Below are 57671 nucleotides of genomic sequence, written 5' to 3' on the forward strand. Positions count from 1 at the left end.
TTGATCGTTTCATCACCATCACCCTGACTCCCTCGACCGACACTGGCAGGATTCATTCCGCCGAGTACGGGAGGTTGCCGGTGGAATGGCGGCGTGACGAGACCGGGCAAGTCGTTGCCCAGGATCACCCGTACGACTATGTCATGTCGGCACTGTCGACCGTGGAGCGGCTGCGTGAAGAACGCGGGATCGCACCCTCCTATTTTGATCTGCACATTGAATCTGAGCTCGACGATGCTGAGGGCCAGAAGTTTGGTCTCGGCTCCTCGGCGGCCGTTGTCGTCGCCACCATTGCGGCGATCAATTCCTTCTACGATCTCGGGCTGTCAACGATGGACCGATTCAAGCTGGCCATGCTCGCCACGATCGCGGTCTCTCCCCGCGCTTCGGGCGGGGACCTCGCGTCGTCAACCTATGGGGGATGGATCAACTATTCCTCCCCGAACCGGGAAACGCTGCGCGAGTACGCTGCCTCCCACACGGTGACCGAATCACTGTCCGGGCCGGGCTGGGACGAGTGCGAGATTGAAGTGATTCCCGCCCCCAGCAACATTCGACTCCTTGTTGGATGGACGGGTTCGCCGGCCTCAACGAGCGCACTCGTGGGCTCCGTGAAGAAGGCAAGTCCCAAGGACAGTCCCGACTACGGCACGTTCCTGTCCCGCGCGGCAGACACGGTGAAGAAGCTGACCGATGCCCTCAAGGCAGATGATTTTGCGGCCTCGGGTCAGCAGCTGAACGAAATGAGGCAGTGCCTGCTATTCCTGCAGGAATCCTCCGGGATCGTCATCGAAACCGATACACTGACTGCACTGTGTGAGATCGCGGGTCGTTTCGATGCTCCGGCGAAGCCAGCCGGAGCGGGTGGTGGTGACTGCGGGATCGCTTTCGCGAACGCAGATACCGATGTGACTGCGATCTGGCAAGAATGGGAGCAGGCAGGAATCCGCCCGCTCGATCTTGCCGTGTACTCAAAGGGGGATGCGTGATCGTCTCATCTCGCAAGGAAGACCACATTCGCCTCGCAGCCGAGCAACAGAAGAACCCGGCTCCCAGGGCTTACGATGACGTGTCGTTCATCCACCACGCCCTCGACGGCGTCAACCGGGACCGAGTCTCGCTCGATACTCAGGTGGGGCCACTGACTTTCAATGCCCCCTTCTACGTGAATGGCATGACCGGTGGGACAGAAACGGCCATGACCATCAACCGGAACCTGGCGATCGCCGCCGCATCCGCAGGCATCGCCATGGCTTCGGGTTCCGTGGGTATTGCCCTCGACTATCCCGAAACGGCCGCGTCTTTCACGGTGATCCGTGACGAGAACCCGGACGGCATCGTGTTTGCCAACATTGGTGCCGGGCGGAGCGTGGCTGATGCGAAGCGGGCGGTCGACCTGCTGAGTGCCGATGGGTTGCAGTTGCACGTCAATGCCGTGCAGGAAACGATCATGCTCGAAGGTGACCGGGACTTCTCGACCTGGCTTCCCCTCATCGAACAGATCGTGGCTGGACTCGATGTTCCCGTTATCATCAAGGAGGTCGGTGGCGGACTCTCCGCCAAAACCCTCCTCGCCTTGAGGGACGTGGGCGTGCAGTTCGTTGACGTGGCCGGCACGGGCGGGACCGACTTCGGCAAGATTGAAAACAGCCGGCGCGACGGCGGGCACGACGATTATTCGTTCCTCCACGGCTACGGTAACTCCGCCGTCCAGTGCCTGCTCGATGCTCGCAGCGCGGGACTGATCGGCGGAGAAGCCGTGGATGATTTTGCGATCCTCTCGTCGGGCGGTGTGCGCAACCCGCTCGATGTTGTCAAGAGCCTTGCGCTCGGGGCGCGTGCGGTCGGTGTGGCCGGTTCGTTCCTGACGGTTGCGCTGAACGAAGGGCCGGAGGCAATGACCGAGGTCCTGGAGGCGTGGAAGTCGCGTCTGGGGGAGATGCTGGCTCTCATGGGAGTCACGGCTCCTTCCCAGATGGCATACACTGACATTCTGATTCGGGGAGAATCCCGTGACTTTGCTGAAGATCGTGGAATTGACCTAGCATGTCTTGCGCGACGGAGCCAGGAGAGAAAATGAGCCAATCCACCTATTCAGAAACAACCGTAACCGCGATCCCGACTCGCTGGGTTGGTCCCATCCGGTTCAGCGGTAACGCTATCGAGGGCGAATTTGATGTTCCCCTCGCCACCTACGAGACGCCCCTGTGGCCCTCGGTCGGTCGCGGTGCGAAGGTGTCGCGACTCGTTGAAGGCGGCATCGTCGCCACGGTGGTGGATGAGCGGATGACACGCTCCGTGATGTTCACCTCTGAGTCGGCTGCGGATGCTCATCGTGCCGCCACGACCATCACCTCGCGCTTTGACGAGCTTGCCGCGGTTGTCTCGGCGGGCTCGCGTTTCGCTCAGCTCATCGAGATCCACCCCGAGATCGTCGGGAGCCTCCTCTTTGTCAGGTTTGCATTCCGGACGGGGGATGCCTCCGGGCACAACATGGCGACCCAGGCCTCCGATTCCCTCATGTCCACCATCCTGTCCTGGAATCTGGGACTCGGATACGGCTCAATCTCGGGGAACTTCTGCACCGATAAGAAGGCTACCGGAATCAACGGTGCCCTCGGTCGCGGCCGCAACGTTCACGCCGACATCCTCATTCCCCACGACATAGTTGCCTCCACGCTCAAGACCACAGCAGAAAAGACCACGGACCTCGTGGTGCGGAAGAACTACGTGGGATCCACAATCGCGGGAGCACTACGCTCCTCGAACGCACACTTCGCCAACATGCTGCTCGCCTTCTACCTGGCAACGGGCCAGGATGCTGCAAACATCGTTGAGGGCTCGCAGGGCTTCACGTATGCGGAGAACCGGGACGAGGGCCTCTACTTTGCTTGCTCACTGCCCCACCTCATCGTTGGCACGGTCGGCAACGGCAAGCACCTCGAGCACGTCAACGTCGCCATGGAGAGGCTGGGATTGCGCGAGGACCGCGAACCCGGTGAGAACACGAGGCGGCTCGCCGCCCTCATCGCCGGAACAGTTCTCTGCGGCGAACTGTCACTGCTCGCAGCACAGACAAACCCGGGCGAACTCATGGCAGCACACGTTAACTTCGAGCGCGGCAAGAACTAGGTGCGACGCACCCAAAAAGGAGAAGAACTCTTGAAAATCGGTATTCACGATCTTGATATCGCGACCACGCATTACGTTCTGAACTTGGATTCGATGGCGAAGGCACTCGATATTGATCCCAACAAGTACCACATCGGTCTCGGACAGGACGAGTTCTCCGTCCCAGCACCCGATGAGGACGTTGTGACCATGGGAGCCGAGGCGGTGGCACGGTTGCTCGAGCGCCACGACAAGTCCAAGATCCGCATGGTCCTGTTCGCCACCGAGACCGGTATCGACCAGTCCAAGGCCGCCGGAGTGTTCGTGCACGGACTGCTTGGACTGCCCCAGTCCGTGCGCACGGTCGAATTCAAGCAGGCCTGCTACTCGGGAACCGCAGCGATCCAGACCGCGGTCAACCACGTCGCCCGCTACACGGACGATCAGGTGCTCGTCATTGCCTCCGACATCGCCCGCTACGCGGCCGACTCCGGTGGTGAACCCACGCAGGGAGCCGGTGCGGTTGCAATGCTCATCACCGCCAACCCCGCCCTCGTGGAGATCGAACCCGACTCGGGTGTGTTCACGGCCGACGTTAACGACTTCTGGCGTCCCAACGACTCCTCCACGCCGTTCGTTGAAGGAAAGCTCTCCCTCGATGCCTACCTCGATGCGACGATCGGGGCCTGGGATGATCTCGTATCGCGCAGGGGAGTGAAGATCGATGACATTCACCGCTTCCTCCACCACCAGCCGTTCACGAAGATGGCACGCAAGGCCCACACGAAGCTCGCCGAACATGTTGGTGTCGAGCTCGGCCCCGAGCTGATCGAAGAATCCATGGCCTACAACCGTCGCCTCGGCAACTCCTACACCGCCTCCCTCTACTTCGGTTTGGTGGCGCAGCTGCACGGCAACGATGACCTGGCAGGGAAGCGGCTCGGACTGTTCTCCTACGGCTCGGGTTCCGTCTCAGAATTCTTCACCGCAGTGGTCCAGCCCGGCTACCATGACCACATCTATCCGGCACACGTCGCCGACTCACTCGACCGTCGCGTCGAAGTGTCCTTCGACGAATATCGGGAACTACACGCCGCCTACAACGGGGCCTCCGAAAACTACGAGACCGAGGAGGTGACGCAGGCTCCCTTCCGGTTCGCTGGCGTCACCGACCGTGTTCGGCAGTACGAGACTCGCTAGAGTATCCCGACTACTGGATTACTGAATCACAGATTTCTTGAAGGCGTGCACCGATGGTTTACGCCTTCAGCCATCCCCACCCTGAAGCAACCTAAAGATGCGAGTTTCCTGGTTGGTTTCGTGGTGAGTTTGCCGGTCGCTGATTGCCGGGTGCCTGCATGCCCGCCGAGTGGGTGTTGCTAGCCGAGGATACCCGCGGGTGTGACGCCCTCCGAGGGCTGGATAACAACGAAACCGGGGCCGTGGAAGCCGAGCTGGAATGACTCACCGGAGCCGCGTCCGATGAGTGAACTCATCTTAAAATCGTTCTTCAGAGTCGGAGTGAGGTTCGGGGACCAGCAGATCGCTGCCTGCGGATCGACAAAGGTTGGCTGCTGTGAGCAGTCAAGGATCATGGGTTGTCCATGGCTGGTGAGTGCGATCGTCCCGTGACCCTGAATGTGAAGGTTAAAGAGGCCTCCCGACATGACCCCAACATTGCCGAGGGACCGAATATCCCAGTCCAGGTTTCCATCAAAGGCGAGGAGGTTTCCGGTGTTAAGGGTGATGGCCTCACCCTCGAGTTCCATGAGGAAAATGTTGTGGGCCTGGCGGGCGAAAAACACTTCACCCTGACCCCTCACCTTCATGAGACTCCCGCCCTCACCCGACGCGAACTTTTTCAGCATCCTCATGCCACCGCCGGAGCCCTGGTAGGCGAAGTCCATGTGCCCCTGGTAGGAAACCATGACTCCCTGGGCTGCGACAATCTCTTTCGAATCGGGTTCGAGGCGACAACGCAACATCTTGCTTGACTGCAAGCTCCAGCGCTCACCGGATTGAACCTCTTTGTTCGCTTGATCAAAGAGTGTTGATCTCATCATGTCCTCACTTACAACGGTGTTCGGCGGAAGGAGAGGCCACAAGGACGACCTCTCAGGCCCGCTCCCAGCCTAGAGTCCGTACGATCCCGTGAGGGGGTGCAACCTGGGAAGGATTCCCCGCTACTGGAGGATCGTTCAAGTAGTAGGCCCAGGTGAACGGACTGTTAGCGGGGCCAGAGTGAAAAATTGAAGGGAGCCGCTCGGGCTTATAGGCCTGTCTCCTCGATCATGGCGCGAATCTCCTGTGCGAGCGCACTCGGATTGTCGCTTGCGAGGAAGTGTCCACCTGGAACAGTCACGAAACGAGATTCCTCCAGCTCCCCAACGATCTGTTCAATGCTCTCGGATCGAGCGTCATCCTTCACCCCATACAGCACAGCAGTTGGCATAGTCAGCCCCGGCAACGTTGTTTCAGCCTCGTAGTTGTGTGCCGCGGTCAGAATGCCCTTGAATCCGTCCTTGTCGTATCCGGCAGGGATCGGGAGGAGCTTCTTCGGAACGAAGCGTAATGAGCGCAAGCGCTTAATGAGGTCATCGGGCGAGGAGTTTGCTGGCAGGCCAACCAGAACGACGCCTCGAACAAACTGGGGATGATTGGCCGCGAACTCGGTCGCGATCTTGGCGCCGATCGACGTACCAACCAGGACAGTCGAGGTGACTCCCACCGCGCTGAGGTGATCACCGAGAGTGAGGGCAGCCTGCTCGATGGAATAGGGCTGCTCCGGCTCGCACAGCTCACCGTAGGGGTCAAGTCCCGTGTAGTGGTGTAGCGGTCTAGCTTTCGGCTCGGTATGAAGTTCGGGGTTTTGGGTTAGGCGGTTAGCTGGTGTTGGTCGCCATGATCACCTCCTGGGTGGTGCATGAGGTGTTTGGTGTGTTCGAGTGCGGACAGTGACATGTAGCGCTTTTGTTGGATCCAATCGTCGTGTTGCTCGGCAAGAACCGCACCGACAAGCCGGATGATGGATTCGCGGTTCGGGAAGATGCCCACGACATCGGTGCGCCGGCGGATCTCCCTGTTTAACCGCTCGGTGGGGTTGTTCGACCACACCTTCGTCCAGACTGGTTTCGGCGCTGCGGTAAACGCCAACACCTCATCAAGCGACTCCTCCAGATAGGCCGCAACCTGCGGGAATTTCGGCTCCAACAAGTCGACGACCTCCCGGGCTTGTCCCCAAGTAGATGAGGCATCGGGTTGCTGGAAGATGGTCTGGAACATCGCAGAGACCATCGGCCACTGTGTCTTCGGGACCTTTTCGTAGAGGTTTTTCGCGAAGTGGGTGCGGCACCGCTGCCACGACGCATCAGGCAGCACTTCAGAAATGGCGTGCTGGATGCCTTCGTGGGCGTCACTGGTTATAAGGAAGACACCACAAAGCCCGCGGGCTTTTAAGTCCTGGAAGAAGCCTTTCCACGATGCGTTGGATTCCGCAGTGGCGACATGTATGCCGAGCATTTCGCGGTACCCGTCAGCGTTAACACCGGTGGCCAAAAGTACGGAGCATTTGACCACCCGGCCGCCTTCGCGCACTTTGATCGTCAATGCGTCGCAGGACAGGTAGGCGTACCCGCCGGGATCGAGTGGGCGGTTTTTGAAGTCTGCGACCATCTCGTCGAGTTCTTCCGACATGCGCGATACTTGGGATTTCGACATGTTGGAAATCCCAAGTGTTGCCACCAGGTCATTCATCCTACGGGTGGAAACCCCTTTGAGGTAGCAGGTCGCGATCACAGTCGATAAGGCTCGTTCGGCCCGTGAACGTCGCTCTAACAGCCAGTCCGGGAAGAACGCGCCGTGGCGCAGCTTCGGTACCGCCACATCGATCGTGCCGACCCGGGTGTCGAGGTCTCGGTGACGGTACCCGTTACGGTGGTTGACCCGCTCAGCAGAAGCGACGCCGTATTCAGCCCCGCAGACGGTATCAGCCTGGGCGGAGAGGATCTGGTTGATAAACCCTTGCAGCATCTGACGCATCAGATCCGGGGAAGCCTGTGCCAGCAGATCGTCCAGATAGGTTGCAGGGTCGATAGAATGCGGAGCAGCGGTCATCGTTACGTGCCTTTCGGTGAGATGTGGTAGTTGAGTCGAAAGGTTACTGACGGTGGCCGCCCCAATATTTCCCAAGGCCCACCATCAGAAAGCGTTACACCACACTAAGGGACGCAACCCACCGTAGGACAGGAGTTTCGCATCGGGATAGTCGACGAGGTCGGCTAGCTTCTCGTACGTCGCCGCCTTCTCTCCCATACCATCAATGAAAATGAGCTGATTTGTCATGAGAGTGAGCATACGGGCTCAAGGCCGTCCTGGTCAGAGTTTCCGGTCAACGTTAGCCAACTGTTCACCATCCTTGATTGAGACAATAAACAGACTGGTGCCCGTGTAATTTATACGAGGGCACCAGGCGAAGATTTCCTTAAAGACGGGTGGAGTTCCTCAAGGTCGGGGATGGCTACTGTGAGCCCACACGAACCTCGTCAGCATTGAAGCCGGGCTCAACAAGGGAAGCGGTACCATCTTCGCGGCCGACAATGACACCGGAGGACATGGCCGGGAAAATACCGTTCTCGACAACACCCGGGATCTGGTTCAGGGCGATGGCGAGCTCGAGAGGCTGGGTGAGGGTGCCGAGGTGAGCATCAACAATGTAGTTGTCGTTGTCGGTGATGACGGGGGAGGACTCTGTCATACGGCGCTCCACCCTAACATTCGACCAGCCCATGCGCTCCAGCAGGCTCGCAATGTTCTTGATCGTCGTCCCGTAATAGGCGGGCGTGACCTCAATCGGCAGCGGGAAAGCACCGAGGGTGGTGACGACCTTGCTCGGATCTACAACGGTCAGCATCTTCGCTGAGTTGGTGGCGATAATCTTTTCCCACAGGAGGTTCGCGCCACCGCCCTTGATCATGGAACCATCGGGTGCGATCTCATCCGCCCCATCAACACAAACGTCCAATTCATCCAGCTCATCCAGCTCCACGAGCGGCACACCAAGCTCGAGAGCGAGTTTCCGTGAGGTGCTGGAGGCGGGAGAACAGACGACGTTCAATCCCTCGCCAATGCGCTTGGCGAGGGCACGAATGAAATGCCAGGCGGAGGTCCCGGACCCGAGCCCGACCTTCTGCCCATCCTCAATGAGGGAAGCTGCGTAGATTCCGGCGGCGATCTTTGCCTGTTCTGCGGACATGTAAGACTCTCCTTTGGTGCTCTGTCAACGATACGACAAAGTAGCGATCACTTGCTGTCAGGCTGGTTTTCTGAGCTGACCTTGGGCAGTGACTTGCGTGGCGGATCGGGCTTGTAGAGAACCTTGATGACGGCCCAGATGACGGAGAGGATGGGGATGGCGATGATGGCGCCCGTGAGGCCCGCCAGGTACGTTCCCGCCAGCACACCGGCGGCGATGACGACCGGGTGCAGGTTCACCTGCTTGCCCATGACCAGAGGCTGGAACACGTCTCCCTCAAGCTGACCAATGAGAGCCACACCGACGAGAACGAGGAGGGCCGTGATTGGGCCGTTCGCGGCGAAAGCGACGATCGTCGCGATAATCATCGCAATCGGCGCACCGAAGAGGGGGATAAAAGCACCGATGATCACGATGACCGCAAGCGGTGCGGCGAGTGGCACCTTGAGGATCAAGAGCAGAACAAAGGCGAGGATACCGTCGAGAACGGCGACGATGATCGTGCCGCGAGCATAGCCGGAGAACGCAATCCAGCCGGCGTGGGCCGCCTCATGGGTCCTATCCCGGTTCCGCTCTGGCAGGAGGTTCAGGAACCACAGCCACATCTTGCTTCCCGACATGATGAAGAAGATCGCGGCCATGAGAGCTAGTGAAAAGATCATGAGGAGGTTGCCGATGACAGAAGCGGAGCTCATGATCTGGGAAGAAATCTCTCCCGTATTCGATTGCACCCAGTCAATTGCGGACTCCGTGAGGCTATTGAGCCACTCTCTTACGTCATCCGCCGTCACACTCCACGGCAACGCGCTGTTCTCCAGCAGATCGAGAAGGGAATCGATGCCGTCCGAAAACTGGTCTGCTAGATCGTCCCACTCGCCCTGGACCGAATACACGACGTAGGTGACAATGCCGGAGAAAATGCCGACCACGAGAATGAACGCGAGGATCATGGCAAGGACCCGTGGCATCCATCGATCAAACAGGTCTGTAATCGGCCTGAGCACCGAGGTGAAGACTAACGCGAGGACGATACCGATGAAGATAAAGGACACCTGCGTGGTCGCGAAAACAATGAGGGATATGAAAATGATGATCCCGATGAGATACCAGGAACTCAGCCCGTACTTGGCGAGCTGTGGGGACACCCCCACGGAAGTCCCCGGCAGGGTTGGAGTCTCCCCCACTCGATGCTGAGTGCGAGTATCAGATTGGGGAACGGGAGCAACAGCCGTCACCCTGGTGCGATGATCCGCGCGTGATTTCCGACGAAACAATGCCATGTGACCTCCTGGGTGACCTTCGTAGAAGTGAATCCAGAACTTAACCTACCCGACTTCTTTGCGCTGTGAACATCTGACCACAAGAAACGTTGATACTCGGTGGCCACGATTGGAATCGAAGGGCGGAAAGCGTTGAGGGCGAGACCACGTGGTCTCGCCCTCAAGGCATCGGTGTTGCTATTGCTAACCGGGTTGTTCAGTGGCGCACTGCCGCGGTCTTACTTGGACTTCTCCTTGTAGGATTTCTCGATGCGCTCGCCGACTTCCTGGTCGATGTTCTTCCAGTATTCGAAGACGCGGGAGAGGACAGGCTCCTCCACATCCGTCAGGAGCGAACCGACAACGGTTTCAACGAGGCGATCGCGCTCACCATCGTCGTAGACCTCGCGGACAAGCGTGTGTGCCTGACCGAAGTCATCATCCTCAGCGTGGAGCGAGTAGGCTGCGCGCACCATCTCTCCGTCTGCCTCCCAGCCGTTCTCGACAGGTCCCTGCGTGTCCTGGTAGGCACGGCCGTACGAGTTCGGTGCGTACACGGGGGCGTTGCCCGTGTGGTGGTACTGCATCGCACCTTCCTTGTTGTAGGAGTTCGTGGAGGTGATGGGCTGGTTGACGGGCAGCTGGTTGTAGTTCGTGCCAATGCGGTGACGCTGAGCATCCGGGTAGGAGAACACGCGGCCGAGCAGCATCTTGTCCGGGGAGACGCCGGTGCCGGGAACGGTGTTCGCGGGCGAGAATGCGGCCTGCTCGATCTCGGCAAAGTGGTTGGTCGGGTTCTCGGTCAGGGTAAAGCGACCGACCTTGATCAGCGGGTAGTCCTTCTTCGAGATAGTCTTGGTCAGGTCGAAGGGGTTGAAACGGTAGGTCTTCGCATCCTCGTAGGGCATGACCTGAACCGAGAGGGTCCACGACGGGAAGTCGCCATGCTCGATAGCCTCGAACAGGTCGCGGCGGTGGACGTCGCCATCCTCGCCAGCGAGCCTCGCTGCCTCTTCGTTCGACATGTTCTCAACACCCTGGTCGGTGTGGAAGTGGTAGACAACCCAGAACTTCTCGCCGGCCTCGTTGACCCACATGTAGGTGTGCGAGGAGTAGCCGTTCATGTGACGCCAGCTGCGGGGCAGGCCACGGTCACCCATGAGGTAGGCAACCTGGTGTGCCGACTCGGGGGAGAGGGTCCAGAAATCCCACTGCATGTTGTTCGAACGCAGGCCCGAGTCCGGGGTGCGCTTCTGGGAGTGAATGAAGTCGGGGAACTTCATGGGGTCGCGGACAAAGAACACGGGGGTGTTGTTGCCGACCATGTCGAAGTTGCCCTCTTCGGTGTAGAACTTCAGTGCGAAACCACGCACGTCACGCCACGAGTCGGGCGAACCGAGCTCACCAGCAACGGTCGAGAAACGTGCGAGCATGCGGGTCTTCTTACCCGGCTGCAGGAAGTCGGCCTTCGTGTAGGCAGAGACATCTTCGAGAACTTCGAACTCACCGAAAGCGCCGGAACCTTTGGCGTGGGGGCTGCGCTCGGGAACACGCTCGCGATCGAAGCGAGCAAGCTTCTCTACGAGAGCAACGTCGTGAAGTAGGAGGGGGCCATTGGTGCCGATGCTGAGCGAATGTGAATCAGATTCGCGCGGAGCTCCGGCCTCGGTTGTCGACTTTTTGTTCAGATCCGTGTTCATGTACTGCCATCAACTTTCTGGTGTCGCTATTGTGCAAGAGCGGCCTCCCGACAGTCTGGGCAAGTTCCGTGGTAGATAACCTCAGCCTCGTTGACAGCAAACCCGTGGTCCTCGGAGGGCATCATGCAGGGTGCCTCACCAATAACGCACGGAATGTTCTCGATCCGGCCACACACATCGCACAGGATGTGATGGTGGTTATCGTGTTCGCTGATCTCGTAACGTGACTTTCGACCATCTAACGTAATTTTCCGTACCAAGCCAGCGTTGGTCAGTGCATGCAGGACGTCATAAACGGCCTGAGTAGACACCGAACCGAGCCGATCTCGTACCTCTTCAGTGATGAGCTCAGCATCAGCGTGCCGATGTTGAGCAATGACAGCCAGGGCTGCCAGCCGAGGAGCCGTTACGCGCAGGCCTGCTTGGCGCAGTGCGTCAACGTTTTCGTCGGGAGCCATAAACCCATCCTAACTCTTAACTTGAAGAATTCCAAAAAACGAATAACTTCAGTGTTTGTTCGCCTTCGGTTTTCCGTTCGTTTCATTTTAGGTGAACCTACGGAAAACTCAGAGATTAAAGACTGGATTGCTGCACAGCCTCTTGGTTGTGGAAAATTGGCCAAAAGTTGTGGGCTGCTCGCGGGCCTTCGGGTGTGGGCGGTGGGATGCGGGCTTGAGGGGTGTGGCGTGGCGAGTGGGGCGGGGTGGTGGGTGGTGTGATGAAGGTGTTTCATCCTTGGGTTTCGCCAGTTCGTTAAATAACTCCAGGGCGGGGAGTCGCTTAGCTCGCTGACTAAGTAGTTGTAAAATCAATTAGCTAACTATAGGGTTAGTTGAAAGCTCAATTAATGAATTGGATTGGATGTGAGGCATCGTGTCGACAACTACTCTTGCTGACGGCGTAACGATCAACCCGGCTGCGGACATGGACGCGGTCACCCTGCGCGTGGGGGACATGGAGCTCATGTCCTCCTACTATGAGAAGGTGCTCGCGCTGACCCCGATTGAGGAGAAGTCGCACGGCAATGAGGCGCACCGCGTGCTCGGGCGTAACGGAGTCCCGTTTGTTCGTCTCGTTGCGACCCCGGGGTTGCCGGGAGTGGATCCCTCCAAGGCAGGTCTCTACCACACCGCATTCCTCTTCGATACGCCCTCCGCTCTCGCCGCGACCCTGTACCGTGCCGCACGTGACAACCGAAGTATTTACGCCGGTTCGGGCGACCACCTCGTCTCCGAGGCCTTCTATTTCACCGATCCTGAAGGCAATGGCATCGAACTGTACATTGACCGACCGAGGGAAGAATGGACGTGGGTTGATGGTCAGGTCCAGATGGCAACCCTCTTCCTCGACCCGAACGAGTATCTGCGTCAGCACCTGACCGAGGACTCGATGAACCTGGCCCCCACCATGGCGGGCAAGGTTGGACACGTCCACCTTCAAGTCGGTGACATTCCCACCGCCCGCGACTTCTACGTGGACGCTCTCGGATTTGAATCCACCCTTGCTTTTGGCAGCCAGGTACTCTTTGCCTCCGCGGGCGGATATCACCACCACGTCGCTATGAACACCTGGAACTCCGCTGGGTCAGGGCCCCGCGCTGCTACGCTTGGCCTCGGCAATGTTGCGATCACCGTGCCCGGCAGGGAGGACCTCGATGCACTCGTTGCTCGCCTCAAGAACAAGAAGCTGTCCTTCGCCGACAACGGCACGTCCGTGGTCACGACCGACCCGTGGAACACCCAGGTCAGCATTTCCCTTCCCGGGGTCTCGACGGAAGAGCTCCTCGACCGCTAGGTTGAACCCATGGCAACACCACTCGACACCATTCCGGGCGTTGGGCGGCCGCTGAGTGATGCGGTCGCACTCGCGGGCTATACCGGACCTTGAATCCCTCAACGGAGCCGACTATCACGAGCTCCTCAAGCTCCATGGAGTCGGCAAAGCTGGACTCAGGCACGTACACGACGCTCTCGTGGAGCGCGGAATGGGACTGACCGGTGATATCCCGAAAGCCCCCGGGGCAACCTGGACCAAGGGACACACGGGAGAAAACGCCAAGGACATTAAGACCGCTCAAACAGAGCAAGATCCGGCCCGGTGGCTTGAGACCCTCGAGTGGTCCAAGCGTACCGAGCAGGGGAAGGTGCTCCTAGAGCTCTTCACGAAGGTCACGGGAGTTGAAGGTGTGATGTGGGGGCCGAGCATGATCGGCTTCGGCGAAGTCCACTACCGGTACGCCACCGGCAGAGAGGGAGATACCTTCCACGTTGGCTTCAGCCCCCGCAAGGCATCCCTCTCCCTCTACGGACTGCAGGGCTATCCACGTAGCGAAGAGCTCCTAGCAAAGCTTGGGAAGCACAAGCTGGCTAAGAGCTGTGTCTACGTCAATAAGCTCGAGGACATTGACCTTGAGGTGGTGGCAGAGCTCATTAAGCACGCCTGGGATTCCGACCCGGGAGACTGCTAAAGCGGTTCGCAGCCGGCTTCTTCCGGTAGCGGGCCTCGCAACGTTAATTGCCTGAATGTGCGGATAGAGCAAAGAACGTGGGTGGTACGCCGGCACGGAGCCTGGCATACCACCCACGAACGAAGCGATGACACTAGTCGATTGCGGTATCGATTGGAGTATCGCCATCTGAGTAGCGAATGGTCTTGCAGATCGAACCATTGTTGTTCAGAGCCGCCACGATTGTGCGAGCAACGTTTGATCGCGAAGTTTCCGACGGACCATCGTAATCCGCCTGGTGCACGGTGATGGATCCCGATGGTTCCTCAAGGGTGAGGCTGCCAGGGCCGAGGATCGTGAAGTCGAGCCCGCTAGCACGCAGGTATTCGTCGGCTTCTGCCTTGGCGGTGGCGTAAGTGTGGAACGAGTTATCCTCCGGTACGCCGTGGTCGAGTCGGGAGCCCAGGTGCGAAACCATGACGTACCTGCCAACGCCAGCCTGCTTAGCAGCATCGATCGACCGGGTCGCGGCCTCGTAGTCGACTGCCCGAGTGCGTGCAGGATTGCCGCCGCCTGCGCCCGCGGACCACACAACGGCGTCCATGCCGCCCATGGCCTCTACGAGATCGTCAACGGTTGCGGATTCGATATCGAGAACGAGAGGCTTAGCGCCAGTGTTTTCAACATCGGAGGTGTGGTCAGGATTGCGGATGATGGAGGTGACGGAATGGCCCTCGTCTACGAGGAGTGGAGCTGCGAGAAGCGCAACTTTTCCGTGCCCACCGATAATCAAATAATTCGCCATGAGGAGTCCTTCCGGCTTCACGCAGATGCGTGAGGTCGAAGTGTATCTACCCTGACACCAGTTTAGGTGATTTCTGGGAACTAACTGGGAATTGAGCTGGCGGTGAAGGGGCGGTCAATTGGCTGCCATTCTTGGCAGGACGTATTGACACTGGATTGCTAGTCAGTGGGTTGATGGCAGGGGCCAGATTATTGATTAACGGTTTCGTATTTTCTGCCAACTATTTCATCTACAGTGACAGCACGGTATGTGAATCCAATAGGGCGGGAGGATTGCCATGACACAGAACGCTGGTGAGCGGCTGAGGATCGCCATGATCGCACTGCACACCTCGCCCTTGGCCACTACGGGATCGGGGGAGGCTGGCGGTCTCAACGTGTACCTCCTCAGCACCGCCAAAGAACTCGTCAACCTCGGACACCACGTCTTTCTCGTGTCCCGCAAGGACCGCGAGGAATTGCCCGACAGTGAGGAGGTGGGTGACGGACTGACCGCCGTCTATCTCACCGCCGGACCCGTCACTTCCGTGCCGAAATCCGAGTCGGAACAGCTGATTGAACCGTTCCGAGAAGCACTCGATGTGTGGCTGGCGGGGGAGAGCATCGATGTTGTGCACTCCCACCATTGGTTCGCGGGTCTTGCAGGCATCCCCGCCGCGCGCAAGCACAGCATTCCCCACGTGTACAGCTACCACTCGATCGCTGCTCCAGAAGGAAGCGGTGTGGGTGGCGGCGAAGCCGCGGAATCGCAGGGGCGGATCCCGGGAGAAAAATGGATTGCCGAACAGCCGGGCAGAATTGTATCCGTCAGCGAGTTCGAAAAACAGTTGATCGTGGACCGCTACGGGGCCGACCCCTCCCAAGTCTCCATCGCCCCACCCGGAGTCAACACCGAGCTCTTTGCACCTCCCGCTGTCACGAAGCAAGAGGAAAGGGAAGATGAGGATGTGGCGGAGCCGTACATCATGTTCGCGGCCCGCCTCCACCCACTCAAGGGCGCCGAATTGGTTCTGCGCGCCCTGTCTCTCATGACCCCGGACTGGCGGCCCCGCCTTGTTGTCACGGGTGACCCGGCCTCCGGATTCGATGACTACCGGGATGAGTTACGGATCCTTGCCAGTCACCTCGGAGTTGAACCAAAAGTAGAGTGGATGTCATCCGTAACAAGGGAGGAGCTCGCGAAACTCCTGGGAGGAGCACTCTTCCTGGTCAATCCGAGTCACCTGGAAACCTACGGAATCATTAACGTTGAAGCACAAGCATGCGGCACTCCCGTCATTGCCTCGCATGTGGGCGGTATGGTCGAATCGGTCCGAGACGGTGAGACCGGATACCTGATCAAGGGCCGGGATCCAGTAGAGTGGACTCGCGCCATGGAGAGGCTCATTCGGGACGACAGGCTACGCCGAGTCCTGGGTAAGAACGCACGAGCCTTCGCGCTAACGCGACAATGGTCCGATGTGGGCGCGGAACTCGACGTGATCTACCAAGGAGAAGTTTTGTGAACCTCGTGGAACTCTTCGGGACAGCCCCGCTCTTCGTCCACGCCCACCCCGACGACGAAACACTCTCCACCGGATCGCTCCTTGCGGCCTGTAAGGATCAGGGCCTCAAAACCAGTGTTGTCACCGGCACGCGGGGCGAACTGGGCGAGATTGTTCCCGGAGTGATCCCCTCAGACTCCACGATTGATCAACTGGCTGCCCACCGGGAAAAGGAGCTTGCGCTCGCGGTCGGCGTGCTGGGAGTGAGCGAACACTATTGGCTCGGCACGGCGCCTGCTCGTGCTGTCGGCGTGATGGACCGGGTGTACTCGGACTCGGGCATGGTGTGGATCGAGGAGAGCGTGGCCGGCCCCATGGAATCCCTCTCGGAAGAAACGCTCTGCGGAGCATCAGTCGACGAAGAGACGTCCGATTTGCTTGCCCTCATTGACGCGATCAAACCCACCTCCATCATCTCCTACGACTCCAAGGGCACCTACTCCCATCCGGACCACATCCGAATCCACGAAATCACCCTTGCAGCCGCAAGGAAATCACGGGTTCCGTTCTACGAAATAGCGTCCGACTTGGAAGACCCAACCTTTGAGAAACTGGAGCTCGGTGAATACCTCGACTTTGTTGTGGACGCTCTATCTCACTACCGGAGCCAGCTCACCGTCTATCCGGACCACATCATGCACGTGGGTGGGCAACGCGAAGACTTCTACACCGGTGTCGGAATCAGGCGCTACCGGGACTGAACTCCGGGACTGAGCCCAGGGACTGGGCGCCTGGAATGAATCGAAACCGCCCTGCCTGCCATTGAGTTCGTATCGCGGCTCCCATGTGAGTCTCGGAGATTCGCAGTCAGGCGTGCCTTGTGAGGGTGTGATCCGAAAACAGGTCAGTGTGCCAAGCCATCAGAGTCGGACCCTAATAAGTATTGTGGCTGATTAGACCCCGCTGTAGGCGGGGATGGATGCCGGTTTGTTGCTTCTGCGGAGTCTGCCCTGGGAGATGTCGATGGCAAATCCCACTGCTGCCATCACCAGTGCCGGAACGACCCATGCCATGTTGACGTCACCGGCTGGGAACATGTCGAGGTACTCGCGCAGGAAAGCAAAGGTATCGATCTTGGTGGCCCAGAGAGCTTCGGGGATGGAGAGGAGGCCAGCGGTCCACGCGGACAGCCTGTACGTCCAGTGCATCCGCCCCGGCAGGAGCATGTCGAGGATCGCGATGGCGATGATGCAGATGGCGACCGGGTAAAGAAGCTGGTTCGCTGGGGTGACGATCTCGAGGATCATCTCCAGTCCCAGATTCGACAGTCCGAGAGCCACGAGGCATTGAACGAAAACGAGTATTGGGTGACTGACGCCGGGCAGGAGCCTGCGGAAGTACTGGCTCGAAGAGCCGATCAGTCCGATCGCGGTCGTGAGGCAGGCAAGAATCGTGACGAGCCCAAAAATGAGATGACCAAAGGGGCCGAGAGCGGTGAGGGCAGCGTGGGAGAGTCCAGCCGCACCATCGGCAAACCCGTTCCCCGCGACCCTGGTGCCCACGGCTGCGAGGCCCAGGTAGATGACGCACAGACCGAGGCCCGCGAGGGCGGCGGCTGCAATCGTGGAGCTAATGAGCTTCTTGCGGGTGTTGAAACCCGAGCGTGCGAGAGAACCCAGGATGACGACCGAGAACACGAGCGATGCGATCGCATCCATCGTGTAATACCCGTCGAGCAGCCCCTTCGGGAGGGGATCCGAGGCGTAGTTTGGTGAGGGCTCAACCGAGACGGGGTCCATGGTAAAGATCGTCGCGATGATGAGGACCGTGAGCACGAGAAGAAGTGCCGGCGTGAGATAGGTGCCGAGGCGGTTGACGAGCTGGCCCGGATTGAGGGAAACAATCCCAACTGCCGCAAAGAAGACCAGGGTGTAGAGGAAGAGATGGGAGCCATCCGTACTTCCAGTTCCGCCGTTGATGAGTGGGGCAACCGCGATTTCGTAGCTCACGGTCGCAACGCGGGGGATGGCGTAGAGCATGCCCGTGGAGAGAAAGATTGCGACGGTAAAAATCAGTCCCGGTCTTGTCCCGATCCTGGAAGCAATGCCATCCGATTCGCCCTTCTCCTGTGAGGAGGCCGCAATCATGCCCAGCACGGGCAGGGCGACGCCCGTGAGAAGGAATCCAGTAATGAGGAGAGGAACATTTTCCCCTCCGGTCATGCCGATCATGACGGGGAAGATTAGGTTCCCTGCACCGAAGTACATGGAGAACATGGCCAGAGCCGTGATGAGGATGGTCATGAATTTCGACTGATGACGCATAAACCACTCGCTAGGAAACAGGTGAACTTGGCAATGTTACCGGCAATAAGCACGTAGGCCCTAGGTCCTTCGATACAGGCGAGGAAGCAATCGCCAACTAGCTGCGTACCCCTGTTTTCCTCACGGGAACAGAATGGTATCCGCCCACGGGATACTCCTCGCGCACCGGTGTGCTCGTGAGCGCAAGTTCACCACCGCGCAGAAGCGCAACCAGCCCCGCTCGAAGCTCCAGTGTCGACAGGGTGCGTCCCGGGCACACGTGTGGTCCAGCCCCGTACACGAGGTTGCGTGACGCATTACCTTCGGGATTGTAGGCATCCGGATTGCCGAAAGCGCGAGGGTCACGGTTCGCAGTTGTCCAGTTGAGAAGAACTCTCTTGCCTTCCGGAATCTCCACTCCAGCAACGGTCACGTCCCGTGTGGTGATCCTGCGGTTGGCAAGGAACGGGTCATCGATACGCAGGATCTCGTCGAGGGCAAGATCGAGTGCGCGAGTGTTGTCGGCCCGATCGTAGGCCGCAAGCTGATGGGAGACTGATGGGTTTGTGGCGAGGAAATGGGCGATGATGCCAATCGAGTAGGTGATGGAACCAAGATCCCCCGCGGTCCAGTTGCGGAGAATGGAAACGATCTCGGGCATGGTCAGCCTTCTTATTCCGTCACCATCCTCCACCGTTTCCCGCATGAGCTTGCACGTCGGATCATCACCATTGTGGCCCTCGTGATCGGCAATAATGCGGTGGATGATCTCCGTGAAGTGGTCGGCCACCGCCTTTGTGCGTGACCGGTCGCCGGAACGGGTGGCGTGCTGATTGGATGCGATCCAGCCGGTGAGTTCATTCTCGTAGGAAGAGTCCCAGCCGAGCCAATCGAGCTGGCAACCGACCGCGACGAGCCTGCCAAAGTCGTTCGCGTCGAAGTTCTCGGGCAGAGATCCGTAGGCCTCCTGCGCGTGCTTCTCGAACATGTCGTAGAGCGGGAGAATGACTTCGTCAGACAGGTACCGGTCGATGACTGCCCTGAAGCGCCGATGCTCATCCCCATCCATGCCGTTCGGCACGTTGAGATGTTGGGAAACCCGGCTGGAGAAAACGTCGGCGTTCTCTGCCACGACCCGAGCTTCCTCATTGCCCCACACGTTCCACGTGCCATCATCATGGGAAACGGGACACTTGCTCAGCTGTCGATCGCCCAGGGTTCTCGCATCGGTCATGTCTCGCTCTAACTCCTCAACAATGTTTCTCTTCGTGGCTACTAAGTCGTGGGCTTGGACGGGGGAGCGCCCTTGCCGTTCTGGGAAAAGGCTGCGTCACCTTCGCGGAAGCGGCAAGGGCCCCCTTATCGAATTCTTTTTGCTAGCTCTGCCTGCGTAGTCGCACCTGCCACTCGTCAGGCCCATCAACCACAACCTCGTGTGTGAAGGAACCGTCAAGGCTCTCCACCTCGGCGAGAAGGGGGCTGGGCATGTGAGGTGCCTTGAGGAGGAGCGTGCCGCCCGTGGGAAGGGATTCGAGGGCCCCGAGGATCGCGGGGTGGCGCACCTGGCGGGGGAGAGACAGAACGTCCAGGACCTGTTCTTCGGTGTTCGAGCTATTGCACTTGCATTCGTGTTCCATGCGGATCCGTTTCACGAGTAGGGAAAGTCGAATACAACAATTTAACACGGTCTGATTATTGTTTAATGCGAGGCCGAGTGGCTGTGCTGTAACTCGCACTTTGGTGATTGCGGAGTAGTCTGGTTCTCGAGAGAGGAAGACATGTTGACCGACCGTATTTCATCCATTGTTAGCGTGCTCGAAACGAGTTAGGGCGAGCGCATCGCGCTCTACAAGAAGTTCCATCAGATTCCCGAGCTGTCGCTCGTCGCGTATCAGACTGTCGGTCTCATCGAAGAAAGTGTGCGCAAGCTCGGGCTGGAGCCCGTCCGTGTCGGCGAAACCGGCATCGTCGTCACCATCGACAACGGGGAGGGATCTACGGTGGCGATGAGGGCGGACATTGACGCCTCGCCCGTCACAGAACAGTCCGGCAAGGACTATGCCTCGACTGCGGCCGGCGTGAGTGCACCGGGTGACGAGGTGGGGTCATGCATGCGTGCGGCCACGATGTTCATATCGTCTCACTGCTCGGCGCTCGCGAAGCGCTCGCCGCTAAGCGCGAGGAGTGGTCGGGAACGTTCGTCGGAGTGTTCCAGCCCGGCGAGGAAGCCTGTGAGGGAGCTAGGGCAATGGTTGCGGCCGGTCTGGTGGATGTCATGCCGAAACCGGATGTGTTCCTCGGTCAGCAGGTCATGCCCGTCATTCCCCTCGGGCAGGTGGCGACCTGGCCGGGGGTCATGATGTCATCAGCCGTCTCCATTAAAATCACCATTCACGGCGTAGGTGGGCATGGATCCCAGCCCGAGAACTGCATTGATCCAATTGTTCTCGCATCCCCTATCGTTCTCCGCCTCCAAACCATCGTCTCCCGCGAGGTTGCTCCCTCCGAGTCTGCCGTCGTGACCGTTGGGTCCATTCGTGCCGGAGCAAAATCCAATATCATCCCCGATACCGCGACCCTGCTCGTTAATGCGAGAGCGTTCGATTCGGATGTGGAGAAGATGCTCCATGCCGCGATCGAGCGAATCGTCCGCGCAGAATGCATGGCCTCGGTGCTCCGAAAGAACCCGAGTTTGAGTACTATGATCGGTTCCCGCTGACAGTCAGCGACGAAGAGGTGACGGGAACGGTCGCGGAGTCGTTTGCGAACTACTTGGTGACAATGCTGTTGAACAGGGTACGACCATGGGATCGGAAGACTTCTCGGTCCTCCCGGACGCTCTCGGGGTGCGGTACTGCTACTGGGGCCTGGGTGGCTTCCCGGAAGGAGAGCCCGCACCCTCCAATCACTCCCCGTTCTTCGCTCCCGACATTTCCTCTATCCACCTCGGAGCCGAAGCGATCATCGCGGCCTCCGCGCCGTGATTGCTGCGTGAATGAACGTAGGGATGTAGCGGCAAGGATCGCACTCGAGAGGTGCTGTCGCCGAATTCATTCTCGGTGGCAGCACCTTTCTCGTTGCGGCTCGGGGCGGCTTGGGTGTGGTGGTGTGGTTGTTTGGCCCCGACTGTCCAATTGGGAAGAGGTTGCTGGCTGCGGCCCGCTGATTACGACTTGCTGATGTTGCGGGGCAGTGAGGAGAGGATGCTGTGCAGCTCCGTCTTCTGCTCGTCCGTAAGGGCGGAGAAGTAGTCGTCGGCAATGCGTGCGCGCAATTCGTCGAGCTCGGTCAGGAGTGCGCGCCCGCTGTCGTTGATTTCCAGGATCTTTGCCCGGCGATCGTCCGGGTCCGGTGCCGTGTGAATGAGGTCCTTCTCGACCAGGGCATCCACCACGTCGGTGACTGCGCGCGGGGTGACGTGCAGCTGTTCAGCAAGTCGCGCAGGGCGAATGGGTTCACGCGAAATCATCTTCAACGCTCGGTGCTGGTGGGGTGGGATGTTGCGCGAATGGTGGCGGATGTAGCGAGCAACTGAGGAGATGAGCTCACCCAGTTCGGAACCTGTCGGGACAGTGTTCTCTTCCATGTTTTTCTCCATGTGGGAATAATACCCCAATATTTGAGTTAACTACATTGTGAGGTAACTTCAATAAAGGGAGGCTCGATGAGTATGAATGAGCTTCGAGGGCCGCAACGAGTGCGACCCGAAGACCGTCAGCGTCTTGAAAATTCCCCAGTTTCCTATTCCAGGGTCATCCGACTTTTCCGACCCTACCGCCTACACCTGGTCATTGTTATCGCTCTCATTGTCTCGGTCTCGGGGCTGACCGTGGTGCAACCGTTCCTCGTGCGAGCGATTGTTGATCAGGCCATCCCGCAATCCAATGTTGACCTGTTGCTGTGGCTCATTGCCGCCATGATTTTCATCGTGGTCGTCACCCAGGCGATTGCCGTCGTGCAAACCTACATGAGTGCCAGGGTGGGGCAGCGGATCATGCACCGGCTGAGAGTCGACGTTTACAGCAATCTGCAACGCCAATCCCTTGGATTCTTTACCAAAACGAAGGGTGGTGAGATTCAGTCCCGGCTCACGAATGACATTGCGGGCATGAAATCCATCGTCACCTCTACCGCCACCTCCATCGCATCCAATACGACCACGACGATCGCGACGATGATTGCGATGATCGCGCTTAGCCCCACCCTGTCGCTTCTCTCCGTCCTGGTTCTACCGCCCTCGATCTGGTTGACCAGGCGGGTTGCGCTGACGAGAAAGGCGATCACCGCACAGCAGCAGGAGACGATGGCAAGCATGCAGTCGATGGTGACCGAAAACCTGTCCGTGTCGGGCATGAGGCTCACAAAGAACCTCGGACTGGAACAGGACCGTGAAAAAGCGTTCACCAAGGTCTCTGAAAAGCTCATTGAATTGGAACTGAACTCGCAGCTCGCGGGCAGGTGGCGCATGGCAACCATGCAGATCATTTTCGCGATCATCCCGGCCCTCGTGTACCTCGTGGCGGGGCTCCCCGGCACCAGCATCTCCATCGGCACACTCGTGGCGTTCACGGCCCTCCAAACCCAGATCTTCCGGCCACTCATGGGACTGCTCGATATTGGTGCGCAGTGGATTTCTGCGATGGCGCTCTTCTCTCGAGTATTCGAATACCTCGACCTGGAGACTGAGCTTGAGGAGCCGGCCGTGGGCGGCGAACTCCCCACGGACGCAACCGTCGACGTTCGGGGCGTGACCTACTCGTATCCGGGAAGCGACGCCCCCGCCCTCAGGGACGTGTCATTCACCGTCCCGGCAGGAGGTTCCCTCGCGATCGTCGGGCATACCGGCTCCGGGAAATCCACTCTCGCATCCATCCTCACGAGGCTCGCCGATCCTGATCTAGGACAGGTCACGATTGGTGGGGTTGATCTGAGGGACATGACGGCAGGGGAGCGAACGAGTCGAATCGGCGTGGTTTCTCAGGAGACCTACCTCGTGCACGACACCATCCGAGCAAACCTCCTCCTCGGCAATTCCTCAGCGTCCGAGGAGGACATGTGGCAAGCCCTCGAGATTGCGAGGATGGAAGACATTGTTCGAATGCTGCCGAATGGTCTTGACACGATTGTTGGTGCGCGCGGATTCCGGTTCTCCGGTGGCGAGCAGCAGCGACTTGCGATTGCGCGAACAGTCCTGCGCGACCCTGAGATCCTCATCCTCGATGAAGCAACCTCTGCGCTCGACAATGAAACTGAGCGCCTCGTCCAAGACGGGCTCACCGCCCTGTCTCGCGGACGCACAACGATCACCATTGCCCACCGCCTCTCTACGATCAGGGATGCTGACCAGATTGTGGTGCTGGATGATGGAGAGATTATTGAACGTGGCACGCGTGATGAGCTGGTCGAACAGGGCGGGCACTACGCACTCCTGGAACGGGTGATGATGGCGGCGTAGAAAGCCCACCATTCCGCGGTTTCCTACCGTTCCTTCCCGCAAGTCTGGGAACTTGTTGGAAGCGCTTGAAAAGTGTTGGCGACGGAACAGAAATTGGCTTTCCACGAGCGGCCTGGAGGACTACTGTGAGCGCATGGAATTTCAAGTCACGTTCGATGCGAACGACCCGAGCGCACTGGCTGACTTCTGGGTGGCGGCCTTGAACTGCCGCAGGGATACTCCTTCGGAAGGCTTTGATAGCTGGGATGACTTCCTCAAAGAAGCCGGGGTCCCGGAAAAAGACTGGAACAACGCCGATGCCATCGTTCCCCAAAATGGGGATGGCCCGCGAATCTACTTCCAGAAAGTACCCGAAGAAAAGCGTGTCAAGAACCGCGTCCACCTTGACCTGCGAGTGGCCCCGGGCCTCAAAGATATTGCGCGCATGATCGAGCTCGAAAAGAAAGCCAAGTTCCTCGAGAGCATCGGGGCAAGCCGAGTTAGGCGAGTGGACGCTGACCACCTCAACGTCGGATTCATCGTCATGGTGGACCCCGAAGGAAACGAGTTCTGCCTCGACTAAAACGATTAAATAGATGGATCTAGTTAGTGGCTGGCCCATTGGGCCAGCCACTAACTGTCACGGGATCAGTGCGAGAACAATGGGCACTTGAGCGACAAAGCCATGCGGACCGGCGAGGCCTGCGAGTAGATTGGGGGTATGCGCGTACAGGTCACGTTTGATGCTCACAATCCCCGGGCTCTCGCGGTCTTCTGGGCCGTAGCACTCCACTACAAACTTGAGGATCCGTCCACCAGGTACGAGACGTGGGAAGCGTACTGGGAGGAAACCGGAGCGTTAGAAGACCCGTGGCTCAACTCCGCCGCAATCGTTCCCAAGGATGGTCAGGGAGTCCGAATCCGCTTCCAGAAAGTTTCCGAGGCGAAGGCGGCTAAGAATCGCATGAACTTTGATGTCGAGGTGGCACCGGGACTTGAGGGGGAGAAGCGAATGGCAGTGCTTGAAGCAAAGTCGGATGAGCTCAGTGACTACGGTGCCACCCGCATCAAACGAACCGAAGCAACCGACACCCGCCCCGGTTTCCTCATCATGGAAGATCCCGAGGGGAACGTTTTCTGTCTCATCTAGCCGGCTGTTGGCGTCGGCTACTGGAGCCGTCCGGTCGGGGAGGATTGAGAATTCCTAGGTGAGAGGTGGTCCGTTCTCGCGAGTACAGTGGTGCCAGGATCGAAGGCAACAATCTGGGGAGAACGTGATGCTCATCAACACCGTGAAGACGCTCCTTGGTGGTCCAGGGACGTGGATCCAGGCGAAAAATACGCGCGAGACCATGACCATCACCTCGCCGTTGTCGGGGGAGTCGATCTCATTCCCGCAGTCGGAGACCTCGGATGTGAAGGTCGCTGTTCGAGCGGGTAAAGCCGCGCAACAACGCTGGGAACAGGTTCCTGTTCGCGAGCGGGCAGCGATCATGAAAAAGTTTGCTTCACTCGTGTGGAAGCACGATGAGCGTTTGCTTGACCTGATTCAGGCCGAGAACGGCAAGGCGCGTTCGCACGCTTTCGAGGAACTATCGGATGTGGCGATGACAGCCATGCACTACGCGAAGGTGGCTCCGGGACTGCTCGAGAGCAAGCACGTTTCGGGGGTGCTCCCAATCCTTTCTCGGGCCGTTGTTCATCACCACCCCGTCGGAGTTGTGGGCATTATTTCCCCCTGGAACTATCCGCTCACGCTCGCAGTCTCCGATGCCATTCCTGCACTCCTGGCAGGCAACGCTGTCGTGATCAAGCCGGATTCGAAAACGGTCATGTGCGCCCTTGCGGCACGCAAACTGCTGATTGATGCAGGGCTTCATCCTGACCTGTTCCAGGTCGTGACTGGGGCGGGCAAGGTCATTGGCAGTAGCTTGGCAGCCGAATCCGATTTCCTCATGTTCACCGGTTCGACCGCGGTGGGACGAAAGCTTGCCGAGCAGGCGGGCCAGCGCCTCATCCCCTTCTCGGCCGAACTTGGTGGTAAGAATCCGCTCATTGTCCTCGACGATGCCCCAATCGCCCGTGCCGTGAAGAGCGCGGTCAAGTCCGTAACCTCAAATTCCGGGCAGCTCTGCATCTCCATCGAACGCATCTACATCGAAGACAGCGTATGGGACCGGTTCATTTCAGCCTTCGTCTCCGCCATGAAGAAAGTCAAGGTTGGGGCCACGACCTCGTGGCGGTGGGACATGGGTCCGCTGATCTCGCCTCAGCAACTTGAAGCCGTCAGTGCCCACGTTGACGATGCCGTGAAGAAGGGAGCGACCGTGCTGTGCGGCGGGAAGCCGCTTCCCAAGGTCTCGAAAACAGCCTACGCCCCAACCGTCCTCACCGATGTGACCGAGGAGATGATGGTGGCGAAAGAGGAGACCTTCGGTCCCGTTGTGTCGCTCTTCCGCGTCCGTGACGCGGAAGAAGCAATCGCTCGAGCCAACGACAGCAGGTACGGGCTGAATGCCTCGATTTGGTCAACATCCAAACGCGGTGCCCGCCTCGCCCAGTCCATCAAGTCTGGCACGGTCAACGTGAACGACGGATATATTGCCGCCTGGGCATCCACCAGTGCCCCCATGGGTGGCATGAAAGACTCCGGGCTGGGCCGCCGCCACGGCAGTGAAGGCATTCTCAAGTACACGGAAGCCCAAACAGTTGCGACCTCACTCGGGCACCCGATCCAGGCTCCTGCCTTCGTGACAGAAAAGACCTGGGCCAAGGTCATGAAGCTCTTCATCAAAGGAAAGTACTAGCATGCGTATCCCACTCGCTGGAGCCACAGTCCTCATCACCGGAGGAGCATCCGGAATCGGGAAGGAGATGGCGATCGGGGCCTCCCACCGAGGCGCCAAACACGTCATCATCTGGGACATTGACGACGACGGTGGTGCAGAAACTATTCGTGAGATCGAATCCTTTGGTGGGTCAGCATCCCATGATCAGGTGGATCTGACAGACCGGGACGACGTCGCCAACAAGGCCGCGCGGGTGTTGGGGGAACGGGGACGAGTCGATGTTCTCATCAACAACGCCGGTATCGTCACCGGGAAAAAGTTCCTCGATCTGACCGATGAGGATGTTGAACGCACCTTCGACCTCAATGTCTTTGCCCTCTACCGTACGGTCAGGGAATTCCTGCCAGGAATGCTGGAGCGCGGGAAAGGATCGATCGTCACTATTGCTTCCGCTGCCGGCATCGTCGGTGTTGCCCGTCAAACCGACTACTCGGCCTCGAAGTTTGCCGCATCGGGTTTCACCGAGTCACTCCGTGCCGAACTGCGCCACGCGGGAACGCCCCTCCACACGCTTCTCGTCCAGCCCTACTACATCAACACGGGAATGTTCGATGGAGTCTCCACCAAGTTCCCGAAGCTCCTCCCGATCCTTGACCAGGACGAGGTTGCGGCCAAGGTCCTTGACGCCATTGAAGCTGGAAAACAGAATCTCGTCTTGCCGCCCTTCGCTGGGCTCATGAAGTTCGTGAAGGCCCTCCCCGTCCCGTTGCAAGACCAGATCACGGACTTCTTCGGGGTCAACTCCACAATGGACCGGTTCACGGGCCGAACACGGTAACTGATCAGCTGCTTCGCTGCCATCCAATCGCTAAGAACGTCCAGCTGCTTGGTGGCTGTCCAGCCGCTAACGCTTTGCAACGTGTATCTCGGCCTCATCGACCATTCAAAGGTTTGGCTCCGACAATGATGATTGCCGGAGCCAAACTGCAAGAGCGCTAACTAGCTATATGGACTGGAGTGCGACTCGTTCCAGGTGGTCGTCCATGAGCTTCCTGCACGCAACGGACACGTCACGGAAACGAGGATCGGTTGCTCCGGCTTCCACCTGCTTCGCGAAGGCACGCACCTCGTGATGCATGGTCTGCGGGGGAGTGTTGGGTGCATCGAGCAGGGTGACGGTCTCGCCGCCGCGCGGGTGGTATTGGATGAGGGTGGGCTCACCCAGATCGTCAGCCGTGAGTGCGCCGTCCTCACCGAGGATGACGCTGGGAGTGACGCCCTTCGTGATCTTCGACCAGGTCAGGTCAACAATAAAGTCGCTGTACCGCCAGGTCATCGACCCGGCACCCTCGAAGCCGTTGTGCAAAACAACGCTCGAACCGTGAGCATCCAGCGGGCTACCAAAGAGGTCGAGTGCGGGCTGCATGACATAGACACCGATATCGGCGATTGACGAGTTGCCGAGAGCCGGATTGAAAGCGTTGAGGATTTCGCCCTGACGGTAGCGGTCATAGCGGCCCGAATACTGACACTTGTTGAATTGAACTTGGCGGAGAGTGCCAAGCTTCGGAAGCCAGTCCCGCAGCATCTGGTGAGCGGGTGCGTGGAGGTGGCGCATCGCCTCCATGACCACCACACCCTGCTTTTCACCGGCCTCGAAGATCGCTTCCACTTCGGCACTCGAGGTGCCCATGACCTTCTCGATGAGAACGTGCCGGCCCGCTTCAATCGCTTTCATCGCCTGCTCGAAATGGAAGCCATTGGGGCTTGCCACATAGACGGCATCCACCACCTCGAACATGGCATCAAGGTCGGTGAAGACGGCGTCAATACCGTACTTATCGGTAAAGGCTTGACCGGTTTCTTGAGCGCGCGAATAGACGGCTGCGGCCTCGCCCGCACCATCGCTTTCCTGACAGCCCTGAACAAACCAGTCGCTGATGTAGTTGGTGCCAATAATTCCGAACCGTACCGGGCTCATGGGGCCTCCCTGTCTAGAAACTACTGTCTTCAACCTACCCGTTTCACGGGAGTATCAGTACCGTGAACGGTGAGGGTCCTAGGACCAGCCGGGCAACCAAATGTGGAGGCGCCAGAAGTCATAGGGGATGGTCATTCCCGTCCAGAGCGGCATCCAGAAAGCGGCAAAGATGATGACCACACCGCTCGTGACACCGAGGACAATCGCGGCCTTCTTTGTGGGAAGACCGAGCTGATAGGGCAGAGCGTCCGGCCCACCATACAAAAGCACGGCCCGATCGACCGGATCCTCAGCCACTTCCGCGTTATCTTCCGGACTCGGGGCTGCTCGATCCTCAGAGTCTGCGGTGACTGTGGTTTCGGGACCCTGCTCCTTGGTAGGTGCGTGATCCTGGTCGAGCGTTTCCGTTTCGGTCTTCTCTGAGTCTTCGCCTAAATCTTCGTTGTAAGTAGCGGGTGTTGCGAGCTTCTTCGGTTCGGGTAGTCCCAGGGTCCAGTCCTCGTCGAGTTCTTTCCTGCGACGCCTGGCAACGGCTTTTCGGATGGCGGAGAGCGAGGGTGGACTCAGCAGGTCGGAAACCCAGGCGAGTGCGAACACGAGGGCGAGAACGACGTAGGGGAGGAAGGCGACCGAATAGAACTGGTAGATCGTGCGACCAATGTAATTGAACCAGGGCAGGTACATCGCCCCATATCCCGCCAGGATCGCCCAGGCCCGCCAGTCGCCGTGCTTGAAAGCGAACCAGAGAACGACAAGGAGGGAGGCGGTTGCGAACCACCAGACGGCAGGGTTGCCAACGGAGTTGATGGCCTGGACGCAGCGCTCGGCACCGCAGTCTTGGACAATCTTTTCTTGGGGAGGCCAATAGAAGTTGACGGGACGGATTTGGAGGAGCCAATCCCAAGGCTGGGACATGTAGGTGTGGGGGGAGTCGAGTCCCGTATGGAATTCCCACATCTGACGGTGGTAGGCAATCCATTCCGCGACCGTATCCCCGAGCCCCTCAAACGGCACCTGTTCCCCGATCACACGCTGTGATTCGGCCCAGCCCTTCTTAAAGGAACGCGGGTCAAGGAACCATGAGGTCCACGCCCCAACGTAGGCGACAAGTGCGATGGGAATGAAGGAGAAGAAGGCGGGAATGCCACCCGTGATGATGCCCGACGTGAACCAGCGTCGGGCACCAATCTCCTTCCGAGCAGCCGTGTCCCAAACAAAGACAAGGATCCCGAAAACGGCGAGAGCGTAGCCGGCCGACCACTTGACTCCGCAGCCCAGACCAATAAACGCGCCAGCTAGCAGAAGCCACGGCCGCCAAAGCAACACAGGCCCAAGGCTTGAGAGGGGCTCACCGCCCGCTCCGACCCGGCCGTGAGCGACCCGGTGAGCGAGCCTGCGCCTCGTCCACTCGCGGTCCTTCAGCACCGCCCAAAACCCTGCCAAGACAAATGTGGCAAGAAGGTTGTCGAGGATTCCGGTGCGGGAGAGGGTGATGCCGACCCCGTCGAGTGCGATGAACAACCCGGCCACGAAGGCCAGGGGCACGGAACGGAAGAGGTGGAGGGCGATGCGGGTGAGGAGCATGACGGAGATGACTCCCGCGAGGGCCGTAGCAAATCGCCAACCCAAGCCGTTGTCAGTCCCGAAGAGCGCTTGCCCGAAACCAATGAGCCACTTGCCGAACGGCGGATGCACGACATAATCCGCCGCCAGTTCCGACGCTACATCGCTGCCCTGGACAAAGATTTCATCAGCGTTCTCGCCCACCCAGTTGCGTTCGTAACCGTGGGTGATGAGAGAGTATCCGCCCTTGACGTAATAGGTCTCGTCAAACACCATCTGGTGCGGGTGGCTGAGGCCAATGAAGCGAGTAAGGAAAGCAATGAGGCCGGTCGCGAGAGTCACAAGCCAGCCCCACAGCCGTATTTGCGTGGGTAGGGTCGACCAGGTGATTCCAAGTCTGCTGAGCAGGTCCCGCTCCCAGGCGGCTGCCTGACGTTCGGTCAGCGTGCGGCCCCTATCGGCGGTCTTAACCGGATTCTCTTCGTCCACTGTCACAACTGAAGTGTACGGGGAGTTTTCAATTGGAGTGACGCGAGGGGCAGTGATGCGACATAGTGGGAGGGTGAGTGACGGCAAAATCTATTTGGCAGCAACCCCGATTGGTGATGCTGGGGATGCAACCCCCAGGCTCCGTAACCTCCTGGAACGGGCGGACCTCATTGCGGCGGAAGATACTCGCAGGCTCCTTAACCTGGCATCACGCCTCGACATCGCAACATCCGGAAAGATCCTCGCCTTCCACGACCACAACGAGTCCGAGAGAATCACGGAACTCCTGGAGGCTGCGAGAGCTGGCATGACAGTCCTGGTGGTGTCGGATGCGGGGATGCCGACTGTGTCGGATCCGGGATACCGACTCGTCCGGGAAGCCCACGACCACAATGTGCCCATCACCGTGATCCCAGGTGCCTCTGCGGTCCTGACTGCGCTCGCGATCTCGGGACTGGCAACCGACCGTTTCTCGTTCGAGGGTTTCGCTCCCCGCAAGGACGGTGACCGCAGCAAACTCTTCAATGACCTGGTTGATGAGGAACGCACCATGGTGTTCTTCGATTCACCCCACCGCATCGGCGACACCCTTGCCTCCATGGCCCTCCACTTCGGGGCCGACCGAGAAGCGGCAGTCTGCCGTGAGCTCACCAAAACCTATGAAGAAGTGAAGCGGGGGCCGCTAGCGGAGCTTGCCGAATGGGCTGCTGACGGGTTGCGCGGAGAAATCACCATCGTCGTATCAGGTGCCTCCGAACTCGAAGCGAATGCCGACGACTACGTTGCCGAGGTGCTGACATTGGCGAATGCCGGCATGAGGCTCAAAGCCGCAGCCGCCTACATTTCCGAACGCACCGGAGTGCGCAAGAAGGAACTCTACGAAGCGGCACTCGCACGCCGAGAAGACGACTAGGAACGGCGAAATGTGTACGGGCCGAGCTTATTTGCTCGCACCCGGTATCGGATAGAACCTGCTGTTACGGAGTGGGTTAGCGAGCTTCAACCATGGGAGACCGCACAACGTTACCTCGTGGTGACCTAAGTTAGTCTTACGTTACGGACGCCCATTACTGCTCTGAGGAGTTAGCGATAGTCTGCTTGGGCCCGCTTTGCTGGGTTGCGGCTCCAGTGGTGTGGCCCACGGTGAGCCGCAGGTGGGGAATGTGTTGAGCATTCCCCACCGCCTGCCACACCCTTTACCCCGCAGTGGCGCGGCGCCTACATACTTTCGCGAGGCAGTACTAGAGCCAGGCGTTCTTGGATTCGAGTTGGATGATGCCAGCACCCTCCATGATCGTGCGGGCCTTAACCCCCAGATCCTCGCTCACGGGTGCAGTCAGGTCCGAAAACACTCGCACCTCGTCAAACATTGACCTCGCATCGAGTGCCGTGTCCTTCACGCAGTGGGATTCGGCAAGACCCACAATGTCAACGGACGTGATCTCGGCTTCCTTGAGGATGTCGGCAAGCGCCCTGCCATCCTCAGTCTTCCCCTCGAAGCCCGAGTAAGCGGCGGCGTACTGCCCCTTCTTCACCGAATCAGTCGGCAGCCCAACAACCGCGGGGTGCAGCTCGGCCTCTTCAGTGCCTGCCACTCCGTGCGGCGGCCACGTGTCCACAAAGTCCGGGTTTTCAGAGAAGTGGTCGCCGGGTTCAATGTGCCAGTCCTGGGTCGACACGATGACGCCGTAGTTATCGCGGTTGATCTTCGTGAACTCGCCAATCTTGCGCGCCACCTCGTTACCGCCCTCCACGGCGAGAGCACCGCCCTCGCAGAAGGTGGGTTGCACATCAACAAGAATGAGTGCCCGGTGGGGCTTGACGAGGAGTGCCGCAAGTGTCTCGTCGTCGGTCGGCTCGGTTCCATCCATGAATGTATCGCTCATGGTCGCAATCCTAACTGTGTTGGAAACGAAGTGCCCCGGATTCATAACCATGGACGATACGTACTAATCTAGTAGGTATGTCACGAGTACTTTCAGCTGTTGCCTGGCCCTACGCAAACGGACCCCGCCACATCGGACACGTCGCCGGATTCGGTGTGCCATCCGATGTGTTCTCCCGCTATATGCGCATGGCAGGCCATGACGTACTCATGGTGTCCGGAACCGACGAGCACGGTACACCGATCCTCGTCGCCGCCGACCAGGAAGGTATTGAACCGAAGGCGCTCGCGGACCGCAACAACCGAGTGATCGTCGAAGACCTCGTGGCACTCGGCCTGTCCTACGACCTGTTTACTCGCACAACCAGCAAGAACCACTACGCCGTGGTCCAGTCGATGTTCGAGACGGTGCGAGACAACGGCTACATGCTTGTTGAAACCACCTCGGGTGCCGTGTCCCCATCGACGGGCAGGACCCTGCCCGACCGTTACATTGAGGGCACATGCCCGCACTGCGGATATGACGGGGCGCGCGGTGACCAGTGCGATAACTGCGGTAAGCAGCTCGATCCGACCGAGCTCATCAACCCCCGCTCAAAGATCAACGGGGAAACCCCCGAATTTGTCGAAACCGACCACTACTTCCTGGACCTGCCGGCGCTCGCGGAAGAGCTGAGCCGCTGGCTCGATAACCGTGAGAAGTCGGGGCTGTGGCGCACCAACGTCATTAAGTTCTCGCAGCACCTGCTCGAAGATATTCGCCCCCGTGCCATGACTCGTGACATCGACTGGGGCATTCCCGTCCCCGGCTGGGAAGACAAGCCCAACAAGCGTCTCTACGTGTGGTTCGATGCCGTCGTGGGCTACCTGTCTGCCTCGATCGAGTGGGCGCGCCGCATCGGTGACCCGGAGCGCTGGCGCGACTGGTGGAACGATCCGGAAGCCCTCTCCTACTATTTCATGGGGAAGGACAACATCGTCTTCCACAGCCAGATCTGGCCCGCCGAGCTGCTCGGCTACAACGGTGAAGGAAACAAGGGCGGCGAACCCGGCTCCTTCGGGAAACTCAACCTGCCCACCCAGGTCGTAGCATCCGAATTCTTGACCATGGAGGGGAAGAAGTTCTCCTCCTCCAGGAAGATCACGATCTTCGTTCGTGATGTCCTGTCCCGCTACCAGCCGGATGCGCTCCGCTACTTCATTTCCATTGCCGGCCCCGAAACGTCTGACTCAGACTTCACGTGGGCAGAATTTGTGCGCCGCAATAACTCGGAGCTCGTTGCGGGCTGGGGCAACCTGGTCAACCGCACGGCTGCGATGATCGCGAAGAACTTTGGTGAAATCCCCGAGCCTGGTCAGCTGGAAGCAATCGACAACGATCTGCTTGTGCAGGTGCGCATCGGTTTTGAGAAGGTCGGTTCCCTCATCGAAAACCACCACCAGCGCTCCGCTCTCGGTGAGCTCATGCGCCTCGTCGGGGAAGCAAACACCTACGTTTCACAGACCGAACCGTTCAAGCTCAAGGCACCCGAGGAGCGGGAGCGACTCGCGACCGTTCTCCACACCCTCATCCAGGTTGTTGCCGACCTGAACGTGATGATGAGCGTGTTCCTGCCCCACTCGTCGAATGCAATCGACAAGGTGCTGGGTGGCGCGGGCGATCTCGCGCCCATGCCCCGCATCGAAGAAGCCGAAGATCTGGATGGGGGAGACCCGTACCCGATCATTACCGGCGACTATTCAAACCCGCGACCCTGGGCGCACGCTCCGGTGGTCGTCGGCACTCCGATTGCCAAGCCCAGCCCCGTGTTCGTCAAGCTCGATCCCGAGGTCGTCGACGAAGAGCTGGCTCGCCTGGAAGAACAGTGAGTAAAAAAGACAGGTCCGTTTTCCCGCCACTGCCCGATCCCCTTCCCGTCTCGGTCATTGACAACCACACGCACGTGGGAACCGACCGGGAAGGGCAGGAGCAGAAGGTCAATGATCAGGGGAAGAAAAAGTACCCGCTCCTCATCGAGGGACAGCGTGAGGCCATGGCCCACTCCGGCATCAAGCATGCCATCACCGTTGGCTGCGAAGTACCGGACCTGAAAGACGTCATCGAACTCGCCAGCACCGTCAAGGAGTTCTCCGCTGCGATCGCGATCCACCCCAACGAGGCGGCACTCCATGCCGGTGTTAGGGAGATAGCGCCCGATGGGCTGGAACCCAACGTTTTGGATCACCATCGGGACTACGATCTCGATGCCGCTGTGGCCCTCGTGGCGGAACTCGCGACCAGCGAGCACGTAGTTGCGATCGGCGAGACCGGCCTCGACTACTTCCGGACCGGAGACGAAGGGAAGGGCGCGCAACAGGAGTCTTTCCGCGCCCACATCGCACTCGCGAAAGAGTTAAGCCTGCCCCTGCAGATCCACGACCGCGATGCGCACGAGGATACGGTCCGGATTCTTCTGGAAGAGGGAGCCCCGGAGCGCACCGTGTTCCACTGCTTCTCCGGTGACCGGGAACTCGCCGGGATCCTCAATGAGAACGGCTGGTATGCATCCTTCGCGGGCACCGTGACCTTCCCGAAGAATGAATACCTGAGGGAGGCGTTGATGGAGATGAGGGAGGAGCTCATCCTTGTCGAAACGGATGCTCCCTACCTCACGCCCCATCCCCATCGCGGCAAACCCAACGCACCCTACCTCGCAAATCTCACGGTGCGGGCCATGGCAACGAACAAAGGTGTGGCGCTCGACACGTTCTGTGAACGTTTGCTCAGCAACGCGAACGGGGTCTATTTCCCTTAATATCACGGGAAAGTCACGGTCCGGGAGGGCCGATTTTCAAGGCTTTCCGGTGTTTATTCTGTCCACTCAGCGCAAATTAGGTCACGTTTTGATTACAACGCGACAATTTTTGATTACACTCAGTCGAGTATTCAGAACATCCAGATTGACTGAGGTTTTTCATGGGACGACACTCCCGCCACCAGAACCTGGCTCCTGCAGTACCGCAGGCACCGGAAGACAACACCCTGCCCGAGTCGGCAGTATGGGTCACCGGTACTGACGCCACCACTTCTTCAGCTCCCTCCCGTGTGAGCTCGCGCCGCTATGGCGCCGTCGCGGCACTCGCCGCCGCAACCGCACTCTCCGCCGTTGCCCTCACCTCCGAGCCGTCCAATGTGCCCAGCGCATCGGCTGCGCAGGTGTCCTCCAGTCTTGAGACCCCCCTCTCCATCGTCACCGCCGATCCCGACACTTCCGCTGAAGTCACGATCGTCGCAGACGGTCAGGCACTCGTCGTGACCACCGAGGCAGATACCTGGGGTCAGGTCCTCACCGAAAACGACATTAAGGTCGGCTCCGACGACATCGTGTCCGAAGATCTCGGTGCGGACGTCACCGACGGTGGTCGTATCACCATCGAGCGTGTGACCTTCGAAGACGTGGTCGAGGAAGAGACCCAGGGCTTCGAAACTATCCGGCAGGAAGACGACACCCTGGAAAAGGGCACGGAGAAGGTCCTGTCGGAGGGCGCCGAGGGCGTCACCCGCACCACCTACCGGGTCAAGCTCATTGATGGTGTTGAAGATTCTCGTGAGACGACCATCACCGCGAAGGTATCCGATCCTCAGGATCGCGTCATCGCCGTCGGCACCAAGGAAGAGGTTGTCGAAGAGGTAGCTCCCGAGCCGGAGCCCGCCGCTGAGACACCGACCGAAACCCCCGAACCGGCCGCAGCAACAGCTGAGCCCGAACCGGAGCCGGCACCGGCGCAGCCCGTTGTCGTGAACGCGGGTGGTACGAAGGGCATTGCGCAGCAGATGGTTGCAGCCAAGGGCTGGTCCACCTCCGAGTTCCAGTGCCTCGAAACCCTGTGGCAGCGTGAATCCGGTTGGAACCACCTAGCACAGAACCCCTCCTCGGGCGCCTACGGCATTCCCCAGGCACTGCCCGGTTCGAAGATGGCATCGCACGGTGCTGACTGGCAGACCAACCCCGCAACCCAGATCGCGTGGGGCTTGGACTACATCCAGGGACGCTACGGCACTCCCTGCGGGGCACTCGGTCACTCGAACTCGCGTGGCTGGTACTAGTCTCCTCACCCCGAGTGATATCCGGGAGCTGAGCAACAAGCTCGGTATTAGGCCCACCAAGACACTCGGGCAGAACTTTGTTGGCGATGGGGGCACGGTCCGAAAGATCGTGTCCCACGCCGGCGTATCCGAAGGTGATCACGTTGTCGAGATCGGCCCCGGACTCGGATCCCTGACGCTCGCTCTTCTTGAGGCGGGCGCCTACGTGTCCGCTATCGAAATCGATACCGTCCTCGCTCCCGCCCTACCCGCGACAGTCACCGCACGTCACGACCGGCCGGAGCGTTTCGCTGTTGCACAGTTTGATGCTCTCAAGCTGGGACAGAATGAGCTTGCGATCCCGCCCGCGCTCGATACCTTCACCCCGACCCACCTGGTCGCAAACCTGCCCTACAACGTCGCAGTGCCCGCCATCCTCACAGCACTCGAAGAGCTCCCCAGCCTCCGCATCGTTGACGTTATGGTGCAACTTGAGGTTGCTGAACGACTGGCGGCCCAGCCCGGAAGCAAGGTCTACGGGGTTCCCTCCGCGAAGGCCGCCTGGTACGCGAGTGCAACCCGCGGCCCCCTCATTTCCCGGAATGTGTTTTGGCCGGTACCAAACGTTGACTCGGCACTCGTACGCCTGGACCGACGGCCCGTACCCGACGCCGATCGAGTGAGCGTCTTTGAGGTCGTTGATGCCGCATTCTCGCAGCGTCGCAAGACCTTGCGGCAGGCACTGGGATCATGGGCGGGAACTCCCGCGCAGGCGGAAGAGATCCTCCTCCGCGCCGGAATTGACTCCACGTTGCGTGGCGAACGCCTATCCATCGGTGACTTCGTCGCCATCGCCCAAGCCAAGACCGAGATCGCACACTAGTTTCAGTTCATCCGTATCTAGCTCTCCGAGCTAGATACTTCCTTCATGTGCGCTCATGGGCTCTTCATTCGCGTTGCACCTTGCAGGCAGTGCGGCTAACTCATGACCGGTTCCGAGTTCCTGGACATGACCGGGACCGTGTACCTGGCAGGTTCGTGTTCCCGTCAGGTTTGTGGGACTCAGGTGTGAGAACCGCGTATCCTTTGAGAGTGAAGAACTCCGTAACCGTGCATGCCCCCGCCAAGATCAATCTGGCGCTCCGCGTGGGTAGCCCGCGTCCGGACGGATTCCACCCCCTCAACACGGTTTTCTGCTCACTCGACCTCTATGACGTTATCGACGTGGAGCAAGCCGATGAGTTGAGTTTGGAGCTGGTCGGTTGCGACCTCGAAGTCGACGAACACAACCTGGCCCTCCGAGCAGCACGTGCCCTCCAAACCCGCACCGGCACGAACCACGGTGCCCGCATCACCATTACCAAAACCATTCCTGTGGCGGGTGGCATGGCGGGGGGAAGTGCGAACGCAGCCGGTGTTCTCGTTGGCCTCAATGAACTCTGGGACCTGGGATTAACGACATCTGAGCTAGCTGAGCTCGGTAGTGAACTGGGATCAGACGTTCCATTCTGCCTCATGGGAGGGCTCGCCATCGGAACGTCCCGAGGGGAAAACCTCGTTCCCATCAGGCCGGGATTCTTCCAATCGTGGGTACTGATCGTGAATGATGAGGGCATGTCCACCCCAGCGGTGTTCAAGAAGTACGACGAGCTCCGGCCCGAGCCGCACGAACCAGCATCCATCGAGGAGATCGTGGCGGCCCTGCAGGGAAGCAGTATTGATGGGCTGGCAGGTCTTCTCGTTAACGATCTTGCAGAACCCGCATTCCACCTCAGACCAGATATTCGACGCACCTTCGAGAGAGCTCACGGCTCCGGAATTGCGACAGTCCTGTCTGGATCCGGGCCAACCATCGCCATCCTCTGCACCAGCGATCAGGAGGCGGATGTGTTGGCAGAAGGCTTGAGGAATGATGGGATGAGAGTGCTGAGAGCTGTCGGCCCGGCCGTTGGCACCCACATCGTAAGGAGCAATTAATGGCACACCTGCTGTCGTTTGAAGGAGTAGGAGCGATCCTGGGCTCCCGCCCAATCCTGGGAGACATCACCCTGGGATTGGATGATGGGGCACGTGTGGGAGTTGTCGGGCCCAACGGTGGCGGTAAATCCACTTTGCTGAAGCTCATGACCGGCGCTCTTGAACCCCAGTCGGGCCAGGTAACCCGCTCCAACAGCCTCCGGGTTGCTGCGCTCTCCCAGCAGGACACACTGAAGGACGTGACCGTCAGGGAAGCGATTCACGGCTCATCCTCAGAACACGAGTGGGCCTCGGAGCGCGCGATCCGGGAACTGCACGAGGGCCTCGTCCCCGACGTTGATCTTGACCGCAACCTGTCCGAACTGTCCGGTGGGCAGCGACGCAGGGTGGCGCTCGCGGCAGTTCTGACCGCGGACGCTGACCTCGTGATCTTAGATGAGCCAACGAACCACCTCGACGTTGATGGCGTCGACTACCTGCAGCGGTACCTGAACGACCGTTTTGGTCGGGGTAAGGGAGCGCTCGTGACCGTGACGCACGACCGCTGGTTCCTTGATGCTGTCTGTGAGCGCATGTGGGAAGTGGTTCCCGGACACGATGGCTCGGGCGGTCGCAACCCCGTTCCCGGTCACGTTGAACAGTACGAGGGTGGCTATGCCGCCTACATTCTTGCTCGAGCCGAGCGGGAGCGGCTCCGCAATCAGGCAGAGGCAAAACGAGCAAACCTGTTGCGTAAGGAACTGGCGTGGCTCCGCAGGGGAGCTCCGGCACGCACCTCCAAACCCAAGTTCCGGATCGACGCGGCCAATGAAATCATTGCGAACGAACCGCCCCCGCGCGACCGTATCGAACTGACAAAGATGGCCACTGCCCGCCTCGGCAAGGACGTGATCGACCTGGAAGAAGTGTCGTTCTCGTACGGGGATAAGGAGATACTGCAATCCACTACGCTACGGCTCGCGCCGGGGGAGCGGCTCGGGATTGTGGGAGCCAACGGTTCCGGTAAATCCACCCTCCTCGGGCTCCTCGCCGGCCGGCTTGAACCCACCTCCGGGCGAGTCAAGCGAGGCAAGACCGTTGAACTAGCCGAACTCTCCCAGCACACGAGCGAACTCGACCAGGTGGGGGACATGAGAGTTGTGGAGTCTGTCTCGAGCATCGCCACCGCGATAGAAGTTGGCGGGAAGGACATGACCGCGAGCCAGCTCGTTGAACGCCTCGGCTTTACCCGGGAACGCGCCTGGACAGAAGTGAACCGACTGTCGGGCGGTGAGCGGCGCAGACTCCAACTCATCAGGCTCCTCATGGCGGGACCCAACGTCCTGCTCATGGATGAGCCCACGAACGACCTCGACACCGACACGCTATCGGCGATCGAGGACCTGCTCGACGGCTGGCCTGGCACCCTCATCGTTGTCTCCCACGACCGCTACCTTCTGGAACGCGTTACCGACCGCCAGGTCGCCATCCTCGACGGTCACGTTCGTGACCTGCCGGGCGGGGTTGATGAGTACCTGACCCTGCGCGAAGCGCAGAGCGTCGTTGACGAGGTGACAGGCGAGAAGCTTGCGGCCCCGGTCTCGGATGCTGCGATTGCTCGGACCGCGCGCAAGACCATGGCCCGCGTGGAACGCCAGCTGACCAAGGAACGAAGCAACCTGGAACGAGTGCAGGAAGACATGGTGGCGGCTTCACTCGACTTTGAGAAGCTTGCGAAGCTGACCGAGGACTCCTCCCGCATCCAGCAGCGCATCGACCAGTTGGAGGAAGAATGGCTGTGGGCGGCAGAACAGGCCGACTGACATGATCGTGGCAGGGCTGGTCGCCGCCGGCCTACTCCTCGGTGGCGGCATAAGCCCCCTCGCCATCGGAGACTCCTATGCTTCCGGGACGGGCATGGGGAACTACTCGGACACCCTCTGCATGAGATCTATCGATGCGCCTATCGAATACGTGGGAGATTTCGTTGGTCATAAGCCGCGAAATGTTGCCTGCAACGGCGCATGGACTTCGGAACTAACAACCGATCGGGTCATTAAAGAAACCCGGGACGATGTGAGCACGGATTCTGGAACCGAGACAGATGCAACACTGAGTGAGGCCCGCCAGGAGTGTCAGCCCATGGAAGGGGCACGAACCGAGTTTACGAGCGAAGAAGGAACAGATACGATCACAAGTTTCTGCACCATCACCCTCTATCCCCAAATCGAGATGGTGGAAGGAGCCACCGACGTGTTCGTCACGATCGGGGGTAATGACATTGGTTTCTCCCAGATCGCAGGATCCTGTTTGATCCTCACCGACGAGGCCGCCTGCGAGGCGGCACTCGAGCAAGCGGAAGACCGCCTCCCGGCAGTCATCGAACAGGAACGGGAAGCGCTTGCACAGATAATGGAAAGCAACGATGTTCGCGTTCATGTCGTTCCCTACCCGCGCATGGTCAGCACCGACGATCTGAGGGCCGGAAACATCAATGTCAGCGAACGCGTCACCTCGTTCCAAGAGCGGTGGGAACAAGACCTGCGAGACATGACCCAGTCCCTGAGCGCGGATGGATCCATCTACTACGTTGAGTCCGTTGCGCCCCTGTGGCAGGGACACGGGATTGGTGGAGAAGATTCGTGGATTAACACCTCGGGCAATGGGGCCGAGCTTCTTCATCCCACACCAGAAGGATGGGAGGCGATGAATGCCGCCTACATCGCCCACCTCGGCACGATAGCAATTGAGTAGGCAGTGCCCCGCACTCTGCTGCAGCGTTGACAGTTGAACACTGACCATTGCGTGATCGCAGTGGCTGTTCTGGAATGATCTGCGGACACGATGCTTCACATGGCACGGTGTTTTCTGCAGTTTGAGCATCTTTATCCGACGAGCTGCTTCGATAGTGTTCCAAGAATCCTTGGCTTCCCAACTGAATCTCCCACCAAATCGATCAGGGCAGAATCGGTTGGATGGGGCAAGTAATAGTGAAGGTTGTGGGGCAACCCCTGCATGAGAAATCTTGATATCGAGTAAACTGGCTGGATGGAACGAAATGTCGGCAGTGGCGACGAGGTTGATGAGATTGTTGCAGCGTGGCAACGAGAACGTGGCGACCTCGACTCCTCGCCTCTCGAGATCTTCTCCCGACTCCTCAGGCTCAACCGGCATCTCGAAAAGTTCCGAGCCCAAGCATTCGCCGCACACGGTCTAGACGTGTGGGAGTTCGAAATGCTGTCGCTTCTGCGTAGGCAGGGGGAGCCTTTTCAGGCGCAGCCCAGCCAATTCGTGAACGAATTGCTCGTTCCCTCGGGCACGCTCACGCACCGGATCAATACGATGGTGGAACGTGGTCACGCCATCCGTCACCAAGATTCGCGCGACCGCAGAATTAAGTATGTGCGGGCAACCCCGCTCGGGATTGAGCGCTCGGATGAGGCGATGGCGGACCTGCTCAAGAGCGAAGAGCGGATGCTGGAGCCGATCCCGCACGAGGATCGGCAAGAAATCAGCCGCATTCTCCGCGACCTGCTCCGCCCATTCCAGAACGGCAACAAGCCAGGTAACTAACAGGCCTTCATGGGTGTTTTACGGGCAGGACCTCGGCAGTGATCACCAGGTGTTCGGTGGAGCCGAGTGTCCATTCACTGCTCCACGCAACGGCGTGGTTCCGTGCGTGAATTCTGAGTAGAAAGGTTGAGGGGCAGGTCGACACGGAGCTGCCCCTCAACCTCGCCCACCAGGATCCGGAGTCCTGGGGGTTTCTGCCTGCTACTTGTTTCTCAGTACCTCGGTGAGCTTCATCCGCGTACCGGTGTGGAGGATGGAGCGTTCATAGATCTTGCCGGCTATTGCGGCCAGGATCGGGATGGTGAGGAGGCAGATGCCGATCGCGATGAGGTTATCGGACAGGGGAACATCGGAGACTGATGCCCTGACCGGCATAACGAACGGACTGAAGAACGGGATATATCCCATCACCTGCGACAGGAGAGTATCGGGATTGTTGGGGACGTAAAACATGGCGAAGTAGAATGGCACCATGGACAGGAAGATGACGGGCGTGGTAATCGCACCGATGTCTTCCTGACGGGACACTGTTGCTGCGAGGCCACCCGTGATCGAGGCGTAAATGATGTATCCCAGGATGACCCAGACAAGCAGCATCGGCACGTAGGAAGCGATGTTGATGTCGGGCAACACTCCGGCGATTGCTCCGGCCGTGACCATCGCGGCAACGTATACCGCGACCATGAGGAAGATTGCGAGACCGATACCGAGGAACTTGCCCATGAGCAGGTCACGGGGACGGATCGTAGCGAGAAGCAACTCGACCACGCGGGATGACTTCTCTTCCACAACTCCCATAGCCAACATTGACACACCCATGACTATCGTCAGGTAGACGAGGGAGACGGTCAGAACACCAACGATGAACGCGACCGGATCGAAGTCGCTTGCGCCAATGATTTCAACAGTGAGCGCCTGCGAATCGATGAACTCCTGCTTCACTTCGGCAGTTGCTTCGTCACCAAAGGTTTCGGTGAGAAGGTAGTTGCTGGTCGACAGCTCGGTGAGCTCCGTGACGAGTTCCAGATCCTCCGCCCCATCAACCGCATAGATAGTTGGGATACTGGGATCATCGGCCAGGACCGCATTAATATCCTCGTCTGTGAGGGCCTCTGCTGGATCCCCGGAAACCTCCACCACCGTGAGACCAGTATCTTCCAGGTAACTGGTGAGCGGAGCAGTATCCGAGGTGACACCCACGGTTGCGGAGACAACCTCGGGAGTGTCCTCGTCATCGAGCAGGAACTTGCCGAGAACACCGCCGGCGATGATCAAGATCGCCATGACAATCGTTGAGATGATGCTGGCTTTGGAACGGGTTTGGGCACGGAACTCGCGCCTGGCTACGAGGCTGATCGAGTTCACTGCTGGTCCTTCCTGTCGGAGCTGGTCGACACGACATCACGGAAGAGTTCCTCGAGATGCGGTTTTCGGGGCGAGAATTCGTAGACGGGCCCGAATTCGAGTGCTGCACGGAGGATTTGTTGACCGTCGAAGCCCGGCGGGCCAACGAGGTGACGGGTCATCGTATTCTCATTAATGACCTGGGACGGTGTGGAGACACCAAGGTGATCGAAACGTGCCTCCGAATCGGCCGGGGTCACGAGAATGTATTCGGGGTTCTCGGTGCGGCGCAGATCGTCGATCGTGCCTTCGGAAACGATGCGGCCCTTGGAAACGATCCCGACCCGATCACACAGGCGTTCCACCAGGTCGAGCTGGTGGGAGGAGAAGATCACGGGAACACCCTCACGAGTTTTCTCCCGAAGCACCTCGCTCATGACATCGACCGCGACCGGGTCCAGACCCGAGAACGGCTCGTCCAAGACCATCAGCTGCGGTTCGGATACGAGGGCGGCAGCGAGCTGAACACGCTGCTGGTTGCCTAGGGAAAGTGTTTGGACGAGGTCGTCACGGCGGTGCGCAATATCGAGCTTCTCCGTCCAGTACTCCATGTCGTGCTTGGCTTTCTCAAAGCTGTCGCCGTGCAACTGGGAGAGGAAAATGAGTTGCTCACCGACCTTCATCCGCGGATAGAGGCCGCGTTCTTCCGGCATGTACCCCACCTCCTTCCGCATCGCGAAATCGATCGGGTTGTCCTGCCACGTGACCTCCCCAGAGTCGGAGGAGAGGACACCGAGGATGATGCGCATGGCGGTGGTTTTACCGGCACCGTTTGAACCGACGAAACCGAACATCTCGCCCGGGTTCACGTGGAAACTCATCCCGTTGAGAGCTTTGACGGTCCCATACGTCTTGTATAAATCCTTGATGATGAGCATGAGGCTCCAAAGTTGAAGTGGTCTAGATCGCTCACCAACTTACTGGAATTTGTCCGTAATCTCCCTTTGAGATCGAACCGACAGCGATTGTGAGACTGCCCGCTCAAATGAATCTCGTGCTCACAGCTCTAGTAAGGAATAGAGAGAGATAGTCGACAGAGTGAAAGACCGGTGAGACAAAGAGAAACTGAGTGGTTGGCAGCCTATGCGCCCCAATGTTCGCAGGCTGGTCTCTACCTGAGAGTTATGAGCCCGCCATGGTCCGCCAAGGCCCGATGAGGCGGTGCTTGCCGGATGGTGACGGTGCTTGATGGTGACGGTGGGCTGGCTCTGCCCACCCGAGATGCGGAAATCTACCTGAGTAGCGGGAAGCACCTCGAAAACGGTCACCTAATCGGGAAGTAGTATCCGGTGGTTTAGGAGGGCTGGATTTCTTCGCCCTCATCCGGACGTCCGATCGGGCGCGGTTTGAGTTCGAGATGGTGGAGTCCGTTCCACAGGAGATTGGCCGTGTGGGCGGCGACGTCGTCCTTGGACATGGGTGTGACGGGTTCGCCGCGCTCGGCCTGGTCCTTCTCCGAGAGCCACCACTGGCCGACCTGAGCGACCGCACCACCAAGCAGCTGGCCGTAGACGGGGGTGATGGAGGATTCGAATCCCTGACGGTTGAACACTTCGGCAAGCAGGATCGTCAGGTGTTCAGTCACCTCTCCAATCACGGGCGAGAACACTCCGGTTGATACGCCAAGGGGTGACTGGTGTGCGAGGAGGCGATAGCCGTCCGGGTTTGATTCCAGGTAGTCGAGCAGGGCGACAATCGAATGCTCGAGTGCTTTCCTGGGGGAGACGTGAGCGGGAAGAGATTCTGTCAGGGTGGACATGAGCAAGTTGATCTCGCGGTCAACAATCACCTGGTAGAGACCTTCCTTACCACCAAAGTGTTCGTAGAGAACGGGCTTGGAGATCCCTGCCGCGAGAGTGATCTCTTCGATCGAGGTCGCGTCGTAACCACGGTGCGCGAAACTAGCTCGAGCTATTTCGATGAGCTGCAGGCGGCGCTCGGAGCGGGACATGCGTACCTTACGGGGACTATTGGGCTCGGTCATGTGACCAGTATTCCATGAAAGAAGCACCTTCCACTTTGGCAAGGCCACTCAATTACTGGCAGACTAAAGGACGTGCGATCCGCCCTGGTGTAATGGCAGCACAGAGGCCTTTGAAGCCTTTAGTTCAGGTTCGAATCCTGGGGGCGGAGCCACAAAACAACGGAATTTGCGCACGAAAGTGCCGATCCGACGTATGGTTGGGATCGTGATAAGAGAGTTGAACGTGCCGAACAACCAACGCCCCACAGTGATCCTTTTGGCCGCGGGTGCGGGCACACGCATGAAGTCAGAGACCCCGAAAGTCCTCCACGAAATCTGCGGACGCAGCCTTGTCGGACACGTCATCAACGCCGCCCAGCAACTCGAGCCCGCAAACCTTGTTGCGGTTGTTCGGCACCAGCGTGAAAAAGTTGCCTCCCACATCGCCACCATCGCCCCCGAAGCAATCATTGCCGACCAGGATGACATCCCCGGCACGGGTCGCGCGGTCTGGTGCGGCATGCAGGTGCTACCAGAAGATCTCACTGGCCCCGTTCTCGTTACGGCCGCGGATACACCCCTGCTCGATGGCGACACTCTCCAGGCTCTGCTTGAAGCGCACGGCGACAATGCCGTGACAATCCTGACCACCTATGTCCCGGATCCGACCGGTTACGGCCGGATCGTTCGAGACGACAAGGGCATCATTTCTTCCATCGTTGAGCACAAGGATGCGCTCCCCGAACAGCTCCTCATCGACGAAATCAACTCCTCCATTTATGTCTTCGACGCCGAGCTCCTCCGAGCCACCCTGGGCGGTCTCGATACGGATAACGCGCAGGGCGAAATGTACCTGACTGATGTCGTGGAAGCCGCCTACCGGCAGGGTTCCCCCATTGGCTCGTACACGGCTGACCGGATGATTGTTGAGGGCGTGAACGATCAGGTTCAGCTCGCTAACCTTCGTCAAATCCTCAACCGTCGCACACTCGTTGCCGCGATGAGGTCCGGGGTCACCGTTGAAGACCCGGACAGCACGTGGGTTGATGTTCAGGTCACCTTTGAACCGGACTCGAGGATTCTGCCCGGCAGCTACCTCACCGGCACCACATCAATCGCAACGGGCGCCCAGGTCGGCCCCCACGTGAGACTTCACAATGTCAGGGTCGAGAAGGATTCACGCGTTGCGTTCGCGGACCTGTCAGATGCTTCCACCACAGCCAGTGCCAACGAAACGAAGGACGAACAAAAATGAGTGGCATCCACTCCACCGGAGCTAAGCACCTTGTCATTGCGAGCGGGCGCTCCCACCCCGCACTCGCGACGGAGGTCGCAGAGTCGCTCGACATCGATCTGCTTCCCTCGAGCGCATACGACTTCGCAAACGGCGAGATTTACGTCCGTTTTGACGAATCCGTGCGCGGTGCGGATGCCTTTGTGATCCAAACCCACACCCCTCCGGTCAACAAGTGGCTCGTGGAGGCGCTCATCATGATCGATGCGCTCAAGCGTGCCTCCGCCAAGCGCATCACCGTTGTCGCCCCCTTCTACCCGTACGCCCGTCAAGACAAGAAGCACCGCGGTCGCGAGCCGATCTCGGCCCGCCTCGTTGCCGACCTGTACAAGACCGCGGGAGCGGACAGGATCATGAGTGTCGACCTGCACGCAGCCCAGGCGCAAGGCTTCTTCGACGGCCCCGTCGACCACCTGTGGGCGATGCCCACCCTCGTCGAATACGTGCGCACCCGCATTGATCCCAAGAAGACCACGGTCGTGTCACCCGATGCTGGCCGCATCAGGGTCGCCGAGCAGTGGGCTGATCGCCTCGGCGGCACCCCGCTCGCCTTCGTACACAAGACCCGCGACATTTCCCGCCCCAACCTGGCGGTCGCTAACCGCGTTGTGGGTGACGTTGAGGGCCGTTCCTGCGTGCTCGTTGACGACCTCATCGACACCGGCGGCACCATCTGTGAAGCGGTCCGGGTTCTCCTGGAGGCCGGAGCTGCCGACGTCATCGTTGCCGCCACCCACGGTGTTCTCTCCGATCCTGCGGTCAAGCGTCTGTCGGAGTCTGGTGCCCGCGAAGTCATCGTAACCGACACTGTCCCGATCGAACGCGAGAAGCGTTTCAAGGAGCTCACGGTCCTCCCGATTGCACCGGTCCTGGCCCGTGCAATCCGTGAGGTCTTCGACGATGGCTCCGTGACCAGCCTCTTCGATGGTGCACACTGACCAGAATGAAATAGTTTGATGGGCTCAGATCTCCTCGTGAGGTCCGAGCCCATCACCTTTTGCTCGTATTTTGCTCGTGCGTGATGGGGGCCATAAGTCTCGATCTTTCGCAGTGTTAGCCGGGTGCGCTACCATATTGTGGTTGCCTCGGCGAGGGAGGCGGTTGATCCGCACTCCGTTATCGACGCGGTCCAGGTGTCATCCGGCACGTGGCTTTCGAGGCTGATGCACGCCTCGGCGTGCCGAACGTAAGGAGACATCTTGGTAGATTCAGTTAAGCTGACAAGCGAAACCCGTGAGGACTTCGGTAAGGGCGCTGCCCGCCGCCTCCGCCGCGAAGGCAAGGTTCCCGCAGTTGTTTACGGCCACGGTGGCGAAACCGCTCACCTGGCTCTTAACGCACACGAAACGTTCCTCGCTGTTCGTTACAACGCTAACGCTCTCGTCACCGTCAAGGTTGATGGCAAGTCCCAGCTCGCTCTCGTAAGGGACATTCAGCGCCACCCCATGACCTGGGACATCGAGCACATCGACCTCATTGGCGTCCGCAAGGGTGAAAAGGTTGAGGTTACTATCCCCGTCACGGTTATCGGCGAGCCCGCTCCCGGTACGGTTGTCACCACCGATGTCCTCCAGCTCGTCGTCCAGGCTGACGCTACTGCGATCCCCGAGACTATCGAGATCGATGTTGAGGGCAAGGAAGAGGGCACCCAGATTCGCGTTGGCGACATCGTGTTCCCCGAGTCCGTCACCACCGAGATGGATCCCGAAGACCTCGTTGTCTCGGTCAACGTCCCGCAGGTCGACACCTCGATCGAAGAGGCTGACGCTGCCCTTGCTGCCGAGCAGTCCGCTGAGGGTGAAGCCGAGGGTGAAGAGAAGTCCGAAGAGGATTCCGAATAATTAAGTGAGATAGCGCCCGGGTTCCGACCCGGGCGCTCCTCATGGGAGCAGGTGCATGAAAGCGATCGTTGGACTCGGAAACCCGGGACCGAAGTATGCGAATACTCGTCACAACGTCGGTCACATGGTGATCGACGAACTCGTGTCGCGCTCGCAAGGGACCCTTGCTGCCCACCGCTCCCGAAACTACATCATGACCGGCAGGCTCATGACTGCCCCCATCGGCGAAGGGAACTTTGTTCTCGCCGTCTGTGATAGCTACATGAACGTGTCGGGTGGTCCCGTCAAGGGACTGCTCCAATACTTCAAAATCGAACCCCACGACCTGCTTGTCATCCACGACGATCTCGACATTCCCGAGCACGTCCTGCGGTTGAAAGACGGGGGTGGAGAAGGCGGCCATAACGGTCTCAAGTCGATTTCCTCCGCACTAGGAAGTAAGAACTATGAGCGACTGCGGGTGGGAGTTGGGCGGCCGCCCGGAAACCAGGATGCTGCCGACTATGTGCTCAGCCCCATCACCGGAACGGCACGAACCGAATACGCGGTGACAGTGTCAAAGGCAGCAGATGTCGTGGAGAGTATCCTCTCACGAGGGTTTGTTGCCACCCAGGCTGACTTACACTCAAACTAATGGACTTTCAGAACATCATTCACAGGCTCCGTCAAGATCAGACCTTGGCGGGGCTTCCCCTTTCACGACAGCGACGACTCGACGTTGGCATGCCGCTCGGGCTCGTTCCCGGTGCGCTTGCACTCTTGGCAACCGAAGGTGATCGCCCAACCGTTGTCGTGACACCAACGGGACGGGATGGTGAGGAGCTCGTCGGTGCACTGGCGCCCTACCTGCCCCGCGACGAAGTTGAATTCTTCCCCTCGTGGGAGACCCTGCCGCACGAGCGGCTCTCCCCGCGGGCGGATACCGTCGCGAAGCGCCTCTCTGTCCTCCGCAGGCTCGCCCACCCCGAAGAGTTCGGGAAACTCTCCGTTCTCGTTGTGCCGATCCGGGCTCTCCTCCAGCCGATCGTCAAGGGCCTGGGGGAGATGGTGCCGGTCCGCGTACGCACGGGTGACGAGATTCCCCTTGAGGATTTGGCCCAGGGGCTGGTTGATGCGGCCTACGTGCGGGTGGACATGGTGGAAGCGCGCGGACAATTTGCGATCCGCGGTGGCATCCTCGACGTTTTCCCACCCACCGAATCCCACCCGCTCCGTATCGAATTCTTTGGCGACGAAGTGGATGAAATCAGGTCCTTCGCGGTGGCCGATCAGCGCAGTCTCGAGAGCGTTGACGAAATGTACGCGCCGCCCTGCCGGGAAATTCTGCTGAACGACGAGGTCCGCGAACGCGCCAGGAAGGCATCGGACAGTCTTCCCGGTGCTCGGGACATGCTGGAAAAGATCGCGCAGGGGATCCCGGTTGAAGGGATGGAATCCCTCGCCCCGGTGCTGACTGGCGGCATGCAGCCCCTCTACGAGCTCGTCGATCCGGCCTCCCGGTTTGTTGTGGTGGAACCGGAGCGCGTCTACTCCCGCAGCGCAGATCTCGTGGCAACGACGGATGAATTCTTGGCGGCAGCCTGGTCATCGGCCGCCGCAGGTGGCGATGTGCCCCTGACCGTATCTGAAGCTTCGTTCCTGGAACTCGCTGATGTGGAAAAGGATGTCCGGCAGGCAGGGATGGCCTGGTGGACATTCGGTGGCTTCACCGGCGATGGTGAACTGGATGATTCGAAGCTGACGGTTGATGCTCGTGAGCCGGGAACATTCCACGGCGACGTTGATGGTGCCCTGAAAGAAATGGGCATGCTTGCAGCCCAGGGCTGGTGGCCGATCATCGTCGTCGAAGGTGGTGGCCTCGGCCGGCGTATTGCCTCCGAACTCGGTGAGCTCGGCGTGCCCGCAGAATTCGTCACCGAGCTTGGGTCCCCCATGGAGGGGACGGTCACGATCACGGCAGCGCCGATCCGGACCGGTTTCCTCATGCCCGGGGTGAAGCTCGCTGTTCTCGCGGCCTCCGACATGACCGGCAAGGGCGGTTCGTCCACGAAGGACATGCGCAAGCTCCCTTCCCGTAGGCGAGCAGGCATCGATCCCCTGCAACTCAAGCCCGGGGACTACATCGTTCACGACCACCACGGCGTCGGCAAGTTCCTGCGCATGGATTCGCGCGACATTGACGGTACTGACGGTGCTCGACGCGAGTACCTGGTTGTCGAGTACGCTCCTTCGAAGAGGGGCATGCCCGGCGACCAGCTGTGGATCCCCACCGATTCCCTCGACCTTGTGTCCCGTTACTCGGGTTCCGAGGCCCCGTCGGTGTCGAAGATGGGTGGCTCGGACTGGGCGAAAACCAAGGCCAAGGCCAGGAAGGCAACCGAGGCGATCGCGGGGGAGCTCGTGCGCCTCTATGCTACCCGTAAGGCCACTAAGGGATTCCAGTTCTCTCCCGATACTCCCTGGCAGCGGGAACTTGAAGATGCTTTCGCGTACGTGGAGACCCCCGACCAGCTTGCGACGATCGAGGAAGTGAAGAAGGACATGGAGTCGGAGACTCCCATGGACCGTCTCATTTCCGGTGACGTCGGATACGGCAAGACCGAGATCGCGATCAGGGCAGCCTTCAAGGCCGTGCAGGACTCCAAGCAGGTTGCTGTCCTCGTTCCCACCACCCTTCTTGTTTCCCAGCACCTCGAAACCTTCGAGGAACGGTATGCGGGGTTCCCGGTGACCGTTGCAGGGCTTTCTCGCTTCCAGTCCGAAGAGGATTCGGAACGCGTGAAGAAGGGAATCAAGGACGGAACGATCGACGTGGTTGTCGGTACGCACCGCCTGCTGACCGGTTCGATCGGATTCAAGGACCTGGGCCTGGTCATCATCGATGAGGAACAGCGTTTCGGTGTCGAGCACAAGGAAACTCTCACCCAGCTGCGAGCCAACGTGGACGTGCTGTCCATGTCCGCAACCCCGATCCCGAGGACGTTGGAGATGGCGGTGACGGGCATTCGTGAAATGTCGACCCTCGCCACCCCGCCCGAAGAACGCCACCCCATCCTCACCTACGTGGGTGTTTCGGAAGACAAACAGATCACGGCAGCAATCAGGCGGGAGCTGTTGCGCGATGGTCAGGTCTTCTACGTCCACAACCGCGTCCAGTCCATCCGTGCCCAGGCCACCAAGATCCAGGAGCTTGTCCCCGAGGCAAAGATCGGTGTCGCGCACGGCAAGATGAGTGAGAAGCAGTTGGAGACCGTGATCCAGCAGTTCTGGGATCGCGAAATCGACGTGCTTGTCTGTACGACAATCATCGAGACGGGTCTCGACATCTCCAACGCCAACACCCTCATCGTCGACCACGCTGAAAAGCTTGGCCTCTCCCAATTGCACCAGTTGCGGGGCAGGGTCGGAAGGGGCCGCGAACGGGCCTACGCCTACTTCCTGTACCCGGCCGATACGACCATGACCGAGACCGCACTGGAGCGCCTGCGTACCATTGCCTCCCACACGTCGCTCGGCTCCGGCATTCAGGTCGCCATGAAAGACCTCGAGATCAGGGGCGCCGGCAACATGCTCGGCGGCGAACAGTCCGGGCACATTGCCGGAGTTGGATTCGACCTGTACGTGCGCATGATCTCCGAACAGGTGGAGAACATGCAGGCGATGCTGACCGGTGGCAAGGTGGAAGAGCCTGCCCCTAAACCCATCCGTATCGACCTGCCCATCGAGGCCACCGTTCCAGAGAACTACGTCCCGCAAGAAAGCCTCCGCCTCGATATTTACTCCAAGGTTGCGGGAGCGACCGGGGACGAGGAACGCGACCAGATCCGGGACGAGCTCATCGACCGCTACGGCCCGATCCCACCTGCCGTGAACCGCATGTTCCTGCTGTCGGAGATGCGAGAGAAGCTCCGCCAGGCACAGCTCGAAGAGGCCGTTATTCAGGGCGAATACGTGCGTTTTTACCCGGTGGACCTGCCAGATTCGAGGCAGGCACGGCTTAGGCGACTGCATCCGCGCACCGTCCTCAAACCCGGCGTGCGTTCCGCTCTCATCCCGCTCCCCACCAGGCCCCAGGCGCGCCTTGGTGCAAGCCCGGAACCGGTCATGAACGAGGACTTTGTTGAATGGCTGGACGACCTGCTGCGAGCCGTATTCTTGCCGGACTCGGAGGGCCGGGGTGGGAACAACCCGGATGGGCTGAATCGGTAAATGTCTGGCAATCGAACTATGATGGCCTTGAGTAAAACCCTGGAGGAAAAGTGAAGAAGCTTATTGCACTCGCCGGTGCCGGAATGTTGCTGGCAGCCTGCTCGACCGACCCCTCATCCGCGGCCGTTGTCGCAGGCGACAACATCACGATTGATGAGCTTGCACAGGTACAGGAAGACTTCCGTGCCGAAGGTCTGGACACCGATGCTGGTGCTGTTCTTTCCCTTCTTATCCAGGCGGAGCTTGCTGAAGAGTCCATGGCCGACATGGGTATTGAGATCAGTGAGGAAATGCAGGACGTGACCATCGCCCAGCTCAGCCTCAACGAGAATGTGGACTACGAGGGCCGCACGGAGACCCTCATCAACTACTTCGCTCTCTCCCTTATGCTCGACACTGAGCAGATCAGCCAGGATGAGGCGATGGCGCTCGTTAGCAACCTTAGCCAGGCGGCCGCCGAAACCAACGTTGACGTGAATCCCCGCTTCGGTGAATGGGACGGAGCTCAGCTCTCCCTCGTTCAACCCACCCGCGACTACCTCATTCAGGTCACGCAAGAAGATGCCCTCGGTTTATAGGGAACTTGTACAGAATCCTTGATGGATTGATGGCGCTGTCCCGGCGGCTTTTGTCGCCAGGACAGCGCTATCGCTCTATATGCCTAGTCCGAAGAATCACAGAGCACGGTCTTTTCAGGAGTAGCACGGAGCACCGAGGCACGGTTGGTGTGAGGTTTCGTGGGATGAAGGTCCCGGATCGATCGAAGGAAATCTCACTGACGTTGCAGGAAGTTCCCGGGTGGCACTCTTGACTGAATCTGGAAGTTACGCGGTCGGGTGAAACCGGGGGAGTGGCCACCATGTGCCTTAGTGCTCATGGCGCTGTGACCAGGGGAAACGTCGACTGTAGTTGCGGAATTACTGGGTCGTTTTGTGCAAAGACGTTCAAGACCCCTCCCGTGTTTCGACCGGTAGTCAAGTCCCGGTTCAAATTAAGTCAATTCGGTTTAGAATGAGTGTGGTTATACGACCGCATGTCTATCTTGTGAAGGAGTCCCAGTGGCCATTATTGAGGCACTGAACGCCCGTGAAATTCTCGATTCCCGCGGCAACCCGACCGTTGAGGTTGAGGTCCAGCTCGACGACGGCGCGTACGCTGTTGCACAGGTTCCCTCCGGAGCTTCAACCGGCGCATTCGAAGCCGTCGAACGCCGCGATGGTGACAAGGGTCGCTACCTGGGTAAGGGTGTCGAAGAGGCCGTGAACGCGGTACTCGAAGTTATCGAACCCGAAGTTGTTGGCCTTGAAGCTGACGAGCAGCGTGTGCTTGACCAGACGATGATCGATCTGGACGGCACCCCCAACAAGGGCAAGATTGGCGCAAACGCTATTCTTGGTGTTTCCCTTGCCGTCGCTAAGGCAGCAGCCGAATCCGCTGGCCTGCCCCTCTACCGCTACCTTGGCGGCCCGAACGCACACGTTCTGCCCGTCCCGATGATGAACATCCTCAACGGTGGTTCGCACGCCGACTCCAACGTTGACATCCAGGAGTTCATGATCGCCCCGATCGGCGCCCCCTCCTTTAAGGAATCCCTCCGCTGGGGTGCCGAGGTCTACCACGCACTCAAGTCCGTCCTCAAGGATCGTGGCCTCAATACCGGCCTCGGAGACGAGGGTGGCTTCGCCCCGAACCTCGACTCGAACGCCGCAGCACTCGACCTGATCGTTGACGCGATCGGCAAGACCGGCCTCGAAGCAGGCAAGGACATTGCGCTCGCACTCGACGTTGCCTCGACCGAGTTCTTCCAGGAAGGCAAGTACCAGTTCGAGGGTGGTCAGAAGACCGCTCAGGAAATGATCGACTACTACGAGAAGCTCGTCAACGACTACCCGCTGGTCTCCATCGAAGACCCGCTGTCGGAGGACGAGTGGGATGACTGGTCGGCACTCACCGCACAGATCGGTAACCGCGTCCAGATCGTTGGCGACGACCTGTTCGTCACCAACCCGGAGCGTCTCGCCCGCGGCATCAAGACCCAGGCAGCGAACTCCCTCCTCGTCAAGGTCAACCAGATCGGAACCCTGACCGAGACATTCGATGCCGTTGAAGCAGCGCACCGCGCAGGCTTCACCTCGATGACCTCGCACCGTTCCGGTGAAACCGAGGACACCACGATTGCTGACCTCGCAGTTGCCACCAACTCCGGTCAGATCAAGACCGGTGCCCCGGCACGTGGCGAACGCATCAACAAGTACAACCAGCTGCTCCGCATCGAATACGGCCTGGGTGACGCAGCTGCGTACGCCGGTCGCGGAGCTTTCCCCCGCGCCTCCTTCTAAAACCCGAGCGGGACATTTTGACGTGTCCCACACGTGTTGAGTAAGCGACACAGAGCCGGCCCTGCAGTAAAAACCGTGGGGCCGGCTCTACTATGGAAACCATGAGTTCTCGACGCCCCAGCGCATCGCGCGGCCCCAGCAGGCCCGGCGCACCCAGAAGAACCGTGACCGGTGGGCGTTCTCAGCAGCAGAGTTCGACAAAGGACGTGCCGCGCCTCAAATCAAAACAGCGAGTGAAGCGCAGCATTGTCGTGGGTAGCGAAGGCGGCAAGGTCCGCGCCCTGTCCATGAGGCTCGTCACCGTTGTTCTCGTTGGCCTACTCGCCATCATCATCGTCGCCCCAACCCTGTCGAACTACCTGAACCAGCAGCAGGAATTGCGTGAACTCAACCGGTCCGTTGAAGAAGCGCAGGCCAGAATCTCGTCGCTCGAGAACGAGCTGAGACTCTGGAACGACGACGAATACGTCAGGGCCCAGGCACGCGAACGACTCGGCTATGTCAAACCGGGTGAAGTCCTCTACACGGTCGAAGACCCGACCGAGGGCACGGCTGAAGAGCAGCGGGAAGCCCTCGCAACAGAATTGGAATACAATCGCAGGGCCGCAACCCCCTGGTTCACCACCATGTGGGATTCGGTGACAATCGCCGGATATAGCAGCGAAGGTGATGACGTGGTTGACCCGACCGACCCGGGCACAACCCCCGATGTAGGAGAAACCGAGTGACCGTTTCCGAGGCAGACCTTTTATCCCTCCAAAGGCAACTCCAGCGCGTACCGCGCGGAGTACTGGGAGTGGCCGCACGATGCGGATGTGGGGAGCCCACCGTTGTTGAAACAGCCCCCCGGCTTGAGGACGGATCCCCGTTCCCCACACTGTTCTACCTCACCCACCCTCAGGTGGTTCTCGAAGTGTCCCGCCTCGAGGGAAGCGGCCTCATGGCTGAACTAACCGATCGGCTCGAGACCGATGAGGAACTCGCCGCAAGCTACCGGGCAGCCCATGCAGACTACATTGAGCGACGCAACCGCCACGGCGAAGTCGAAGAGATCGCGGGAATCTCAGCGGGCGGCATGCCCACGCGCGTCAAGTGCCTCCATGCCCTCGTCGGACACAGTCTCGCAGTCGGCCCCGGCATCAATCCCATCGGCGACCTTGCCCTTTCCCTCATCGACTGGACTCCCGACACCTGCACCTGCGCACAGGACACCGCCAATCCAGAAGCGAACGAAAGCTAACGAGCTGGTCCCGGGCACCAATCCTTGTGTGCCTGAAAGCGGCAGGAAGCCTTCGTCCCATGCCGCTGTGCGTGGAGAATGGGTTTAGCTCAATCCGAGAAAGATCACGATTTCGAGGTCGAATCAGTCCACCAATCGTGGCAGTCTTAAGAAGTGAAAGTTGCCGGTATTGATTGTGGAACCAACTCCATTCGTCTTCTCATAGCCTCGGTTGAACCAGGCAAACCCCTCGTCGACATTGTGCGAACCATGGAAGTGGTGCGTCTCGGCCAGGGAGTCGACACGAGAGGCGAATTCGCCCAGGAAGCGCTCGACCGCACCTTTGCGGCAGCAGAACGCTACGCACAGCTCTGCCAGGAACACGAGGTAGAGGCAATCAGATTCGTTGCGACCTCGGCGACGCGGGATGCTCGCAATCGGGACGTATTCATCTCCGGCATCCACGACCGCCTCGGAGTTATCCCCGAAGTGGTGTCTGGCGAACGGGAAGCACAGCTGTCCTTCCACGGTGCCGCATCCGTCCTCGACTCGAACGAACCGGTTGCCGTTGTCGATCTTGGTGGCGGATCCACCGAAATTGTGCTCGGCTCCAAAGAGCAGGGAGTTATCGGCGCGCATTCTATGAACGTGGGATGCGTTCGCATGTTCGAACGCCACTTCCGCAACGACCCACCAAGCGATTTCGAGATCGAGGCAGCGCGGGCCGATGTTCGTATGACACTGGATGAGGCGGGAAAAACAGTCGACTTCACACAGGCCACCCGTTTGATCGGCCTGGCAGGCACGGTTACAACCGTCACGGCTCGTGCGCTCGGATTGCCCACGTACGACCCGAAGCAGATTGATGCTGCCACCCTGAGCGTTGAGCAGGTTCACGAGGCCTGCGACTGGTTCCTCTCCGCAATGAAGGAGGAACGGGAAGCAGAAGGTTACCTCCATCCCGGCCGCGTTGACGTCATCGGCGCCGGTGCCCTTGTCTGGTCCGAAGTCGTGGCACGGTTTGAACGGGACAGTGGGCTGACCGAGGTCACCACATCCGAGCACGACATTCTTGACGGCATTGCACTCTGGGCCGCGGGAGAAATCGAGTAGGTCCAACCATCCGGGAATTCTTACCCGCTTCCGCTTTCTAGCGGCTTCAAACTCATCCCGACCAGGGATCGTTCTACAGCACCCTACGGGGCACTTTGGGCTGATTATATGGTGGGGTGGAAAGGAGTCGATATGACGACAATGACGCAGGCTGATCGGAAATTCCTTACCCGGGGGCTGTTGAACTCGCCAGAG

General features: G+C 59.4%; 54 protein-coding genes and 1 tRNA gene (2 of these 55 cut by a window edge). 36 read left to right on the top strand and 19 right to left on the bottom strand.

The genetic code is table 11. From position 1 onward, the window contains the following. The 4 genes in view from BN1241_RS00535 to BN1241_RS00550 are tightly spaced (at most 30 nt apart) and all read left to right on the top strand, a layout consistent with a single transcriptional unit that may run on beyond the window. A protein-coding gene (locus BN1241_RS00535) for a phosphomevalonate kinase (RefSeq protein ID WP_230198207.1) crosses the window boundary here: on the top strand, positions 1 to 989 show its 3' portion. 91 nt of this gene lie to the left of the window's left edge; the window shows 989 of its 1080 coding nt (coding positions 92–1080); its start codon lies off the left edge, out of view; its stop codon occupies positions 987 to 989. Next, positions 986 to 2080: a type 2 isopentenyl-diphosphate Delta-isomerase gene (gene fni, locus BN1241_RS00540; protein WP_230198208.1), complete on the top strand. Its 1095-nt coding sequence runs from the start codon at positions 986 to 988 to the stop codon at positions 2078 to 2080. The genes BN1241_RS00535 and fni overlap by 4 nt, the downstream gene beginning before the upstream one ends. Next, entirely contained in the window at positions 2077 to 3132 is a 1056-nt protein-coding gene (locus BN1241_RS00545; RefSeq protein ID WP_054951810.1) for a hydroxymethylglutaryl-CoA reductase, read from the top strand. Before fni ends, BN1241_RS00545 begins: the two co-directional genes overlap by 4 nt. A gap of 30 nt (positions 3133 to 3162) precedes the next feature. After that, positions 3163 to 4311: a hydroxymethylglutaryl-CoA synthase gene (locus BN1241_RS00550; RefSeq protein WP_054951811.1), complete on the top strand. Its 1149-nt coding sequence runs from the start codon at positions 3163 to 3165 to the stop codon at positions 4309 to 4311. Positions 4312 to 4490: 179 nt separating this feature from the next. On the opposite strand, the gene BN1241_RS00555 is transcribed toward BN1241_RS00550, so the two are convergent. From BN1241_RS00555 to BN1241_RS00585, 8 genes are all read right to left on the bottom strand, one after another. Beyond that, the gene (locus BN1241_RS00555) at positions 4491 to 5096 is read right to left on the bottom strand and encodes an AIM24 family protein (RefSeq protein ID WP_230198209.1); all 606 of its coding nucleotides are present in this window, start codon (positions 5094 to 5096) and stop codon (positions 4491 to 4493) included. 284 nt (positions 5097 to 5380) lie between these two features. Next, a complete protein-coding gene (locus tag BN1241_RS00560) occupies positions 5381 to 5908 on the bottom strand; it encodes an alpha/beta fold hydrolase (protein WP_082418128.1) in 528 nt (175 codons plus the stop codon). 77 nt (positions 5909 to 5985) lie between these two features. Beyond that, complete coding sequence (locus BN1241_RS00565) at positions 5986 to 7224, bottom strand: IS256 family transposase (RefSeq protein ID WP_054951813.1); 1239 nt, start codon at positions 7222 to 7224, stop codon at positions 5986 to 5988. An 84-nt stretch (positions 7225 to 7308) separates the two neighbouring features. Further along, complete coding sequence (locus BN1241_RS12680) at positions 7309 to 7452, bottom strand: hypothetical protein (protein ID WP_154665171.1); 144 nt, start codon at positions 7450 to 7452, stop codon at positions 7309 to 7311. Between the two features lie 175 nt (positions 7453 to 7627). Continuing rightward, complete coding sequence (rpiA, locus tag BN1241_RS00570) at positions 7628 to 8362, bottom strand: ribose-5-phosphate isomerase RpiA (protein ID WP_054951814.1); 735 nt, start codon at positions 8360 to 8362, stop codon at positions 7628 to 7630. Between the two features lie 47 nt (positions 8363 to 8409). Beyond that, a complete protein-coding gene (locus tag BN1241_RS00575) occupies positions 8410 to 9642 on the bottom strand; it encodes an AI-2E family transporter (RefSeq protein WP_082418129.1) in 1233 nt (410 codons plus the stop codon). Positions 9643 to 9860: 218 nt separating this feature from the next. Beyond that, positions 9861 to 11321, bottom strand: a complete 1461-nt coding sequence (locus BN1241_RS00580) for a catalase (RefSeq protein ID WP_054951816.1) — start codon at positions 11319 to 11321, stop codon at positions 9861 to 9863. A gap of 26 nt (positions 11322 to 11347) precedes the next feature. Then, positions 11348 to 11779, bottom strand: a complete 432-nt coding sequence (locus tag BN1241_RS00585; RefSeq protein ID WP_054951817.1) for a Fur family transcriptional regulator — start codon at positions 11777 to 11779, stop codon at positions 11348 to 11350. A gap of 415 nt (positions 11780 to 12194) precedes the next feature. Between BN1241_RS00585 and BN1241_RS00590 the strand changes: the two genes are divergently transcribed. Continuing rightward, on the top strand, positions 12195 to 13115 hold the full coding sequence (locus BN1241_RS00590) for a VOC family protein (RefSeq protein ID WP_222704350.1): 921 nt from the start codon (positions 12195 to 12197) through the stop codon (positions 13113 to 13115). 58 nt (positions 13116 to 13173) lie between these two features. Then, positions 13174 to 13788 carry a DUF1801 domain-containing protein gene (locus BN1241_RS00595; RefSeq protein ID WP_222704351.1) on the top strand — a complete coding sequence of 205 codons (615 nt, stop codon included), beginning with the start codon at positions 13174 to 13176 and terminating at the stop codon, positions 13786 to 13788. A 133-nt stretch (positions 13789 to 13921) separates the two neighbouring features. Here BN1241_RS00595 and BN1241_RS00600 read toward each other — a convergent pair whose 3' ends face one another. Beyond that, positions 13922 to 14572: an SDR family oxidoreductase gene (locus tag BN1241_RS00600; protein ID WP_054951819.1), complete on the bottom strand. Its 651-nt coding sequence runs from the start codon at positions 14570 to 14572 to the stop codon at positions 13922 to 13924. A gap of 277 nt (positions 14573 to 14849) precedes the next feature. Between BN1241_RS00600 and BN1241_RS00605 the strand changes: the two genes are divergently transcribed. Then, positions 14850 to 16076 (top strand): glycosyltransferase, encoded by a 1227-nt coding sequence (locus tag BN1241_RS00605; RefSeq protein ID WP_054951820.1) that lies wholly within the window; start codon positions 14850 to 14852, stop codon positions 16074 to 16076. Further along, positions 16073 to 16816 (top strand): PIG-L deacetylase family protein, encoded by a 744-nt coding sequence (locus BN1241_RS00610; protein WP_054951821.1) that lies wholly within the window; start codon positions 16073 to 16075, stop codon positions 16814 to 16816. The genes BN1241_RS00605 and BN1241_RS00610 overlap by 4 nt, the downstream gene beginning before the upstream one ends. A 192-nt stretch (positions 16817 to 17008) precedes the next feature. Here BN1241_RS00610 and brnQ read toward each other — a convergent pair whose 3' ends face one another. The 3 genes from brnQ to BN1241_RS00625 all read right to left on the bottom strand — a co-directional run bounded on the left by brnQ (position 17009) and on the right by BN1241_RS00625 (position 20010). After that, positions 17009 to 18358, bottom strand: coding sequence for a branched-chain amino acid transport system II carrier protein (gene brnQ, locus BN1241_RS00615; protein WP_187117575.1), 1350 nt, complete (start codon positions 18356 to 18358; stop codon positions 17009 to 17011). Positions 18359 to 18476: 118 nt separating this feature from the next. Then, positions 18477 to 19592 (bottom strand): cytochrome P450, encoded by a 1116-nt coding sequence (locus tag BN1241_RS00620; protein ID WP_054951823.1) that lies wholly within the window; start codon positions 19590 to 19592, stop codon positions 18477 to 18479. Between the two features lie 142 nt (positions 19593 to 19734). Next, entirely contained in the window at positions 19735 to 20010 is a 276-nt protein-coding gene (locus BN1241_RS00625; protein WP_187117576.1) for a DUF2249 domain-containing protein, read from the bottom strand. 455 nt (positions 20011 to 20465) lie between these two features. Here BN1241_RS00625 and BN1241_RS13095 point away from each other — a divergent pair, with 455 nt between their 5' ends. Both BN1241_RS13095 and BN1241_RS13100 read left to right on the top strand, forming a co-directional pair. After that, on the top strand, positions 20466 to 21077 hold the full coding sequence (locus BN1241_RS13095; protein WP_230198210.1) for an amidohydrolase: 612 nt from the start codon (positions 20466 to 20468) through the stop codon (positions 21075 to 21077). An 85-nt stretch (positions 21078 to 21162) separates the two neighbouring features. After that, positions 21163 to 21342 carry a hypothetical protein gene (locus tag BN1241_RS13100; protein ID WP_230198211.1) on the top strand — a complete coding sequence of 60 codons (180 nt, stop codon included), beginning with the start codon at positions 21163 to 21165 and terminating at the stop codon, positions 21340 to 21342. A gap of 182 nt (positions 21343 to 21524) precedes the next feature. Here BN1241_RS13100 and BN1241_RS00635 read toward each other — a convergent pair whose 3' ends face one another. After that, positions 21525 to 21956, bottom strand: a complete 432-nt coding sequence (locus BN1241_RS00635; RefSeq protein ID WP_082418130.1) for a MarR family winged helix-turn-helix transcriptional regulator — start codon at positions 21954 to 21956, stop codon at positions 21525 to 21527. A gap of 66 nt (positions 21957 to 22022) precedes the next feature. Between BN1241_RS00635 and BN1241_RS00640 the strand changes: the two genes are divergently transcribed. The 5 genes from BN1241_RS00640 (at position 22023) to BN1241_RS00660 (ending at position 27419) form a co-directional block, all read left to right on the top strand. Next, the gene (locus BN1241_RS00640) at positions 22023 to 23813 is read left to right on the top strand and encodes an ABC transporter ATP-binding protein (RefSeq protein WP_222704352.1); all 1791 of its coding nucleotides are present in this window, start codon (positions 22023 to 22025) and stop codon (positions 23811 to 23813) included. A 133-nt stretch (positions 23814 to 23946) separates the two neighbouring features. Further along, positions 23947 to 24375: a VOC family protein gene (locus tag BN1241_RS00645; protein ID WP_054951827.1), complete on the top strand. Its 429-nt coding sequence runs from the start codon at positions 23947 to 23949 to the stop codon at positions 24373 to 24375. Positions 24376 to 24513: 138 nt separating this feature from the next. Next, positions 24514 to 24942: a VOC family protein gene (locus BN1241_RS00650; protein ID WP_054951828.1), complete on the top strand. Its 429-nt coding sequence runs from the start codon at positions 24514 to 24516 to the stop codon at positions 24940 to 24942. A 127-nt stretch (positions 24943 to 25069) separates the two neighbouring features. Beyond that, positions 25070 to 26599: a succinic semialdehyde dehydrogenase gene (locus tag BN1241_RS00655; protein WP_054951829.1), complete on the top strand. Its 1530-nt coding sequence runs from the start codon at positions 25070 to 25072 to the stop codon at positions 26597 to 26599. 1 nt (position 26600) lies between these two features. Then, positions 26601 to 27419 carry an SDR family oxidoreductase gene (locus tag BN1241_RS00660; protein ID WP_054951830.1) on the top strand — a complete coding sequence of 273 codons (819 nt, stop codon included), beginning with the start codon at positions 26601 to 26603 and terminating at the stop codon, positions 27417 to 27419. A gap of 165 nt (positions 27420 to 27584) precedes the next feature. Here BN1241_RS00660 and BN1241_RS00665 read toward each other — a convergent pair whose 3' ends face one another. After that, positions 27585 to 28562, bottom strand: coding sequence for a Gfo/Idh/MocA family protein (locus BN1241_RS00665; RefSeq protein ID WP_054951831.1), 978 nt, complete (start codon positions 28560 to 28562; stop codon positions 27585 to 27587). 78 nt (positions 28563 to 28640) lie between these two features. Continuing rightward, positions 28641 to 30620, bottom strand: a complete 1980-nt coding sequence (locus tag BN1241_RS00670) for a dolichyl-phosphate-mannose--protein mannosyltransferase (protein ID WP_147599157.1) — start codon at positions 30618 to 30620, stop codon at positions 28641 to 28643. 67 nt (positions 30621 to 30687) lie between these two features. Between BN1241_RS00670 and rsmI the strand changes: the two genes are divergently transcribed. Further along, positions 30688 to 31527 (top strand): 16S rRNA (cytidine(1402)-2'-O)-methyltransferase, encoded by an 840-nt coding sequence (gene rsmI, locus BN1241_RS00675; RefSeq protein WP_230198212.1) that lies wholly within the window; start codon positions 30688 to 30690, stop codon positions 31525 to 31527. A 328-nt stretch (positions 31528 to 31855) separates the two neighbouring features. Here the strand turns inward: rsmI and BN1241_RS00680 are convergent, their stop codons facing one another. Continuing rightward, positions 31856 to 32485, bottom strand: coding sequence for an isochorismatase family protein (locus BN1241_RS00680; RefSeq protein WP_054951834.1), 630 nt, complete (start codon positions 32483 to 32485; stop codon positions 31856 to 31858). 92 nt (positions 32486 to 32577) lie between these two features. Between BN1241_RS00680 and metG the strand changes: the two genes are divergently transcribed. The 8 genes from metG (at position 32578) to BN1241_RS00720 (ending at position 42094) form a co-directional block, all read left to right on the top strand. Then, positions 32578 to 34368, top strand: a complete 1791-nt coding sequence (gene metG / locus BN1241_RS00685) for a methionine--tRNA ligase (RefSeq protein WP_054951835.1) — start codon at positions 32578 to 32580, stop codon at positions 34366 to 34368. Then, positions 34365 to 35294 carry a TatD family hydrolase gene (locus BN1241_RS00690; protein ID WP_054951836.1) on the top strand — a complete coding sequence of 310 codons (930 nt, stop codon included), beginning with the start codon at positions 34365 to 34367 and terminating at the stop codon, positions 35292 to 35294. Before metG ends, BN1241_RS00690 begins: the two co-directional genes overlap by 4 nt. Positions 35295 to 35455: 161 nt before the next feature. Then, the gene (locus tag BN1241_RS00695; protein WP_054951837.1) at positions 35456 to 36586 is read left to right on the top strand and encodes an aggregation-promoting factor C-terminal-like domain-containing protein; all 1131 of its coding nucleotides are present in this window, start codon (positions 35456 to 35458) and stop codon (positions 36584 to 36586) included. Further along, positions 36573 to 37448, top strand: a complete 876-nt coding sequence (rsmA, locus tag BN1241_RS00700) for a 16S rRNA (adenine(1518)-N(6)/adenine(1519)-N(6))-dimethyltransferase RsmA (RefSeq protein ID WP_054951838.1) — start codon at positions 36573 to 36575, stop codon at positions 37446 to 37448. Before BN1241_RS00695 ends, rsmA begins: the two co-directional genes overlap by 14 nt. Positions 37449 to 37657: 209 nt before the next feature. Then, the gene (locus BN1241_RS00705; protein WP_054951839.1) at positions 37658 to 38542 is read left to right on the top strand and encodes a 4-(cytidine 5'-diphospho)-2-C-methyl-D-erythritol kinase; all 885 of its coding nucleotides are present in this window, start codon (positions 37658 to 37660) and stop codon (positions 38540 to 38542) included. Continuing rightward, positions 38542 to 40344 (top strand): ABC-F family ATP-binding cassette domain-containing protein, encoded by a 1803-nt coding sequence (locus tag BN1241_RS00710; RefSeq protein ID WP_054951840.1) that lies wholly within the window; start codon positions 38542 to 38544, stop codon positions 40342 to 40344. The genes BN1241_RS00705 and BN1241_RS00710 overlap by 1 nt, the downstream gene beginning before the upstream one ends. Before the next feature lies 1 nt (position 40345). Next, entirely contained in the window at positions 40346 to 41275 is a 930-nt protein-coding gene (locus BN1241_RS00715) for an SGNH/GDSL hydrolase family protein (protein ID WP_054951841.1), read from the top strand. Between the two features lie 294 nt (positions 41276 to 41569). Then, positions 41570 to 42094, top strand: coding sequence for a MarR family winged helix-turn-helix transcriptional regulator (locus tag BN1241_RS00720; protein ID WP_054951842.1), 525 nt, complete (start codon positions 41570 to 41572; stop codon positions 42092 to 42094). A gap of 201 nt (positions 42095 to 42295) precedes the next feature. On the opposite strand, the gene BN1241_RS00725 is transcribed toward BN1241_RS00720, so the two are convergent. From BN1241_RS00725 to BN1241_RS00735, 3 genes are all read right to left on the bottom strand, one after another. Beyond that, positions 42296 to 43459 (bottom strand): ABC transporter permease, encoded by a 1164-nt coding sequence (locus tag BN1241_RS00725; protein ID WP_054951843.1) that lies wholly within the window; start codon positions 43457 to 43459, stop codon positions 42296 to 42298. Beyond that, complete coding sequence (locus tag BN1241_RS00730) at positions 43456 to 44376, bottom strand: ABC transporter ATP-binding protein (protein ID WP_054951844.1); 921 nt, start codon at positions 44374 to 44376, stop codon at positions 43456 to 43458. The genes BN1241_RS00725 and BN1241_RS00730 overlap by 4 nt, the downstream gene beginning before the upstream one ends. Before the next feature lie 416 nt (positions 44377 to 44792). After that, entirely contained in the window at positions 44793 to 45482 is a 690-nt protein-coding gene (locus BN1241_RS00735) for a TetR/AcrR family transcriptional regulator (protein ID WP_054951845.1), read from the bottom strand. Between the two features lie 78 nt (positions 45483 to 45560). On the opposite strand from BN1241_RS00735, the gene BN1241_RS00740 reads away from it, so the two are divergent. From BN1241_RS00740 to BN1241_RS00795, 12 genes are all read left to right on the top strand, one after another. Next, a tRNA-Gln gene (locus BN1241_RS00740) sits at positions 45561 to 45634 on the top strand. A 53-nt stretch (positions 45635 to 45687) separates the two neighbouring features. Continuing rightward, positions 45688 to 46716 (top strand): NTP transferase domain-containing protein, encoded by a 1029-nt coding sequence (locus BN1241_RS00745; RefSeq protein ID WP_230198213.1) that lies wholly within the window; start codon positions 45688 to 45690, stop codon positions 46714 to 46716. Then, positions 46713 to 47693 (top strand): ribose-phosphate diphosphokinase, encoded by a 981-nt coding sequence (locus BN1241_RS00750; protein WP_054951847.1) that lies wholly within the window; start codon positions 46713 to 46715, stop codon positions 47691 to 47693. The genes BN1241_RS00745 and BN1241_RS00750 overlap by 4 nt, the downstream gene beginning before the upstream one ends. A gap of 261 nt (positions 47694 to 47954) precedes the next feature. Further along, the gene (locus BN1241_RS00755; RefSeq protein WP_077138210.1) at positions 47955 to 48596 is read left to right on the top strand and encodes a 50S ribosomal protein L25/general stress protein Ctc; all 642 of its coding nucleotides are present in this window, start codon (positions 47955 to 47957) and stop codon (positions 48594 to 48596) included. 55 nt (positions 48597 to 48651) lie between these two features. Beyond that, positions 48652 to 49230: an aminoacyl-tRNA hydrolase gene (pth, locus tag BN1241_RS00760; RefSeq protein WP_054951849.1), complete on the top strand. Its 579-nt coding sequence runs from the start codon at positions 48652 to 48654 to the stop codon at positions 49228 to 49230. Beyond that, entirely contained in the window at positions 49230 to 52805 is a 3576-nt protein-coding gene (mfd, locus tag BN1241_RS00765) for a transcription-repair coupling factor (protein ID WP_054951850.1), read from the top strand. Before pth ends, mfd begins: the two co-directional genes overlap by 1 nt. A 50-nt stretch (positions 52806 to 52855) precedes the next feature. Continuing rightward, positions 52856 to 53383 carry a hypothetical protein gene (locus BN1241_RS00770; protein ID WP_054951851.1) on the top strand — a complete coding sequence of 176 codons (528 nt, stop codon included), beginning with the start codon at positions 52856 to 52858 and terminating at the stop codon, positions 53381 to 53383. 480 nt (positions 53384 to 53863) lie between these two features. Then, the gene (eno, locus tag BN1241_RS00775; protein WP_054951852.1) at positions 53864 to 55144 is read left to right on the top strand and encodes a phosphopyruvate hydratase; all 1281 of its coding nucleotides are present in this window, start codon (positions 53864 to 53866) and stop codon (positions 55142 to 55144) included. Between the two features lie 101 nt (positions 55145 to 55245). Continuing rightward, positions 55246 to 55872: an FtsB family cell division protein gene (locus BN1241_RS00780; RefSeq protein WP_230198214.1), complete on the top strand. Its 627-nt coding sequence runs from the start codon at positions 55246 to 55248 to the stop codon at positions 55870 to 55872. Further along, positions 55869 to 56384, top strand: coding sequence for a DUF501 domain-containing protein (locus BN1241_RS00785; RefSeq protein WP_054951853.1), 516 nt, complete (start codon positions 55869 to 55871; stop codon positions 56382 to 56384). The genes BN1241_RS00780 and BN1241_RS00785 overlap by 4 nt, the downstream gene beginning before the upstream one ends. A 153-nt stretch (positions 56385 to 56537) precedes the next feature. Then, positions 56538 to 57476 carry a Ppx/GppA phosphatase family protein gene (locus BN1241_RS00790; protein ID WP_054951854.1) on the top strand — a complete coding sequence of 313 codons (939 nt, stop codon included), beginning with the start codon at positions 56538 to 56540 and terminating at the stop codon, positions 57474 to 57476. 161 nt (positions 57477 to 57637) lie between these two features. After that, a protein-coding gene (locus BN1241_RS00795; RefSeq protein WP_054951855.1) for a nucleoside deaminase crosses the window boundary here: on the top strand, positions 57638 to 57671 show its beginning. 428 nt of this gene lie beyond the right edge of the window; the window shows 34 of its 462 coding nt (coding positions 1–34); its start codon is at positions 57638 to 57640; its stop codon lies beyond the right edge, outside the window.

Origin of the sequence: Flaviflexus massiliensis (genome assembly GCF_001375495.1) — a bacterium.
Lineage (GTDB): Bacteria > Actinomycetota > Actinomycetes > Actinomycetales > Actinomycetaceae > Flaviflexus > Flaviflexus massiliensis.

Bases quoted from the DNA above. Each gene is read 5' to 3' on its own strand.
- BN1241_RS00665 (WP_054951831.1), bottom strand. From the start codon at position 28,562: ATGAGCCCGGTACGGTTCGGAATTATTGGCACCAACTACATCAGCGAC.
- brnQ (WP_187117575.1), bottom strand. From the start codon at position 18,358: ATGACCATCCTCATCACGGCTCTGGCCATGTTCTCCATGTACTTCGGT.
- metG (WP_054951835.1), top strand. From the start codon at position 32,578: ATGTCACGAGTACTTTCAGCTGTTGCCTGGCCCTACGCAAACGGACCC.
- BN1241_RS00715 (WP_054951841.1), top strand. From the start codon at position 40,346: ATGATCGTGGCAGGGCTGGTCGCCGCCGGCCTACTCCTCGGTGGCGGC.
- BN1241_RS00545 (WP_054951810.1), top strand. From the start codon at position 2,077: ATGAGCCAATCCACCTATTCAGAAACAACCGTAACCGCGATCCCGACT.
- BN1241_RS00680 (WP_054951834.1), bottom strand. From the start codon at position 32,485: ATGGATGGAACCGAGCCGACCGACGACGAGACACTTGCGGCACTCCTC.
- BN1241_RS00735 (WP_054951845.1), bottom strand. From the start codon at position 45,482: ATGACCGAGCCCAATAGTCCCCGTAAGGTACGCATGTCCCGCTCCGAG.
- BN1241_RS00730 (WP_054951844.1), bottom strand. From the start codon at position 44,376: ATGCTCATCATCAAGGATTTATACAAGACGTATGGGACCGTCAAAGCT.
- BN1241_RS00710 (WP_054951840.1), top strand. From the start codon at position 38,542: ATGGCACACCTGCTGTCGTTTGAAGGAGTAGGAGCGATCCTGGGCTCC.
- BN1241_RS13100 (WP_230198211.1), top strand. From the start codon at position 21,163: ATGGGATCGGAAGACTTCTCGGTCCTCCCGGACGCTCTCGGGGTGCGG.
- BN1241_RS00595 (WP_222704351.1), top strand. From the start codon at position 13,174: ATGCGGTCGCACTCGCGGGCTATACCGGACCTTGAATCCCTCAACGGA.
- BN1241_RS00750 (WP_054951847.1), top strand. From the start codon at position 46,713: ATGAGTGGCATCCACTCCACCGGAGCTAAGCACCTTGTCATTGCGAGC.
- BN1241_RS00660 (WP_054951830.1), top strand. From the start codon at position 26,601: ATGCGTATCCCACTCGCTGGAGCCACAGTCCTCATCACCGGAGGAGCA.
- BN1241_RS00655 (WP_054951829.1), top strand. From the start codon at position 25,070: ATGCTCATCAACACCGTGAAGACGCTCCTTGGTGGTCCAGGGACGTGG.
- BN1241_RS00695 (WP_054951837.1), top strand. From the start codon at position 35,456: ATGGGACGACACTCCCGCCACCAGAACCTGGCTCCTGCAGTACCGCAG.
- BN1241_RS00780 (WP_230198214.1), top strand. From the start codon at position 55,246: ATGAGTTCTCGACGCCCCAGCGCATCGCGCGGCCCCAGCAGGCCCGGC.
- BN1241_RS00650 (WP_054951828.1), top strand. From the start codon at position 24,514: ATGCGCGTACAGGTCACGTTTGATGCTCACAATCCCCGGGCTCTCGCG.
- BN1241_RS00605 (WP_054951820.1), top strand. From the start codon at position 14,850: ATGACACAGAACGCTGGTGAGCGGCTGAGGATCGCCATGATCGCACTG.
- BN1241_RS00575 (WP_082418129.1), bottom strand. From the start codon at position 9,642: ATGGCATTGTTTCGTCGGAAATCACGCGCGGATCATCGCACCAGGGTG.
- mfd (WP_054951850.1), top strand. From the start codon at position 49,230: ATGGACTTTCAGAACATCATTCACAGGCTCCGTCAAGATCAGACCTTG.
- BN1241_RS13095 (WP_230198210.1), top strand. From the start codon at position 20,466: ATGCATGCGTGCGGCCACGATGTTCATATCGTCTCACTGCTCGGCGCT.
- rpiA (WP_054951814.1), bottom strand. From the start codon at position 8,362: ATGTCCGCAGAACAGGCAAAGATCGCCGCCGGAATCTACGCAGCTTCC.
- BN1241_RS00640 (WP_222704352.1), top strand. From the start codon at position 22,023: ATGAGTATGAATGAGCTTCGAGGGCCGCAACGAGTGCGACCCGAAGAC.
- BN1241_RS00580 (WP_054951816.1), bottom strand. From the start codon at position 11,321: ATGAACACGGATCTGAACAAAAAGTCGACAACCGAGGCCGGAGCTCCG.
- BN1241_RS00645 (WP_054951827.1), top strand. From the start codon at position 23,947: ATGGAATTTCAAGTCACGTTCGATGCGAACGACCCGAGCGCACTGGCT.
- BN1241_RS00565 (WP_054951813.1), bottom strand. From the start codon at position 7,224: ATGACCGCTGCTCCGCATTCTATCGACCCTGCAACCTATCTGGACGAT.
- BN1241_RS12680 (WP_154665171.1), bottom strand. From the start codon at position 7,452: ATGACAAATCAGCTCATTTTCATTGATGGTATGGGAGAGAAGGCGGCG.
- BN1241_RS00635 (WP_082418130.1), bottom strand. From the start codon at position 21,956: ATGGAGAAAAACATGGAAGAGAACACTGTCCCGACAGGTTCCGAACTG.
- BN1241_RS00720 (WP_054951842.1), top strand. From the start codon at position 41,570: ATGGAACGAAATGTCGGCAGTGGCGACGAGGTTGATGAGATTGTTGCA.
- BN1241_RS00620 (WP_054951823.1), bottom strand. From the start codon at position 19,592: ATGACCGATGCGAGAACCCTGGGCGATCGACAGCTGAGCAAGTGTCCC.
- pth (WP_054951849.1), top strand. From the start codon at position 48,652: ATGAAAGCGATCGTTGGACTCGGAAACCCGGGACCGAAGTATGCGAAT.
- BN1241_RS00555 (WP_230198209.1), bottom strand. From the start codon at position 5,096: ATGTTGCGTTGTCGCCTCGAACCCGATTCGAAAGAGATTGTCGCAGCC.
- BN1241_RS00600 (WP_054951819.1), bottom strand. From the start codon at position 14,572: ATGGCGAATTATTTGATTATCGGTGGGCACGGAAAAGTTGCGCTTCTC.
- BN1241_RS00585 (WP_054951817.1), bottom strand. From the start codon at position 11,779: ATGGCTCCCGACGAAAACGTTGACGCACTGCGCCAAGCAGGCCTGCGC.